We start from the raw sequence: 54,840 nt of genomic DNA, 5'->3' as shown, positions 1-54,840 counted from the left end.
TGTGCGGGTCACGAAGGCCCTGGTCGCCCAGCTGGGAGATGAGCGACGGCCGGCCTCCGGTCAGACCGGTCCAGTCCAGAGCGGTGTTTCCGTTGGACGTCGCGAACATGATCTGCTCGCCGTCGGCGATCCCTTCGCCCTTGAAGTACCCCAGGAAGTACCGCTCGTACTCCTCGGAACGGGGCAGGGCGGTGATGGTCACCGGGAACGACTTCGTCTTCGAGGCCGAACCCTTGGTGATGGTCGCCGTCAGGACGGCGTCGACATCCGCGCGGCCGAAGGCCGGGCGGGTCACCTCACCCTTCGGGGTGACGAGGTCGGTGCTCGACTTCCAGGTGATCGTGGATCCGAACTCGCCGGCGGCAGGGAGGTCGATGTTTCCGCGTACGTGGTCGGTGGCGTGCAGGGTCAGGTCGAACGTGTCACGGTCGACCGCCTGCGCGTCGTCGAACTCGGCCTTCACCACAACGGGGATCTCCCGTGTGGTGACCTCTTGGGCGCCCTTGCGGACGGTCGCCGTGAGCGTGGCCTTCGCGTCGGGCTGCCCCTGCGCGGGTCGGGTGATCTTGCCGGTCACCGCGACCTTGCGTGCGCTGGGGAGGGCCGGCGGGGTGTAGACCGCGACGACCGACGGGTCCGAACTCGTCCACGTGATGGTCGAGCCTGCAACGGAGCCCACCTTGGGCAGAACGATGTCGCGTACGATCGCACTGGTCAGGCCGAGGTCGATGGCGTCGGCGTCGGCGCGAACGCCGTCGGAGACGGTCCTTTTCGCCAGGGCGAGTGTCTCGTCGAGGGTCACTGCCCGGTCGTAGACCCGGAAGTCCCGGAGCGTTCCGCGGAATGAGTAGTGGCTCGACGTCTGCGAGCGGGCGAGGAAGTTGCAGTTGGTCCCCGCGGCGTTCACCGACGGCGGCGTGGTCAGGTTCGTTGACGTCGCGTGCAGCACGCCGTCGAGGTAAAGCCTGCCGGTCCAGCTCGTACCGTTCGCGTTCAGCGACTGGGTGTAGGTGACGTGCGTCCACGCTCCCTCGGGCATGCGGACCCGGGTCTGCTGGAGGTTCGCCGAACCCACCGCGACGCGGAATCGCTGGGTGTTCGACGCGAAGATGGAGCCCTGGGCGCCGGTGTCGGCGTCGCACGAGCCGGACTTCGCGCCGAAGCTCCACATCTGGTGCTCGCCGACGTTCGCCGGGTCGATCCGCACGTCATAGTCGACGGTGAGGTTCGACATGCCGGCGGTGATGTTGTTCGGCAGTGCCACGTACGCACCGTCGAGGGCGCTCTCGTAGGAGTCGGGGTTGAACCTGACTCCATCGCCGGTCAAGGTCGCCTTCTCCGGATGCACGAGCGTGGCGTTCGCCGCCGAGCCCGCGCTACCCGAGTTGACCAGCGTCGTCCCGCTGGTCTCGTCGAGGGCGAAGTGGTGCACCAGACCCTCGTTGAGCTTCTCCTCGGCCGCGTGCGAGGGCGTCGCTGCGAGCGAGACCGAGACAAGCGCACCCATTACCAGGCCCGCGACGCCTCTACCCGTGCGACTCAGCCTGTGACGTGGCCTTGGGTGTCGCACTCTCAATTGATCCTCCTTGATCCGGTCGCTGTGGACACGTGGGGCACGGCCCCGTTCCGGGTGGGGCCGAACGCACGCGGGGGAGAGACGAAGCCCGAAAGGGTGGCCAGCGTGCCGGCGAGGCCCGGCGTGATCAGGCCTCGTTGCGCGCTCCGACGAGACGAGGGCAGCACAGACAAAGGTTCACCTCGCTGTGAGATGTGGGGGACGGCGTGAACTGGGGGAGTAGGGCTATATGTCACAGGTGTCCGGGTCTTGAATGCAGACACTAACCTCCCGCCCCAGCGAAAGGTAGCTTCAATAGAAGCAAACTTTGTGCGTGAACACATGAAAGCCACGCGAGACCTGGATAAAGATCTCGGCCTTGTCAGCACTCAGCAAGCACCTCGCGTCCGGACCGCGGAGTACGCCTGGCCCGGGGAACCTGGGGATGGGATCGCCGACAACGAGCTGGGCGCTTACCTGCTCGTACGCTAGTCACCTTGGCCTGGCCGCCACTGGGCACGTTTTGTCAACGACGCTCGAAAACGGGCTCTGGCGCAGATTCCGTTCGATGAGCCGCCTCAGCCGGCGAGGAGGACGCGTTTGCGCAGGAGGTCAGGGTTGGCCCGGCCGTACATCTGCCGCTTGAGCATCTTGACGCGGTCGACGTGCCCTTCGACCTTTTCCGGAGCCGTGGAGCGAGGTCCGGCACCCGCTCGGCGAAAGTCTCCGCGGCGCAGCCTTCGAAGTGCACATGCACGCCTTCAGAGTGCGAACTCGATGAGCAGATCTCGGCCGGTCTCCGAATTGGTCCTGAATTGGCCTACGGAATCGGACCTTATCGAGTGTACCGATTCCTGTCAGGCTGAGTGGCATGACAACGACAGCGGCCCGCTTCGACGGCCGGCTCCTCACGCCTGGCGACGCCGGCTACGACACCGCCCGTACCGTTTGGAATGCCATGGTCGACCGGCATCCACGCATGATCGTCCGCGCGGCGGGCGTCCCCGACGTGGTCGCCGCCGTGCGGATGGCCCAGGAACTGGACCTGGAAATCGGCGTGCGCTGCGGCGGCCACAACGTCGCCGGCTTCGCCGTGCCTGACGGTGGTCTCATGATCGACCTGACGCTCATGGGGGGCGTGCGGATCGACCCGGCCCGTCGCCGGGCTCGGGTGCAGGGAGGAGCGCTGCTCGGCGCGCTAGACCGGGCGTCCCAGGCGTACGGCCTGGCGACCACTGCGGGCAACGTCTCGCACACCGGCGTCGGCGGGCTCACGCTCGGCGGCGGCATGGGCTGGCTGGCCCGCCAGCACGGCCTGGCCTGCGACAACGTCGTCTCCTACACGATGGTCACCGCCCAGGGGGACGTGGTGACCGCGAGCCGCAACGAGAACCCCGACCTGTTCTGGGGCCTGCGCGGCGGTGGTGGCAACTTCGGCATCGTCACCGAGTTCGAGTTCCAGTTGCATCGCATCGGCACGCGGACGCTGGTCGCCGAGTTCGACTTCCGCGCCGAGGACGCCGTCCCGGTCATCGAGGGCTGGCGCGACTTGAACGCCGTCGCGCCCCGGCAGGCGACGTTCACCGCCAGTGTCGCCGGCAGTCCCGACGGCCCGATCGCCACGCTGGGGTTCGTGTGGGTCGGCGACCCGGCCGAGGGCCGCCGGCTGCTCCCCGCGATGCGGGCGCTCGGGCGCCCCCTCGCCTCCCGCGTCACCACTCCGTCGTACCTCGAACTTCAGCAACGTGACGACTCCACCGGCGGTCACGCCTCCCGCCGCTATTCCAAGGGGCACTACCTGCGGAGCTTTCCCACCGCGGCGATCGAGGCGTTCCTGCTGCGCGGCGGCGCTGACCTGAGCGCGAGCCTGGACCTGCCGAGCGTCGGCCTGCAGGCGCACGGCGGCGCGATCGCCGATGTTCCGGAAGCAGACGCGGCGTTCAGTCACCGCGGCACGATGTTCGAGTTCGGTGCCGGCTCTCGCTGGAGCGACCCGGCCGAGGACGACGCCAGGATGAATGCCACCCGCGCCGCCGGTGCGTCGCTCGAACCGTACGCCAGCGGGGTGTACGTCAACTCGTTGACGGCCGACGAGCTGGCCGATGGGCAGCGCGGCGTACGGCGGGCGTATTCGGCCGCGAAGCTGGCCCGGCTGACCGCGGTGAAGACCGCGTACGACCCGGCCAACGTGTTCCATCTGAACCAGAACATCCGCCCGGCATGCTGATGCTCATGTCCTGGATGTGCCGCCGGCGGAGAGCCTGCGCGGGATCAGGGTCCCCGTACGTCCCGGATGGCCGTCGCCAGCAGCGCGACCCCCTCGGTGATGGCGGCCTCTCCGAGAGTGGCGTAGCCAAAGATGAGGCCACCCGGTCCGGTGTCGGCGATCCGGTATGGGCCGACGCCGTGGATGGCGAGCCCGTGCCGGGCGGCGGCCGTCACCACCGCCGCCTCGTCGAGGTCGGGTGGGAGCCAGGCGACCACATGCTGCCCGGCGGCGATTCCGGCCGGTTCCAGATCGGGCAGGTGGGTGCGCAGGGCGCCCAGCAGCGCGTCGCGGCGGCGGCGGTACAGCGGACGCATCCGGCGCAGGTGGCGGTCGAACTCGCCGCGTGCGAGGAAGTCGGCGAACGTCAACTGGTCAATGACCGGCGAACCGCGGTCGGCGAGAACCTTTGCCGCGGCGACGTCAGCGACCAGCTGGGGAGGCACTACCAGCCAGCCGAGCCGCAACCCCGGCGCGAGCGTCTTGCTGGCCGTACCGCAGTAGACGACACGATCGGGCGCCAGGCCCTGCATGGCTCCCACCGGCGACCGGTCGTAGCGGTACTCCGCGTCGTAATCGTCCTCGACCACGATCGCGCCGCGGCGTCTCGCCCAGCGGATCACCTCGGCCCGCGCCGCGGCCGACAGCACTCCGCCGGTGGGCCACTGGTGCGACGGCGTGAGCACGACCGCATCGGCGTCGGCCCGATGGAGCGCATCGACCTGAACGCCGTCCGGCCCCACCGGGATGCCGACCACGTCCAGACCGGCGGCGCCGGCCAGGACTCGGGCATCGTCGTTGGACGACGGGTCTTCCAGGGCGATCCGCCTGGCGCCGTGCTGGACGAGCACCTGGATCAGCAGCGAGATGCCCTGCCCATAGCCGTTGCAGATCACCACGTTGCCGGGGAGGGCCGATGTGCCGCGCACCCGGTTGAGGTAGTCGCACAGGGTCTCGTGCAGTTCCGGCACGCCACGCCCGTCGAGGTAGGCGAACCGGTCGTTGGGCGTGGTGGTGAGCACGGTTCGGACCGAGCGCAGCCATGCGGCCCGCGGGAACTGTGAAACGTCGGTGCGCCCGTACCCGAAGTCGACCCTGAAGCCGACACTGCGCGCGGTCGGCTGCGCCGTCGAAGCCGCAGAGCCCGCAGAGCCCGCGGAGCCCGCGGCGGCTGGCGGCATCGAGGCAGCGACCTGGGTGTAACCGCCCGATCGGCTGACGAGGTAGCCCTCGGCGACGAGCTGCTGATAGGCCTCCACCACGACCCCGCGGGAAACCCCGAGGCCTGTCGCGAGGGTGCGGGTGGGTGGTAGCGACGCGCCCGCTCGCATCAGGCCGGCCCGGATGCCTGCGCGGATGGACGTCTCGATCTGCCGGTGCAGCGGCACCCCGGCGTCGCGGTCCAGCTTGATGAGCAGGTCCTCGGCCGGCCCGGAATTGGTGCTCAATCGCCCCACAGGATCGGACCTTACCTGCGTGTACCAATTCCTGCCAGGCTGAGTGACCTGCCCGGTTCCTCGGTGGAGAACTGTCCAGATGAGCTCTGGCCGGGGGCACGGGCACTGCGGCCATCTCCATCGACGACGCGTTGCGCCGCTATGACGCCGAGCGCGGCCCTCGCACGCAGGACACCGCCATGGGCGCACGGAAGGACGGCGCCCGCAGCACCTCAAAGGGTGCCTACCGGCTGATGACGCCGATGCTGCGTCTGGTGCCCGCACCGCTCTGGCGTAAGGGCATCTCGCCTGATGGAAACTCCACCTGGCGATGGCGGCCTCCGCGATTGACCTGACTCCCGTTACGGGGGACCAGGCATCACGCGGCGGGGCGCCGAAGGCACGGGCAGGTGGTCAGGACCCGGTGACGGCGCGGCCGTGGTCGGCCGCGTACGCGGCGAGCCCGAGGGTGGCGACCATGACAAGCGACAGGTAGATGGAATCGAGTAGCTCCGGCTCCTACGACAGTCCGGAACCAGGTGCGAAAGCGAACGCCTCTGGCTGTGGGGCCAGTAGACGATGGCCCGCCCGGCTGATGATGAAGGCCCACATGCCGACCACCGTCACCATGGCGAGCGGTCGACGGTGGGCGGGGTGATCAGGTCGCCTACCTCAGCCATCTACGGCCTGCCACGATGGACAAGACCTTGGTGATCATCACGGAGCCGGAGTGCCCCCGCCGGAGGCATTCTTGTCGTGTCATTGCTGGGTCATCCAGGGCGGCGTGTGCTTCGGGTGGCGTGGGAACATGGTGAGCTCCTCCATGCAGGCCCAGGGGGGTATCTGGAGGTCATCCCCGAACGGGAACTCCCTGTCGAAGGTCTGCATCGATGCCGTGTACGTCTTCCTGCGATGGCTGTATTCAAGGTGGCATCTGAACCAGGTCCCCTCTTCGGGCTTGTATTCAGCTCGCTTTAGCTGATGAAACAGCTCATCCAGGCCGTCCACGTCCTGTGTCTGCTCGGAGCTGCACGCTGACGTGTAGGTAATCAGGGTGGTGCTGAAGGTGCCAAGCTGGCGTCGAAGTACTTGTGCGTTTCGCCAGCGCTTTGGGGCCTGGGCGGCCACAAGTTCCCCGATCTCGACGCAGAGCTGGTGCGTTCGATCATGCGACATGAGTGCCCCAGCTGCTCCTTGGTCGGCGGTCTGTGGAGGTACATTCTGCAGCTACCTACTAGGGTGAGGCTCTGGAGCCCCTGGGGGTGTGATCCGTGAAGGCGCGCCGTGGCCCGAGCGCGGGCGCGCGAGAAACGGCCCCAGGCCGCACGCGCAGTGCGCGGCCCGCATGCTCGGGCCGGCAGGCGGCGCGGAGCGCCGCCCTTGATCTCCTAGGAGCGTAATTCGGCAGGAGAGGACGCTCAGAAATCTAACCAGGCATAAACCTCATTCTGTCTGCTTGCAAAGCTAACCACTTGCCCTTGCCGGAATGTGCCTGTAGCGGGTTAACAGTGACTGCCTCGGCATGCGACCTGAGGTTGGTCCTGAACGTCGGCGGCTCGAGCCGCCGTTCAGGTCTCCTCCATCCAGCGATCATCATGAGGCCCACCACGGCTAAGAGCTGCTAATGCAATGAGCTGAGGCGGCGCCAGCAGATCAGGGCGCAGCCGAGGCTGAGGAAGGCGCGGTGGATGTCCTCGCGTACTTCCCAGCGGATGCGCAGTCTGCGGAAGCTGTGTAGCAGTGCGATGGCCTGCTCGGCGACCCGGCGCTGTTTGCCCGGGCCGGAGCCGTGCTCGGTGCCGCGTCGGGCGATCCGCACGCACGCCTAGTGCCCGGACGAGCCTGCGGTACTTGTCGTGGTCGTAGCCGTGGTCACCGAGGACGACGTCAGGGCTGGGACGACGACACTCTGCGGTTCCTGCAGCGGTCGAGGCCCCTGTCGCGCAGGACGGCGGGTGCGGGGTTGCGGCTGATTCCCTCCGCCTTCATCGGGCCGGGCCTGCTCACCTTGGTGAGGCCGCCGGACCCGCCGCAGCTCGCCTACCCGGGCGCGCGACGTCGGCGTACTGTGGGAGCCCCGTCCCGCCGACGACTCGGGCGCTCTCGCCGCCGTGCTCGGCCGCTCGCGGGCCCTTCTGCTGACCGAACTGGACGCCCCGGCTTCGACCACCGAGCTGGCCCGCCGTACCGGCCTCCAACTCGTCCATCTCGGCCCGGGCCTGGGGGACGAGAGTCAAGGTGGCCGTGATGTCGGCCTGGTCCACCTCCGGCTCGCCGTCATCGAGCTGCGCGGCCCCGCTCAGCAGGAACGACACGAGCCTGACAGCTTCGTGGGGTCCCATCACGAAGGGGCGTCCAAAATCTGCGGACGTGGGCTCTTTGCGCAGACGGATGGCCGACATGACCTGTGGTGAGCACCGACCGAGCCTGGCCCAGCCAGCAACCAGACCGCGGCAACCGAGCGGTGACCGAGTCCAGGTGACACCCCGACGCTGCCCGGCAGAATCGACCGGAAAATTATCGACCGGAGTTGTCGTATCTGAGCCGCGTCGTTCGTAGCCAGGGTGAACGGTCGCCCACGAGGGCGCTGTCACGACCAGCTGTCACGACCAAGGGAGATGCCGACCGATGCAGCAGCACTCACAAGCCAAGATCCACCGCATGTTCGAGCTCGTCGAGCCGATCGCCACCGTCACCTTCTCCGAGGTGGTGAACGAGGCGTTCCTGGCCCTGGGCATGCGCAACTACTGGGACGGATACTTCGCGGGCCGGGCCGCACCGCTGGGGCCGGCACCGGCCGAGGTGGTACACGCCGTCTTCTACAACTTCGCCGACGGCGAGGTGGCACGCCACATCCCCTGGGTGTGGGGAAAGATCACCCCGCAGGAGGCAATCACCGTGCGCGAACAGGGCAGCACCGCCGCCCTGCGGCAAATGATTGGAGAGCTCGCCGACTCGCCCGGTCTGGTGCGGGCCGCCGACCTCGCCACCCGAGCAGCGGTCAGCGCGCCGACCGAGGGCCGACCACTGTACGCCGGGTTGCGGGCGCTCGACGTGCCCGAGGAGCCGGTGGCCAGGCTCTGGCACGCGGCGACGCTGCTGCGAGAGCACCGCGGGGACGGCCACAACGCCGCCCTTCTCGCCCACGGCATCGGCGGCACCGAGGCCCACGTCCTCATAGCTGTTTCTCTCGGAATGAGGGCGGAGGAGTTCGGCCGGATCCACCACCTGCCCAAGGCGCGGCTGACCGCCGTGGTCGACGGGCTGCGCGGTCGCGGCCTCGTGGACGCCGCCGGCGGGTTCACCGACGCCGGCCGGGAGACCAGGCAGCGGATCGAGGCCCTCACCGACGAGCTGGCAGCCCCGGCGTACGACGTGCTCAGTGCGGACGAGCTCGACGAACTGGCCGCGGGGCTCGAGCCGATCGCCGCCGCGGTATGGGCCTTCGACAACTGAGCGGGCGCATCAAGCTGCTGGGGACTGCCACGACCCCAGCCCGGCCACCGAGGTGAGCAGGTCGTTGCGCGGGATCACCCGCCTGGCGTAACCGAAGGCATCGCCGCCAGGCGGCTCGCGAGGCCGCCGACGCGGCTGCCCGGCAAGAAGAAGACCGGCCTGGCGGGTCACCTACGGGGGTCCCGGTAGCAATCGCGGAAATTCCAACGAACCCATCTCTGACCTGTGCTGATGATGCAAGAGGGTGCGATGGCCCTGAGCGGTTTGTCGTCACCGGATCGCTTGGTCGCGGCGTCGGCGGGCGGCGCTGATCTCGGCGTCGGCGGGCGGCGCTGATCTCGGCGTCGGCGACCTTGTCGTCCAGCAGCGCGTACAGCTGGGTGATCTCGGTGGAGGCGTGGCCGAGGCGGCGGCGCACGGCCTCGATGGACACACCGGCGTTGATGAGCTCGGTCGGCGTGGGCGTGACGCAGCTGGTGGATGTCGATCTCGACAGCTGCCTGAGCGCAGTAGGTCTGCCAGCGGTGGTTGGGCGGCGTCGTACGAGAGCGGCCCACCGGCCCCGTTGAGGGACGCGCGGAACAGCGGCCCGGCGGTGTAGCCGGAGCGGGCCAGGTAGAGCTTGAGCAGGGTGACGTAGCCGCGATCGTCCAACAGGACGGTCCGCACGCTGCCGCCCTTGCCGCAGATGCGGACGTGTGCGTCGTCCAGGCGAAGGTCCAGGTCCTCCACGTACAGGCCGCACACCTCGGAGGCGCGGGCGCCGCATACGTAGGCGGTCTCGAACAGCACCCGGTCGCGCAGCCGGTCCAGCGGCAGGTCCTTACACGGCCGCCGGGTGCAGATCGCGGCCAGGACCTTGGCGACGTCGGCCGCCGCGGCGGGGCGGGGCAGGCCCGTGGCCTGGATGACCAGGTCGCGGGCGGTGTCGAGGGCGATGGTGAAGCCGGCCCGGTCGGGGTCGATCTCGGGCCGGGTGCCGGTGGCGTCGGCCAGATCAGGATTCTTGGCCGCTACCACCTGCGCTGTCCCCGTGTTCCTCGACCCGGACTCGGCACCGGGGGAGGATGCCCGGTTTGCCCAGGCAGTTGATAACTCCCGGGAATCTGATACGACGGTGTCTGAGCGGTCGTTCAGCCGAGTTGCCGGGTGATCGTCGGGTCGGTGATCGCCGTGTCGTCGGCCAGGAGGTACGCCTTCGAAAGGATCACCGACAGCGTCCCCCCGTCGTCCTCGAACGGCAGGAACACCGATCCGGCCGCGTGCCCGCTCGCCGGGACGATGCACAGGTACGCGTCGTTGGGCTCCATCAGGATGTTCGTCGACCCCAGATGGATCTTGTACGTCTTCAGGTCGCCCCGTACGAGAAGGAATCTGTCGGTCAGCTCCACCCGGGAGGCGATCTTCAGTTTCGGCAGCAGCCGCGCCAGCACCTCGCGCCGGGTCTTGGCCGTCTCCGTCAGCTCGCCGAAGCCGTGGGAGCGCCAATAGCGTTCGTGGCCGATCAGCGCCTGGTCGTCGCGGGCGACCGAGGCCACGCCTACGGCGAGGTCGGCCTCGCGGAGGATCTCCGACAGCACCAGCGGCGGCAGATCGGCCATCGACGCCGGTTGCCCGTCGCGGTGGAAGGTGATGCCCTCGGTGGCGCACAGCATGGTGGTTTCAGCCCCGGGGGCGGAGACGATGTGCATGGCCCAGCGGGCCTGCCAGCCCGCCAGCTCGCGCGTCACCTCGCCCTGGTCGCCGCCGTTCTCGTAGTCCCAGTTGCCGATTGACCGGCCGGTCCAGCCGCGCTGGCCCAGCAGGGTCCGGGCCTGGCCATAGCGCAGAATGTGACCGGCGAAACGGTTGGAGAAGGTGCCGGTCCGCTCCTCGGCGGGGGTCAGCAGGTAGAGCTCGCGGAAGACCTGCTTGAACGGCTGGCGTACACCACTCTCGAGAAGATGGTCGCGCCACGCCGCCACCTCGTCGGCGGTCGCGTGGATCGGGTGCCACAGGCCTGCCACGGCGTCGGGGGCGGGGCGGTGGCCGGCCAGTTCCCAGCCGTCGGCGGTCTTGACCGGCAGGGCCGCCGGGCCGCCGGCGATCTGCCAGACCAGGGTGCGGGCGTAGGGGCCGGTGACGGAATGGTCGAGGAAGTACTCGGTCACCTCGTGCCAGTGCCACGTCCGTTCATGGACAATCGTGTTCCAAGCGGGACCGCTCGGCCGCCTGCGCCAGCTTGAGCTCCTTCAGGATGGCCCGCAGATCGGACAGCTCCGCGCGCAGATCCTTCGGCAGCGACTTGACGGTCTTGCCGGCGGCGTTCACGTAGCGCAGGGCGGGCACGTCGGCGCACAACCTGACCCGGTAGTCGCCGATCTTCTCCTCGCGGACGCCGTCGGCGTCCAGGCCGAAGGTGGGGACCGTCCGGTCGAGCAGTTGCTCGCGGGTCAGCCCGTTCTCGACGGCCACCGCGTCGAGGGCAAGGCTCAGATTCCTCTGCACGGACCTCGCGCGCACCTTCGCCTGAATCCTGGACAGCGGGACGATCACGTCGAGGCCACCCCTGCGGGCCAGGACGCCGACGGCGGCGTTGGTGACGGGCTCGCAGCGGCACGTGGAGCCCATCCCGTTGCTGCCGGTGCCGCAGGTCATCGCGACGTCGGTGACGAGCGAGGTCACCCAGCGCTCGTCGATGACCTGGCAGGTCCATAGGATGCCACGCACCACGACGATGGTTTCCTCCTTGAGGAAGACCTTGTCCCGCCACTCCTCGCCGTCGTAGCGGACGACCCAGTCTCCGCCCCGGTAGGCCACCAGCCGCGTGAGCAGCTCACGGACCAGGGCGACCGCGCCGGGGGTGAGCATCCGCGCGGCGTTCCTCAGCCACCGGGCGCTGGGTTTGGTCGAGCGGGCGGTGTTCCAGTGGCGGAACAGCGGCAGCACCTCGACCAGGCGCGGGCCATACTCCTCGGCCAGCATGCGGGCGAAGTGGTCGGTGTCCCCCATCTCGGTCCGGACCACCCCGGCCGGGCCGTGCTCGGCGGGTTCGGTGAGCAGCTCGGTCACCTGCTCGGCCAGGAGCGCCCGCGCGTCCTTCAGCCACTGTCCCGACGTCAGCCAGCGCAGCAGGTCCCGGCGCACCTGGTAGTCGAACCGGCGGGCCGCCGCGAGCGGGATCCGGAACAGCTCCTCATAGCGGGTGTGCCCCTGCCGCACCCAATACCCCGCCCGCTCCATGAGGTGGTGCGCTTCCCGGTAGGTGAAGTCGATGTCGCGCTCGGCCACCGACCGGACCACGCGCAGCACCCGCTCGTCGTAGTCGTGGCCGCCTTCCGGCCCCAGCCAGAGCTTCATCTGCGCGTAGGTGCCGTAAACCCGCCAGTCGACGTCGGGGCCAGGGTCGAGTCCCTGCTCGGTGAGCTCGTCGAACCGTTGGTAGGCAGCCCTCGTGGCCGGGTCCGTGTGGTCCCATCTGCCCGCTGACGTCATGACAGGGCTCCAGTGGTGATCGGAAATTTTCGTTGATCATGAATATCAGCCGGAACCGACAGATCCCCTGCCCTGATTCGGACATGTCTCCACGAAAACCGCTTCTGCCTCCTCGTCCGATTCAGACCGGGCAAGCCGAGCCGGTGCGGATGCGCACCACCGGCGACTACACCATCGCCGATCTCATGGAGGTCTTCTCCACCGGTCGCGCCACCGTCTACCGCGTCCTCGACCGCACCAAGACGACGGGGACGACGGATGCTGCGATTCCGCGTTAGCGCAGGTCAGCGATATCCGTTGGTTTTTCGGCCAGGACTACCGGGACCCCTGACAGATTGTCACGGCTGGTGCCTGGCCACCACCGACCCCGGCGACATCTGCCCTGAGACCGGCGGGTCCGGCTGGGCTACGACCGCGCCCGCATCCTGCTCGCCCACTACGCCGACGGGCTCCGGCTGCACCAACTCCGACACGGCTCAGGCACGCACCTCGGCGAGGCCAACACCTCCGCCAACATCATCATGGCCAAGACCGGGCACAAGTCACTGCGCAGCGTGCAGCGCTACGTCAAACCCGGCCTGGCCGCTGTACTCGGTGGCCTGGTGTCCAGCCCACGCCGACGCGGCTGACCAGCAGCTACCCGGGGTCGTCACGGCAGGTTTCTGGCGCATTCCGGTCCCACCCCATGTTGGTCAGTGGCTCTGGCGCGGGCTGAGCCGATCCGGCGGTGTTGGTGAGTTTGGGAGCCGCGCCCGCTCGGCCATCGCTCGCGCGCCCTCGGTGGCGCCGCTCGGTCAGGAACGTCACCGTCGCGCTGCCGGCGCCCTCACTGAGGCCCTCTGGAGAGATCGGGACGCACGCCCGTCTGGTAGCCGTACACCATCATCACCAGTTGGAGCGCGAAGCGTCCAGGACACGGCACGGTCTACCCGGGGGTGCCCTGGAACCGAGGGGGCATTCCACGTTGTCGCCGCCTTCTGCGCCAATCGTCCGTCGCCCGCTTGAACCATGTCCGAGCTGCATATGTAGACAGCCTACATATAAGCAGTCTACGGTGATCAAGGAGAAGCGTATTGACCCCTCCTTGACCGGAAGCCGGTATGACCTGGAACATGACGCGCAGGAACCTGCTCGGCCTTGCCGGCGGCATGGCCGCGATCCCCCTTGTGGCCGCCTGCCAGCCACGCACAGACGACACCTCGAGCGATCAGCGAGACCACGGCAGCCACAGCGACAGGCACGGCGACGACAGGCACGGCGACGACAAGAACAGCACGGGCAGATTGCTGCGCAGCGATGCGCGGCTGCCGGAGCCGTTCACCAGTCCGCTACCGGTGCCGCCGGTGCTGAGGCCGGTCCGCACCGATGCCACCACTGACTACTACGAGATCACCCAGCGGCCCGGCCGGGCCGGGATCCTGCCCGGATACAGCACCGAGGTCTGGGGCTACGACGGTCGATTCCCGGGGCCGACGATCGAGTCGCGCAGCGGCCGGCAGGTCGTCGTCAGGCACCGCAACGAGTTGCCGGTGCCGACCGTGACCCATCTGCATGGCGGGGTGACTCCCTCACGCTACGACGGATACCCGACCGACGTGGTCCTTCCGGTCGGCGGGAGGTCGGCCGGGTCGGCCGGCGCGATCGCCCACGGGAGCTTCGACTACGCCTACCCGCTCGGCCAGCCGGCCGCGACCCTGTGGTACCACGATCATCGGATGGACTTCACCGGCCCGCAGGTGTACCGGGGCCTCGCCGGATTTCATCTGGTGCACGACGCCGTGGAGGAAGCGCTACCGCTGCCCCGCCGGGAACGCGACGTGCCGTTGATGATCTGCGACCGGGCGTTCGCCGCCGACGGCTCGTTCCACTACCCGTCGATCGACTCATCCCTGACCGGTGAACCGGGTGTGACGTCCGACTTCATGAAGGGCGTGCTGGGCGACGTCATCCTGGTCAACGGCGCACCGTGGCCGGTGCTTGAGGTGGCCGCGGTCCGGTACCGGTTCCGGCTGCTCAACGCCTCGAACGCGCGGCGCTACCAGCTCGCCTTGGACCCGCCCCCGCCGTCGGGCACCGCGTTCGTCCAGGTCGGCAGCGATGTAGGCCTGCTCGGCCGGCCGATCGACCATGAAGCGATCGACATCGCCCCCGCCGAACGCTTCGACGTCGTGGTTGACTTCGGCTCCTATCCCGTCGGCACCCAGGTCACCCTGGTCAACAGGTACGGGACGGGCTCGACCGGCCACGTGATGCGGTTCCATGTGGTCCGGAAGGCCAGGGACGACAGCACGGTGCCGCCGCGGCTGGCCGACCTCGAACAGCCGTCGCCGCCGTCCACCATCACCCGCAGGATGAAGTTCTCCCGGAGCGGCTCCCATTACGAGACCTGGACGATCAACGGCCAGGCGTTCGATCCGAACCGGATCGACGCCCAGGTCAGCCTCGGCGCCACGGAACGATGGCTGATCACCACCAACGCGGATCATCCAGTGCACATCCATCTCGGTCACTTCCAGGTGCTCAGCCGTAATGGGGGCAAGCCGGGACCCTATGACGCCGGCTGGAAGGACACGGTGGACATGCGACCCGAGGACGAGGTGGAGATCGTCGTTCGCTTCAACGGGTACCGCGGCCGATACGTGTTCCACTGCCACAACCTGGAACACGAGGACATGGCCATGATGGCCAACATCGAAGTGACCTGAGTCGGTCCGCCGCGGGGGCCCGCGGACGGGGACCAGGGCGAACGAGCCGAATCTGGCCGCGGGCGGCTGGCCGAACTGACCTCGATGAGCATGTTGGTCAGGACCTTCGTCGCCCCAGCACCGGCCGAGACCGGTGTCGAGGAGGGTCCGCGCAGGATTGAACGGTAAGGATTCTCAATCCTGCGTGTTCGAGCTGCAGCTGGGGTCTGGTCGCGGGTTGACCCGCGCGTTCGCGATGGGGTGGCCGCTTACCGGCCGCCCCGCAGCACGCCGTCCTCATCGGTTCCCAAGTGGCGGGCCAGCACGCGGGCAATCCGGTCGAGCTCGTGGTTGCCCACCGCGGCGAACTCCACGCCGATGGAGTTGAGGAACTCGACGGTGGGCTCGTCCTGGTGGCAGGCCACCTCGACCGGCCAGCCGCTGAAGTCGTCGCCCGTGGTGAAGGTGATGGAGTTGTCGTGGCCCTGCCGCAGGTTCTTCAGGTGGGCGGCGATGTACGCGGCGCCGCCCACCACGATCGTCCTTCCCTGGGCGTCCTTCACCGTGCCGTTCCGCTTTTTTAGTCCTCACCTGACGCCCCGGGCGATCGCCCGGGGCACCTTCCGCCCGAGAGTGATGCGCTCACGGGCGGGCGCGCATCTCACCGATTCCGGCCCGGCGCCGCCCTCGCGACCCGGGCTGCCGGCCCTCCTTTACGCCCCGTCGCAGACTTCGCGGGTGCGAGCTCGTCGTCGAGGAGATCGGGCGTTCGGTGCGCGGGACCGCGCGCCGGCTCCCAAGCGAGCCGTCGGCGCGACGGCCGTGGAACTCCTGCTGCGCCGCCTTCGCAGCGGGTCCGCGCTGCCGGTCCACCACGTCGAACTGCTGCCCGAGCTGAAGGTCCGCGCCTCCTGCCGTGCCGCGCCGTCCGGCTGACCGGGCTCAGGCCCGGGCGGCGCGTTCGATCGCCACTCCCACCCCGTCGAGCAGGTGGTCCAGGCCAGCGCGGAAGTCGTCGTCCGGACCGGCCTCCGGGTGGGGGGCGAACACCCCGGCCTCGACGGCGCGGGCCAGCGCCGGGAACCGGCCGGGGTCGGCGAGCTCGGTGAGCAGGGCGGTGTACGCCCCGTCGGCCATTTCCTCTGGTGCGGCGGTCGCGGACGTCCGGAGCTGGGCCGCGCCGCGCACGTAGTGCAGCACCAGCATGACCACCGAGAACCGGGCCCGCCAGTCCAGCGGGGTGCCGCCGAGGGAGCGCAGCGCGGCGTCCAGCCAGGCGAGCTGGCCGGGATCCATCGGCGGGGCGCTCACCAGCTGGACGATCCACGGATGCCGCAGGTAGACGCCGAGCAGCTCGACGGCCCAGCGGGTGAGTGAGCCGCGCCAGTCGGCCGGCGCCGTGCCGAACTCCGGCGGCGGGCCGGGCGCGGCGTCCAGCATGAACAGCTGCAGGTCGTCCTTGCCTGCCACGTGCCGGTACAGCGACATGGGCGCACAGCCGAGCCGTTCGGCGAGCCGGGCCATGGACAGCGCGGCCAGGCCCTCCTCGTCGGCGAGGGCGATGGCCGCCGCCACGATCCGCTCCAGGCTGAGCGCGGGCGTGCGTCCCCGCCCCTTCGGCTTGGCCCGCCCCCACAGCACGTTCAGCGCGTGCGGCAGCTCGTCTCCGATGTCGTCCGGCATTCCAGGGAGCTTACCAGTTTGCGTATGGCCTACGCTTTGCGTATATGGTACGCATTAAGCGTATGGCATACGCATCTACTCCGCCGACCCCCTTGGAGCCGTCATGCACACGACGATCGACAGTCCTCCGCCGCTATCGGCCCGCCGGCGTCCGTGGTGGCGGCGCCGCTGGACGGTGCCGCTCGGCCTGGTCACGGCCGGGTTCCTCGCGTTCTCGCTGCCGCCGTACCTGACCGGGGACCCGTCGCTGTCCCGGGTGCCGCAGCCAGAGGGGTTCGGCCTGCACTACCCGCTGCTCGTGGCGCACGTGCTGTTCGCCTCGGTCGCCATGGTCACCGGGTTCTTCCAGGTGTGGCCGTGGTTCCGCCGAAGGCACCCGGTGGGGCACCGGCGCGCCGGGCGGGTCTACGTGTTCGCCGGGGTGCTGCCGGCCGGGCTGACCGGCGTGGTCATCGGGGCGCGCAGCCCGTTCGGGCTGTTCCTCGCGGTCAGCGACGTGCTCCTCGCCTTGCTGTGGCTCGCCTTCACCGTGGCGGGCTGGCGCGCCGCCCGCGCCCGCCGGTACGCAGACCACCGGCGCTGGATGCTGCGCAGCGCCGTGCTGACCTACTCCATCATCACCAACCGGGTGTGGACCGGGATCCTGATCACCGCCCTGCCCCCGCTGCAGGACACCGTCTTCCACGGCGACCCCGACCTGATGGCGTGGACGATCTCCGGGCTGTCCGGCTGGCTCGGCTGGACCATCCCACTGCTGACCGTGGAGTGGTATCTGGAGCGCGAGGTGGCCCGCCGCGGCCGCCGCACCGCGCTCGCGACCTGATCCCGGAGGTCGATCCCGGAACTACCGCCCGCCCCGAAACCGCCGCCGCCGGTTCCGGGGCGTTCGCGTTCGCGGAGGGCCCGAACTGCGCACAGATTGGCCGACCAGTACGCCGGACGGCAGCTACTCGACCCTGCAGTTCTCGCTGCCGGCGGTGCTGTGTGTCGACAGCACCGCCGGCCCTCGGTCGGGCAGGCCGTGGAGCCGGCCCGGCGGCTGGAGAAACACCCCGATCTCCACACCGACGGCGATCAGCGCGGGCGCGTGGACGAGGTCAACGCGTACCTGCTCGGCGGGACGGTCCCCGCCAAGGGCACACGCTGCGGCTGATCAGGCGAGGGTCACAGGCCGTAGGAGGGGAAGAGGTCCGTGGTCGGCCAATCGGTGATCTTGTCGGCCACCACGTGCAACGGGTAGTCGATGTCATCGGTGAAGCTCCGCTCCGTGGCGTCGTTCCACCGATTGAAGAGCACGACCCAGCTCAGCCCGTCATACCGCCGGACCATGAGGGTGGAGGTGCCGGGATACGTCCCGTCGTGCCAGGTGTTCAGGGCGCCGTTTGTGGGACGGACCGACCAGCCCTTGCCGTAGTACCACTCGCTCCAGGGGACATTGGCGGGGGGCGGGGCGAACATCTGCCCGATCGTCGACGAGGTGAGCAGGCCGGGAGCATCGAAGATCGTGGTGAACTTCGCCATGTCGACGGCCGAGGAGAGCCAGGCGCCGTGCGCGGCCATGTTCTCGAGGTTGAACGTCCCATACGGCATCGGCACCTGGGCCCCGGAGTTGTCCAGCACGGTCGTGTCGCTGTAGTCCGAGTAGTAGGTGATCTCCGTGGACCGCCGCAGGTTCTGCGCCGTGCGGCCCTGCACCATACGGGTGATCTTCGCCGGGGCGAGCACGTTCTGCTGGACGTAGGTCGCGTACGGCAGGCCGGTGACCTTCTCGATGACCTTGCCGAGCAGCATGTAACCGTAGTTCGAGTAGACGTACTTCGAGCCGGGGTCGAAGTCCAGCACGCGCGCCGACATGAAGTCCATGATGTTCGCCTGCGTCACCGGCAGCGGCACGTGGAGTGCGCCGCTGACGGTGAAATCCGCCCGGTACATCGGATCGATCCCGGATGCGCCGCGATCCCAGCCGCCGAGATGGTGCAGCAGGTGGAGCACGGTGACGTTACCGAGGCGGGAGTCGGCGGCCGTGCTGAGCCCCAGCATCGGCGCCACCGTGGCCGACAGGCTGAGCCTGCCGTCCTGGACCAGCTTCATGATCGCGGTGGCCGTGACCGGCTTGCTCACGCTGGCCAGGCGGAACAACGTCGTCGGCTGGGCCAGGGCGGGGCCCGACGTGGAGTTGTATCCCCGCGCGAGCATCAGCTTGCCCTGCCGCACCACGGCGAGCGAGGCGTACGAGATCTTCTGCGCCTCCATGACACTTCTCATCAGGTCGTCGAAGCCCTGTAGCGACGACGAACTCGAGCCGGTGACGGTCCAGGGAGGAGGAGTGTCGGTCGCGATCGCCGAGCGGGCGGGCAGTACGGCGGCCGCCGCCTGCCGGGCGGGTAGTGCGGCGGCTCCCACGACGGCGCCCGCGAGCAGGCGCAGCGAATCCCTGCGAGTCAGCATGAGTCGATCCCCGTTCTCCGGTCGGATGACACTGTGGACGACACTAAAGACCGAAGATCGGGCTTTAGTGTGACATCCACATGCCTTGAAGGTGTTCCGCTGCTGGGTGGCGGCTATGAGCGGACCAGTGGTGTCGAGACGCGCGTCAGCCCGCCGTCCAGCGACGGAGTTTCTCGGGGTTGCGTACGGCCCAGATGCGCTTGATCCGATCGCCCGCGACGTCGAACGCGTACACCGTCACGGTGACGCCGTCCTGCTGGGCCACCAGGCCGGGCTGACCGTTGACCGTACGCTCCAGGAACGTCATGTTGCCGGGCCTCCGGCGGGCGATTTCGACCCAGGCGTGCGCGATCCGCTCGCCGCCTTCGATGGGGTGCAGGAAGGTGGTGGCGAGGCCTCCGCCGTCGGCGACCGCCGTGGCGTCGGGGTCGAGCAGGCCGATGAGGGCGTCGATGTCCTTGGCTTCCCATGCCTGCTTGAAGTCCCTGACGATGCCGGCGCGCTGGACTGCCGGAGTCGCGGATGGCTGCGAGGCCCGGATGCGGCGGCGGGCCGAGGAGGCCAGCTGACGGCATGCGGCCGGGGTGCGGCCGACGATCTCGGCCACTTCGGCGAAGGAGTGGCAGAAGACGTCGTGCAGGATGAACGCGACGCGCTCGGCCGGGGTCATCGATTCGAGCACGACGAGGAAGGCCAGGTTGACCGACTCGTCCAGGGTGACCCGGTCGGCCGGGTCGAGGGTGGTGCCGCCCGGCCGCCCGGTGCTCCGCTCCGTATGTTCGGGTAGCGGCTCGGGGATCCATTCGCCGACGTAGGTCTCTCGCCGGGCCCGGGCGGAGCCGAGCAGGTTGAGGCAGATGCGGCTGGCGACCGTCGTCAGCCAGGCGCCGGGGGATTCGATGGCGTCCTGCTGCTGCGCGGACATGGCATACCAGCGGGCGTAGGTCTCTTGGACGGCGTCCTCGGCCTCGGCCAGGGAGCCCAGGAGCCGGTAGGCGACATTGATCAGCTGGTGCCGCTCGCTCGTGATCGCGTCCAGGCCGGGATCGGGCCGGCCGTGTCCTGGCCGGAATCGGGTGGTCATGGTGCCGACGGCTCCCTTGGTCGCTTCTGCCCTCACCAGCTCGACAAGACAGCGCACCGGAATGTGAGGCCGGTGCGTCGCCTCACATTCAGGGGGGCTGTGTTGTCGAACCGCTGAGACGAACACGAGATCCAGCGAACAGGAAGCGCACAGACATCATGACTACCTCAATGCCGGCGACGCCGTTCGCCGACCCGGCGCCCGCGCAGCGCCTGGAGCGGGCGGCCGCTGCGCTGACCGCACACGGTTTCACCGTCGAGATCCTGGACGACGCCGCCGCCGCGCGTACCCGCGTCAAAGAGCTGATACCGGAGGGTGCCACCGTGTTCACCGGGGCCAGCGAGACCCTCCGCCTGTCCGGCATCGATGAGGACATCAACAGCAGCGGGCGATACGAGTCCGTCAAGGCACGCAGCAGGACCATGGACCGCGCCACCCAATCGGCCGAGATCTGGCGGATGATCGCCTGCCCCGACGTCATTGTGGGCAGCGTCGCCGCGGTCACCGAGACCGGAGCCCTTGTGGCCGCCTCGGCGATCGGAAGCCAGCTGGCCGGCTACTCGGGCGCCGCGGCCCGCGCGATCTGGATCGTCGGGGCGCAGAAGGTGGTACCCGACCTGGGCACCGCGCTGCGGCGCGTCGAAGACCACTGTCTTCCGCTGGAGAACGAGCGCGCCATGAAGGTCTACGGGCAGCCCAGTGCCCTCAACCGCCTTCTCATCCTCAACGCAGAACCCCACCCCGGGCGCGGCACCGTCCTGCTGCTCCGCGAAGCCGTCGGATACTGAACCACCAGCGTTCCTCGCCGCTTCCGACACCGTCGAAGCCCAGTGGGTCGCCGAGCGGCGCGGCCTGGAACGGTTCCGCACCAAGCAGCCGCCCTACTCGGTCCTCACCGCGACATCGAACGCGAGGTCCTGCCACTCGCGCGACACCACGGGATGGGCACAGGTCTGAGGGCGCGGTGTCGCGGTGATCCGGCCGCGCCGCAGGTCAGGCGGCAGGTGTGGGTTGCCCGGCACGCCGAATTGTCGGTGGCGCGACGTACGATTTCTGGCGTGAGCAGCAAACCCGCCTCGGAACAGCATCTGCGCGATCTCGCGCTGCTGCGCCGAGTCCGTGACCGGATCGACCGTGAGTACGCCCAGCCGCTGGACGTCGAGGCGCTCGCCCGCGGCGTGCACATGTCCGCCGGGCACCTCAGCCGCCAGTTCCGGCTCGCCTACGGGGAGTCGCCCTACAGCTATCTGATGACGCGGCGGATCGAGCGCGCGATGGCGCTGCTCCGTCGTGGCGACATGAGCGTCACCGAGGTCTGTTTCGCGGTCGGCTGCTCGTCGCTCGGCACCTTCAGCACCCGCTTCACCGAGCTGGTCGGTGTGCCGCCCAGCACCTACCGGCGCCAGGCGGCGAGTGCGACGGCCGGAATGCCACCGTGCGTCGCGAAACAGGTGACCCGGCCTGTCAGGAATCGAGAAGCACGAGTCACCGAGCCGCAGCTAGCGTGACTGCCATGGACGTCACCATTCACTCGACCTTCCTCCCGCACGACGACCCCGACACGGCCCTGGCCTTCTACCGCGACGTCCTCGGGTTCGAGGTCCGTAACGACGTCGGTTACGGCGGGATGCGCTGGATCACGGTCGGCCCCGTCAACCAGCCCGGCACGTCCATCGTCCTGTACCCGCCCGGTGGCAACCCCGGCGTCACCGACGACGAGCGCCGCACCATCGCCGAGATGATGGCCAAGGGCACCTACGCCATGATCACCCTGGCCGTCGACGACCTCGACGGCCTCTTCGAGCGGCTGCAGGCCGGCGGCGCAGAGGTCGTGCAGGAGCCGATCGAGCAGCCATACGGGGTTCGCGACTGCGCCTTCCGCGATCCCGCCGGCAACATGATCCGTATCAACGAACTGCGCTGAACCGGCCACGCCGCACGGCTGGTTCCTCGTCCCCCCGCGCCGGGTGAAGAGAGCCAGACATACCGCTCGATGCTGGTTAGATCGAGCCTGGCGACGCCGACGGAGACCGCTGAGGCGGCCCCGCCCGAACACATGGAGAACACGATAAGCATGGCCACGAGGACGGACGCGCAGTCCCCTGCGCTGCACGTTGCCGACACCCACGACCTGATCCGCGTCTACGGCGCTCGCGAGAACAACCTCAAGGACGTCAGCATCGAGATCCCGAAGCGCCGGCTCACGGTGTTCACCGGTGTCTCCGGCTCGGGCAAGAGCTCGCTGGTGTTCAGCACGATCGCCGCCGAATCCCAGCGGCTGATCAACGAGACCTACTCCGCGTTCGTGCAGGGTTTCATGCCGACGCTGTCTCGTCCCGAGGTCGACGTGCTCGACGGGCTGACGACCGCGATCGTCGTCGATCAGGAGCGGATGGGCCCCAACCCCCGCTCCACGGTCGGCACCGTCACCGACGCCAACGCGATGCTGCGCATCCTGTTCAGCCGGCTCGGCAAGCCGCACATCGGCTCGCCCCAGGCGTTCTCCTTCAACGTCGCCTCGATCAGCGGGGCGGGCGCGGTCAAGTTCGAGCGCGACGGCAAGACCGTGAAGGAGCGGCGCGAGTTCAGCATCACCGGCGGCATGTGCCCGCGCTGCGAAGGCCTGGGCCGGACCTCCGACATCGACCTGTCCCAGCTGTACGACGACTCCAAGTCCCTGAACGAGGGCGCGCTCACGATCCCCGGCTACAGCGTCGACGGCTGGTACGGCCGCATCTTCAGCGGCTGCGGTTTCTTCGACCCGGACAAGCCGATCCGCAAGTTCACCAAGGCCGAGCTCCACGACCTGCTCTACAAGGAGCCGACCAAGATCAAGGTCGACAACATCAACCTCACCTACGAGGGTCTGATTCCGCGCATCCAGAAGTCGATGCTGTCCAAGGACAAGGAGGCGTTGCAGCCGCACGTCCGGGCGTTCGTGGAGCGGGCGGTGAAGTTCACCACCTGCCCCGAGTGCGGCGGCACCCGGCTCAGCGAGGCCGCCCGGTCATCCAGGATCAAGGAGATCAGCATCGCCGACGCCTGCGCGATGCAGATCAGCGACCTGGCCGACTGGGTCCGCGGCCTCGACGAGCCGTCGGTCGCGCCGCTGCTCACCGCGTTGCAGCAGCTCCTCGACTCGTTCGTGGAGATCGGGCTGGGCTACCTGTCGCTCGACCGCGCGTCGGGCACGCTGTCGGGCGGTGAGGCGCAGCGCGTCAAGATGATCCGCCACCTCGGCTCCTCGCTGACCGACGTCACCTACGTCTTCGACGAGCCCACGACGGGCCTGCACCCTCACGACATCCAGCGGATGAACGATCTGCTGCTGCGGCTGCGGGACAAGGGCAACACGGTGCTGGTCGTGGAGCACAAGCCGGAGATGATCGCGATCGCCGACCACGTCGTCGACCTCGGTCCCGGCGCCGGCACGGCGGGCGGCATGGTCTGCTTCGAGGGCACCGTCGAGGGGCTGCGGACCAGCGGCACCATCACCGGCCGCCATTTCGACGACCGGGCCTCTCTCAAGGAGACGGTGCGCAAGCCCACCGGCACGCTGGAGATCCGCGGCGCGACGGCGAACAACCTGCGCGACGTCGACGTCGACATCCCGCTCGGGGTGCTCGTCGTCGTCACCGGAGTCGCCGGGTCGGGCAAGAGCTCGCTCATCCACGGGTCGGTCCCCGCCGGCGCGGATGTGGTGTCGGTCGACCAGGGCGGGATCCGCGGCTCGCGGCGGAGCAACCCGGCGACGTACACCGGACTGCTCGACCCGATCCGTAAGGCGTTCGCCAAGGCCAACGGCGTGAAGCCGGCACTGTTCAGCGCGAACTCCGAGGGCGCCTGCCCCACCTGCAACGGCGCCGGCGTCATCTACACTGACCTGGCGATGATGGCGGGGGTCTCCACCACCTGCGAGGAGTGCGAGGGGAAGCGGTTCCAGGCGGCGGTGCTGGAGCACAAGCTCGGCGGGCGGGACATCAGCGAGGTGCTCGCGATGCCGGTGGCCGAGGCCCAGGAGTTCTTCGGCTCCGGTGATGCGCGCACGCCCGCCGCGCGCGCCATCCTCGACCGCCTCGCCGACGTCGGGCTCGGCTACCTCACCCTCGGCCAGCCGCTCACCACGCTGTCCGGCGGCGAGCGGCAGCGGCTCAAGCTGGCCACCCACATGGCCGACAAGGGCGGCGTCTACGTCCTCGACGAGCCGACCGCCGGCCTCCACCTCGCCGACGTCGAGCAACTGCTCGGGCTGCTCGACCGGCTGGTCGACTCCGGCAAGTCGGTCATCGTGATCGAGCACCACCAGGCGGTCATGGCGCACGCCGACTGGATCATCGACCTCGGTCCCGGCGCCGGTCACGACGGCGGCCGGATCGTCTTCGAGGGCACGCCGGCCGACCTCGTCGCCGCCCGCTCCACCCTCACCGGCCAGCACCTCGCGGCCTACGTCGGCGCCTGACCTCGCGCCGCCGATCCGGGTGATCGCGGGGGAGGAGCGGCACGACCTGGCGGGGACGACGGCTGATGCGGATCTCGGTGTCGAACGCCACCACGACCGAGGCGGACGTGGACCGGTCGGTCGCCGCGATCACCCGCCTCGCCACCTGACAGAAGCCGAGTATTCTCGGCGCGGCTGACCGTCGGCCGATTCCGATTCACGGACTGGCGTCGTCCCGCGGGCGGCGCTCCCGCCTGCCGCGGGCGAGTTCGGTGCCCAGGGCGTCCAGGCGCTGATTCCAGAAGCGGCGGAAGTGGTCGAGCCAGGTGTCGACCTCGCGCAGCGGCGTGGGGTCGACGGCGTACAGGCGCCGGGTGCCCTCGGCCCGGACCGTCGCGAATCCGCTTTCCCGCAGCACGCGCAGGTGCTGGGACACCCCGGGCTGGGAGATCCCGAACTCCTCCTGCACGATCGCGCCGATCTCCCCGGCGGGGCGCTCTCCCTCGGCGAGCAGTTCCAGGATCCGGCGGCGCACCGGATCGCCGAGGACGTCGAACGCGTGCATGCCGCCAGGCTCGCAGCTCACGCTTATATAGGTCAATTTGGAGGGAGCCGGACGCTCTCGGCGGGGACGGCGAAGCGCGCCGGGATCACCGGCGCGCTTCGGGGCCGTCGTCCGTCAGGAGGAGGCAGAGGCGGAGGCGTCGCCGGGATACATCGGGTAGCCATATCCGGCCACCTGCCAGGTGGGACGGGTGCGGGCCTCGACGGCACCTCCGTCGCCGGTGTTGCCCTCGATTGTCCGGATCGTGCCGTCGCCGTTGTCCTTGACGACGAACCCGACGTGCTCGACGTCGTCGATGTCCTTGCTGCCGTTCCAGTTGAAGAACACCACCGCGCCCGGCTTGGGCGTGCGGCCCCAGCGGCCGTGGTCGGCGAACCAGCGGGCGTGCTCCACGGTGTAGGCGTCGGAGCCCATGACCGGACCGATGCCGAGCTGCTGTCCCACCCACGAGACGAACATGTCGCACCAGGCCGCGTTGAGGTAGCCCTTGAGCGTGCCGCCGTCGCGGGCGAGGGTCTCACGGGCGCGGGGAGTGGACATGTACCACTGCTGGAACTTGGTCCCGCCGCCGTTGGCGTTCTCGCTGATCCCGACCTGGCTCCTGGCCAGGGTCAGCACGTCGGTCGCGCTGACCTTGGGCAGCGTGGAGGCGATCTCGGACATGGACTTCGCGGCCGCCGGGCCCTTGCCGGTGGTCGGGTTGTCCGCGTGCGCGGCCGGCGACGCGATCAGCACCGCCGAGGCGAGTGCCCCGCCCGCGAGGGCAGCGCGAAGACAGGTGTTGAGGACGTGCATGGTGGGGCGTACTCCCTTACTTCCATGCCGCCTACCGGGTTAGCTGACGGGTTCGGGCTGGAAGTCGCCCTACGGCACGCATGCCGATTCACCCCAGGAGAGGTGGGTCCCCGGCTCCGCGCGGACGCGGACTCGGCGGCCGGGCGGCAGGCCGGGATCGGCCGGCCGCGTCGGTCTGAGGAGGGCTTCTTGACCATTGAGATGAGCAAGTGCGCCCTGAGATGCCTAAAACGTAATAGACCAGGTCAAACCGGTCAAGTTAGAACAACTCAGATTTTACTGGGCAGTAGGCAGCAAACCTGGCGCGGACGGGTAGCGGGCGCACCGCGATCACCGGCGGCAGGAGAATCCGGGCTCACCCGGGCAGACGTACGGTCACCGTCAGGCCGCCCTCCGGCCGGGCGAGCGCCTCCACCTCGCCGCCGTGCGCCACGGCGATGGCCCGGACGATGGACAGGCCCAGCCCCGCCCCCCGGGCCGAGCGGACGCGGTCGCCGCCGAGCCGGCGGAACGGCTCGAACAGGTCGTCCACCTCGTACGGCGGGACCAGGGGCCCGGTGTTCTCCACCGTCACGCTCACCCCGGCCTCCTCCTCCCGCAACCGGACCCAGACCTCCCCGTCCCGCACGTTGTACTTGATCGCGTTCTCCAGCAGGTTGACCAGGCAGCGTTCGAGGAACAGCGGGTCGCCGTGCGCGACCGCCGGGCACAGGTCCTCGTGGACGACCACCTTCCTGCGGCGCGGCTGCAGGTCGATCTGCTCCATCGCCGTACGGACGACCTGCCGCAGATCGACCGGCTTGCGGGCCGCCAGCTCCTGCTCCGACTGCGCCAGCATGAGCAGGCCCTCGATCAGCCGCTCGTACCTCGCGTTGGTGCCGAGCAGCGTGCGGGCCAGCGCCTTGAGGTCCTCCGACGCAGCCGGCTCCTCCAGCGACACCTCCAGGACCGTACGGTTGACCGCCAGCGGGGTGCGCAGCTCGTGGGAGGCGTTGGCGATGAACCTGCGCTGGGCGTCGAACACCCCGTGCAGCCGGTCGAGCATCGCGTCGAAGGTGTCGGCGAGCCGCTTGACCTCGTCCTGCGGCCCGCGCAGCCCGATCCGCTCGTGCAGCGTGCTCTCCGACAGCCGCTGCGCGGTCTCGGTCACCCGGTCCAGCGGGCGCAGCGCGCGGTCGGCCACCAGGTAGCCCAGCACCACCGCGACGGCCCCCACCAGGACCATGACGATCACCGACGACCTGAGCACGTCGGTCAGCACGTCGGCCGCCCCCTGCTCGACGTTGGTGCGCACCCGCTGCGCGAGCATGTCGCTGTCGGGCAACCTGCCCCCGAACACGGTATCGGGGACACCGGTCACCTTCGACGCCACCGCCACCACGAACCGCTGGTTGAGCGCCCGCGCGGTCAGCAGGTGGGTGAACCACAGCAGCACCGACCCCGCCAGGAAGAACAGCCCGCCGTACAGCAGGGTGAGCCGCATGCGCAGGCCGAGCCTGCTCCACGAGGACAGGACGCGGGTCACAGCCGGTACCCCCGGCCCGGCACGTTCTCGATCACCGCGGGCTCGCCCAGCTTGCGGCGCAGCGAGGTGATCGTGACGCGCAGCACGCCCGTGCCGGCGTCGGCGTGCTCGTCCCACACGCTCGCGCGCAGCCGGGCCGAGGTCACCAGCCCTCCGCCGGCGCACATGAGCTCGCGCAGCACGTCGAACTCCTTGCGGCCCAGCGCCACCTCCCGCCCGTCGCGCACCACCGTACGGCGGGCGGGGTCGAGCCGGATCCCGGCCCGTTCCAGCACGGGCGGCACCACCCGGGGCGAGCGCCGGGCCAGCGCCCGGATCCGGGCCACCAGCTCGGCGAACGCGAAGGGCTTGACCAGGTAGTCGTCGGCGCCCAGGGACAGACCCCCGACCCGGTCCCGCACCCGCCCGGCCGCCGTCAGCATGAGGATGCGGCCGGTCCCGCTGGCCGTGACCAGTTCCCGGCACACCTCGTCGCCGTGCACCTCGGGCAGGTCGCGGTCGAGCACGACCACGTCGTAGTCGACGTAGGCGGCCAGCTCAAGCGCCTCCTGACCGTCGTAGGCCACGTCCACCGCGATCGCGTGCAGCCGCAGCCCCCGTGCGACGGCCTCGGCCAGCTGTTCCTCGTCCTCGACCACGAGCACCCGCATCCCAACCTCCCACTCGGCTCCGAGAGTGGCGCAGGCGGTGTTAGCCGCGGATAAGCGGATCTCGCTTATCCGCGTTTAGCACCGCCTCCGCTGGAGTTGGGCCCCGTCCCGGGTGAACGCCCTGGATGAGAAGGAGCGACAGAGGAGGAACGACCCATGCGCATACGACAACTGCGCGCGCTGGGCCCGGCGCTGGGGCTCGCACTGGCACTGGCCGGCTGCGGCGCGGCCCCCGCGGACGACGGGATCGCCAGCGCGGGCGGCGCCAGGCCGGGCACGGCGGGCGGCGCGACGGCCAAGCCGTCGGCGTCGGCCACGGTGGACCGCCAGGAGGCCCAGCTCAAGTTCGCCCAGTGCATGCGCGAGCACGGAGTGGACGTGCCCGACCCCGGTCCCGACGGCCGCGTCCGAATCATGGGCAAGAAGGGCGACGAGGCCTCGATGCAGAAGGCCATGCAGGCCTGCCAGCACTTCATGAAGGACGCGGTCGGCGACAAGCTCGGCGGCGACGACCCCGAGGCGCGCGACCGGATGGTCAAGTTCGCCCAGTGCATGCGCGAGCACGGCATCGACATCGCCGACCCGGCCCCCGGGCAGGGGATCCAGATCAAGCTCAAGCCGGGCCAGGAGAAGGCGATGGAAGAGGCGCAGAAGGCCTGCGAGGAGTTCGCGCCGGGGAGGAAGCCGTGAGGAAGGGCCTGGTGATCGCGGGCGCCGGCGTCCTCGCCCTGGCCGCCGCGGGAACGGCCGTCGCCGTGGCGGGCGGCGACGGCGCAGGCGCGGCCGAGCCCTCCCCGCCCCCGGTCCCCGCCACCGCGTCGATCACCCGTCAGGACCTCGTCGACACCAAGACCGTGGAGGGGTCGCTGACCTACTCCGGCGAGCGGCAGGTGAGCACCGACGCCTCCGGCACCGTGACCTGGGCGCCCGCCGAGGGCGCGGTCGTCCGGCGCGGCCGTCCGCTGCTCAGGGTCGACCGCAGGCCGGTGGTCCTCATGTACGGATCACTGCCGATGTACCGCCCGCTGCGACAGGGCGTCGACGACGGCCCGGACGTCGAGCAGCTCGAACGCAACCTCAAGGTCCTCGGCTACGGCGACGACCTGACCGTGGACGACCACTTCAGCTACGCCACCTACGTGGCCGTCAAGGAGTGGCAGGACGACGCCGGGCTGCCCGAGACCGGGCAGGTGGACGCCTCCCAGGTGGTCTTCCTGCCCGCCGCCGCCCGGGTGACCGACGCCAAGGTCGAGGTCGGCGACAGGACCACGCCCGGACGTCCGGCCCTCACCGTGTCGGGCGTACGGCGGCTGGTGCACGTCGACCTGTCCACCGACGACCAGTCGCTGGCCAGGAAGGGCGCCAAGGTCACCGTGGAACTGCCCGGCGGCGAGCGGGTGACCGGGAAGATCACATCGGTCGGCACGGTCGCCGAGGCCGTCCCGTCCGGGCAGGGCCAGGACGAGGGCAGCACCATCGACGTCGACATCACCTTGAGCAAGACCCCGAAGACCCGCCTCGACAAGGCCCCGGTCGAGGTGGAGCTGGTCAGCGAGCGGCGCGAGAACGTGCTGGCCGTGCCCGTGGAGGCGCTGCTGGCCCTGCGCGAGGGCGGCTTCGGCGTCGAGGTGGTCGAGGGCGCGTCCACCCGCGTGGTCCCGGTCGAGCTCGGCGCCTTCGGCAGCGGCATGGTCGAGATCACCGGCGCCGGGCTCGCCGAGGGCACGAAGATCGGGGTGCCCGCCACATGAGCATCCAGCAGCCCGAGCAGCCCTACGTGGTGGAGCTACGCGAGGTGACCAAGGTGTACGGCGGCGTGCGGGCCCTGCGCGGCGTGGACCTGCTGGTCGGACGCGGCGAACTGGTCGCCATTGCCGGGCCGTCCGGCTCCGGCAAGTCCACCCTGCTGCACCTGATCGGGACCCTGGACCGGCCCACCACGGGCACCGTGCGGATCGCGGGGCACGACGTGGCCGGGCTTTCCGACCGCGAGTTGTCCGCGCTGCGCGCCCGCCACCTGGGCTTCGTCTTCCAGCAGTTCCACCTCGCGCCCGGAGTGAGCGCGCTGGACAACGTCGCCGACGGTCTGCTCTACACCGGCACGCCGCTGCGGGCGCGGCGGGAACGCGCCGCCGCCGCGCTGGAGCGGGTGGGCCTCGGCCACCGGCTGGGCCACCGCCCCAACCAGCTGTCCGGCGGCGAGCAGCAGCGGGTGGCGGTGGCCCGCGCCGTGGCGGGCGACCCGCCGCTGCTGCTGGCCGACGAGCCGACCGGCAACCTGGACTCCGCGGCGGGCGCCGAGGTGCTGGGGGTCCTGCGCGACCTGCACGCCGCCGGCACCACGATCGCGGTCATCACCCACGACCCCGAGATCGCCGAATGGTGCCCCCGGCAGGTGCGCGTACGCGACGGCAACGTCGTCGCCGACGCCGGGGCGGGCACCGGACGCCGCCCACCCGGGCCCAACCCCAAGCGCACCCCTGAAACGGCGCCGAATGCCGAAACCGCGGGGGCGGCGAAGGGAGCACCACGATGACCCGTCAGCGGCTGACCCCCGCCAGGCTCGGGCCGTCCGACGTCCTGCGGACCGGCGCGGCCGGGCTGCGCACCCGCCCCGCGCGGGTGGTCCTGTCCGCGCTCGGCATCGCCATCGGCATCGCCACCATGATCGCGGTGCTGGGCATCTCGTCCTCCTCCCGCGAGCAGTTGCTGCGCCAGCTCGACCGGCTCGGCACCAACCTGCTCACCGTCGCGCCGGGGCAGACGGTGTTCGGCGAGGAGGCCAAGCTGCCGGTTGAGGCGCTCGGCATGGTCCGGCGCATCGGGCCGGTCCGCACGGCCTCGGCCACCGGCACGGTCGACACCACGATCCGCCGCACCGACCGCATCCCCAAGGCCGTGACCGGCGGCATCGCCGTCCAGGCCGCGACCGCCGACCTGCTCACCACCCTGGAGGGCCGGGTGGTCAAGGGCGCCTGGCTGAACGCCGCCACCGAGGCGCGGCCCGCCGTCGTGCTGGGCGCCAAGGCCGCCGAACGGCTCGGCATCTCCAGAACCGGCGTACAGGTCTGGATGGGCGAACGGTGGTTCACCGTCGTCGGGGTCCTCGGCCCGATGCCGCTCGCCCCGGAGATCGAGCGCTCGGCGCTCGTCGGGTTCCCGGCCGCCGAGAAGTACCTGGGCTTCGACGGCCACCCGACGACCGTCTACGAGCGGTCCGCGGAGGAGTCGGTGGAGGCCGTGCGGGCCGTGCTGCCGCGCACGGTCAACCCGGAGAACCCGGAGGAGGTCACGGTCAGCAGGCCCTCCGACGCGCTGGCGGCCCGGGCGGCGGCCGCGAGCGCGTTCACCAACCTGCTGCTCGGCCTCGGCGCGGTCGCGCTGCTGGTCGGCGGGGTCGGCGTGGCCAACACGATGGTGATCTCGGTGCTGGAGCGGCGCAAGGAGATCGGCCTGCGCCGCTCGCTGGGCGCCACCCGCGGGCAGGTGCGCCTGCAGTTCCTCGCCGAGTCGCTGCTGCTGTCGGCTCTCGGCGGGATCGTGGGCGCGGCGTTGGGCGGCCTGGCCACCGCCGGCTACGCGCTGTCGCGTGACTGGCCGCCGGTGGTCCCGGCCTGGGCGTTCGCGGGCGCCGTCGGCGCCACGCTCGTCATCGGCACCCTCGCCGGCCTCTATCCGGCGATGCGCGCGGCCCGCCTGTCGCCGACGGTCGCGCTGGCCACCACCTGACGGGTCATCTCCAGCCGGCCGGATCGACGCCGCCCGGCACCGGGGCCGCCGGGTCGTACGGCTCGCGCGTGAAGATGAACGTGTTGAGGTCGAGGTGGGTCACCCCGCCGGGGGAGCGGACCACCCGCAGGGTCTCCCCGGCGTAGTAGCCGTCGAGCCCCACCCAGGTGCCGTCGGTCCGGGCGGCGAACCGGGAGGCGCGGCCCTGCCCGTTCACCGGGGTCAGCGAAAGGCCCCGCTGCGGCAGGACCCGGAGCACGTACGCCGTCGGCCCCCAGTACCACGGCCCGGTCAGCGCCAGCAGGTCCTCGTCCACCGGGGAGGGCGACCACTCGGCCGGCAGCGGCGGCTCGTGCTCGGCCAGGATGTCCAGCAGGGCGGTGTCGAGGTTACGCACGCCCGAGGTGGTATTGGCCATCCACAGCACGGCCACGCCGTCGGCGGGGTCGGCCCACACGGTGGCGAGGAAGCCGGGCATCGACCCGGTGTGGCCGGCCAGCCGCCGCGGGCCGCCGGGCCCGGTGTGCCGGGTGAGCTGGAGGCCGAGCCCGTAGCCGCGGGTCCAGGTGTCGCCGTCCTCGACGACGGCCGGCTCGCGCATCTCGGCGACCGTGGCCGGGCGCAGCACCTCGCCGGTGTCGCCGCCGATGAAGGCCGCCCACCGGGCCAGGTCGGCGGCCGTGGACCACATCTGCCCGGCGGGGGCCATGGCGGCGTGGTCGTTTTCCGGCTCAGGCAGCAGCGCGTCGGCCCACGGGTGCACGGCGTATCCGGTGGCGTGCGGCGCACGGGGGCGCGGGGTGGTGTCGCGCATGCCGAGCGGCTCCAGGACCTCCTCGCGTACGACCTCGTCCCACGGCGCCGACCGCTTGCGCGCGACCAGCTCGCCGAGCAGGGCGAACCCGAGGTTGGAGTAGTGGTAGCGGCGGCCGGGCCGGTGCCGGGCGGACTCGGGACCGAGCGCGGCGATCAGGTCGCCCACCGGCACACCCGGCGTGCGCTCCCACCACTGGCCGGGCGACTCGGCGGTCAGCCCGCCGCTGTGGGACAGCAGCTGGGCGACCGTGACGTCGCCCAGCGGTGTGCCGGGCACGTGCTTGTCCAGGGGGTCGAGCAGGTCGAGCCGGCCCTCGTCGCGCAGCCGCATGACGACGGTCGCCACGAGGGTCTTGGTGATGGACCCGATGCGGTACTGGGTGTCCCGGGTGGGCGGCTCCCCGCCGACCCTGCCGCGTGCCCCGAACCAGGCGATCTCGCCACCCCGCACGATCGCCGCCACCAGCGACGGCACCCGTGCCTCCGCCTGCTCGGCCGCCAGCCTGCGCAGCAGTGCGCGGGCCGTCCCCTCCAGCACCATTCGGCGTCCCCTTTCCGTGATCCGCACCAGGCTAGCGTCCCGCCGCCCACGCGGCCCGGGAGTCGGCCCAGGCAGCGCTTCGTCCCGGGGACGGCGGTGCCGGGAAGCCGGCTCTCATCCGCTCAGCCATCGGTCGATCTCGGCGCCGATCCGCGCTTTCGACTCGGCAGGTGCGAAGCTGCCCTCGACCGAGGCACGGGCCAGGTTCGCCAGTTCCGCATCGCTGCATCCGAAGACCTCTCTGGCGCGCTGATACTCCGCCGCCAGCGACGTCTCCCCGTCAGTGTTCACGGTGACCGTCAGACCGGCCTCGATCAGGCGCGGCAGCGGGTGCTCCGCCAGTGACGGGACCAGCCCGAGCAGGACGTTCGAGGAGGGGCAGACCTCCAGCGGCACTCGGCGTCTCCGCAGTTCGGTGACCAGGTCCGGATCCTCCAGCACGCGGATGCCATGGCCGATCCGCTCCGCCTGCCCCACCGTCAAGGCCTCCCAGACGCTGGCCGGGCCCGCCGTCTCCCCGGCGTGGTGCACCAGGTGCAGCCCCGCCTCGCGGGCGGGCCGGAACACCTCGGCGAACGGCGCCGCCGGGTAGGCCTCGTCTCCCGCGAGGCCGATGGCGATCACCTGGGGGTGCCGGGTGGCCAGCTTGAGGCTGTGCCACAGCCGCTCGACGGGACGGCGGCGGGAGTGGTCGAGGATCACCCGAGTCTGGATGCCGTACCGCTCCGCGCCGGCGGCGAGTCCCTCCAGCACCGCCTCCAGCGGCATGTCAGGATCGCCGAGACGCTCGCCGTGAGCCGCCGCGGTGAAGGTGACCTCCGCGTAGCGAACCCCCTGGGCGGCCTCGTCCTGGCAGAACTCCTCGGCGATGCGACGGAAGTGCTCGTAGTCGCGCAGCAGCGCCCTCACTTCGGCCCGTTGGTCGGCGAACTCCCTGAAATCGGTGAACGGCCGGTCCTGGACCGGCGGCTCGCCTCCCAGCTCGCGGATCGTAGCGGGACGGACGGTGCTTTCCAGGTGAGTGTGCAGGTGAGCCTTGGGCAACAGGCGGAGATCTCTCACGGCAGAACCCTAGGCAATCGGCGTCCGCAGCACGGACATGATTTTGACCTGCGGCAACGGCGACCACGCACGGCTGCACTCGTTGCCGGCCCACATGGCCGAGGACGGCGCGTCCGGGCGGGAGCACCCGGTCAGCGGGGACGGAGACCGTCGAGCGCGACCTCGATGTACCGCCGCCAATCGCCCGCGGCGTTGCGGATGACCGCCGCCAGGCCGCAGATGATCATGTTGACGTCGGCGGTCGTCACCCCATGCCCGACCGTGCCGCGCGCCTGCGCCCGTTCGATCAGCTCCGCGGCGATGGCGAGCAGCGCCTCGCGGGTCTCTTCCCGCGGTTCGCTCGAGCCCATGGCCTTCTCGACGACCTCCGACATGCCGCGATCGTCCGACAGCACCTCGCCCACGTGGTGCAGGAAACGGGCCAGGCCTTGAGCCGGATCGTCGGCCTCGGTGAGCCGGCGTGCGGCGGCGATGATGTCGGCGGCCCGGTGCTCGGCGATGGCCTCGATCAGGGCCTCCCTGGTCGGGAACTTGCGGTAGAGGGTCCCGATGCCGACGCCCGCCACCCGTGCGACCTCCGACATCTGCACGTCGTAGCCGGACTCGGCGAACAACGCGCGAGCCGCCTCCAGGACGCGATCTCGATTGCGTTCGGCGTCGGTACGCGTCTTGCGGCGGGCCTGCGGAGTTGACATACCAAACGATCCTCTGCCTAGACTTCGGTTCGGAATCCGGATTCCGCATTCCATATTATGCCTGAGGGGTCGACACATGTCGAAGGAGCGTTTCATCCTGCTCTCGCCGCTCCCGAAGCGGTCGACAGGGCGTTCCGGTCGAGCGCTGCTGGTGTGGGGATTGCTGGTGGTGGCGGCGAACCTACGGCCGAGCCTGACCGGTGTCGGGCCGTTGCTGGATCGCGTGCAGGCCGATCTGGAACTGGATTCGGCCGTGGCCGGGCTGCTGAGCACGCTGCCCTTGCTGGCGTTCGCGGTGATATCGCCGATGGTTCCGCGACTGGCGGCGCGGTGGGGACCCGAGCGGCTCCTCTGGGGTGCGCTCGTTGTGCTGACCCTCGGGATCGCCATGCGGTGGGCGCCGACGGTGATCGGGTTGTTGGCGGGAACCCTGCTGATCGGGGCGGCGGTCGCTGTGGGCAATGTGCTGCTGCCGAGCCTGATCAAGCGCGATTTCCCTACCAGAGTGGGCCTGCTGACCAGTGCGTACGCCACGGTGATGGGGGCTGTCGCCGCGGTGGCTTCCGGAGTGGCGGTGCCGATGAGCCAGGTCGCCCCTGGTGGTTGGCACACCGCGTTGGGTTGCTGGATCGTGCTCGCGCTGGCGGCTGTCGTGCTGTGGCTGCCGCAGTTGCGCACTTCGCGGCCGACGCGGCCGGCCTCGGAGGCGATTCGCAGACACCGGTTGCCGTGGGGATCGGCGCTGGCGTGGGCGGTCACGGCGTTCATGGGATTGCAGTCGCTGGGCTTCTATGTCGTCATCACGTGGTTGCCTCAGGTGTTCCAGGACAGCGGGGTAAGCGCGGCGGCGGCGGGATGGCTGCTGTTCGTGTTCCAGGCGGTCGCGGTGTCGACCAGCCTGGCGGTGCCCGCCGCGCTGCGGTGGGCGGGCGACCAGCGTGCGGTGGCGACGGCGAGCTCGGTGGTCCTGCTCGCCGGCTACCTCGGACTTCTGGTGGTGCCGGGCTGGGCGTTGCTGTGGAGTGTCGTACTCGGGCTGGGCGGCGGAGCCTGCCTGGTGCTCGCATTGGCCTTCCTCGGCCTGCGCGCCAAGGACGCGACCGTGGCGGGCGCATTGTCAGCGATGGCGCAGTCGATCGGTTACCTGCTGGCGGCCGCGGGACCGGTGATCTTCGGGCTGCTGCACACCATCGGTTCCGGCTGGCAGGCGCCGATCATTCTGCTGTGTGTCGCTGCGGTCGGTCAGACGATCGTCGCGATGGTGGCCGGCCGGGGCACGGTGCCGCCGGCCGACGGCCGGGCACCCGACCGCGACGTGGACGCGCACCGAATGGCTCGTTGATTCCGAGCGTGATCCGGCGACCGAGCGTCCACCTCGTCGTCACAGGAGGAACGGCAGGGCCCGCTCGGCCACGACCGGGCCCGCTTTGGGTTCCGTCGGGGACAGATGGCCGAGGCCGTCGATGGTTTCGAGAGTGGCGTCGGGAAGGGTGTCGCGGAGCATGGCGAACTCCGCTCGGTGCTCGGGCTTGGAGCGGCCGCCGACGAGGAGCAGCACGGGGACGGTGACGTCTTTGAACTCGGCGAGGCGGCCGTACTGGGCGGCGAGCTGTTCGTGTTCGGCCAGACAGGCTCCCAGAAGGGGCCGCATCCGCTGCCAGGCCGGTCCGCGGAAGACGATGCGGAAGACCATGCGCAGGTACCAGTGCGGCAGTTTGGTCATGAAGTCCGGTGCGCCGCCGGAGCCTTGGATGAAGTGAATGAAAGCGCCGTAGTGGTCGCCGGCGGCCAGCCGTTCCCGGAAGGGGGCCATCCAGGCGGTGGGGACGGGGGAGCAGGGCACTCCGGGCTCGTAGACCGCGATGCGGTCGAACAGCGGGAAGGAGCGTGCGGTCTCCAGGACGACCAGTCCGCCGTAGCTGTGCCCGAAGGCCAGGCGCGCCCCGGTCGCGGCCTGGACGGCGCGTAGGTCCTCCACTTCCTTGGCCAGGGAATACTCGGGTCCCTGGGGGCCGCTGGCGCCACGTCCGCGCCGATCGACGACGTGCACGGTGAAGGAGCGGGCCAGCGTGGCGGCCGGCGGCAGGTAGTCGTCCGAGGTGCGAAGGTTGCCGCCGACCACGATGAGATCGGGGCCAGTGCCCAGCGTCTGGTAGCCGATCACGGTGCCGTCGGCCGAGACGGCCGCGCCCTGGCGTAAGGGCAGGGTGTCGATGTTCCGGTTCACTTGCCCGCCTCCCGCTCCAGCCGGTCGAACGTCGCCAGCAGCCGCGCGGTGTGCTCGGCGTACTCGGCGTACGGCACGCCGCTCTCGGCGACGACCGCGGCCAGCCGGTCTTCGAACTCCTGCCGGATCGAGGTCACCCGCCGCTTTCCCGCGTCGGTGAGGCTCAGCCGCCGGCGGTTGCCCCCGGCGGGGTCGGGCTGGACGTCGAGAAGGCCGTCGGCGGCCAGGACGCCGGTCATGCGGCTCACCGACGGCTCGGTCACGCCGAGGTATTCGGCGAGGGTCCGCTGCGTCGAGGCTCCCAGTTCTCCCACCAGGGTCAGCGCCAGGAACCGGCTGTAGGAGATGCCGTGCTCGGCCCGGAGGATCCGGTCGGCGGCCCGGTCCAGCCGGGCGGTGAGCACGTGCAGGTTGAGGCTGAGGTTCCGTTCCATGGGGATAACTTAGCATGCTAACTTAGCCAACGCAACATGCAGGTGTTCATGCGCGACGGGCGGCTGTCGGTGCGGCGCGGCCGCGCCGAGGCCGCGCCGAGGAAGCAGGCCGGCGGCGGGCATGGCACGCTGGTGCGGCTTTTCGCGCGAGATCGAATCCTCGTGGGCCACACTGAGTCCATGGAATACGTCGGCCGGGTGCCCGCGCCGCCGCTCGACCAGTTCATCGACGACGTCTACTGCCTGACCGGGGTGCCGCGACACCGCCGGATGAACGTGCCCCCGATGCCGTCGGCACACCTGTTCATCAACCTGGGCGGACCCGCCCGCCTGTGGGATTCCGACCCTTCGGTGCCGCCGGAAGTATTCACCGATGGCTGGTTCATGGGTGTATGGACCAGGCGTTTCCTCTTCGAGTACCCCGCACGGGTGCGGCTCGTCGGGGTGCACTTCAAGCCTTGGGGGATGTCACCGTTCGTCGACATGCCGGCGATCGAGCTGCGGGATCGATGGGTGCCGGTCGACGCCGTCTGGCGACGATCGGTGGACCGGATTCGCAACCAGCTCGGCGACATCGCCTCGGCCGGCGAGACGCTGCGGGCAGTGGAGGCGGAGCTGCGATCGCGATTGGCCGAGGCACCGTTGCACGGTCTCGACCTGGTCCGGCACACGAGCGGGCGTCTGGAGACCTCTCACGGCGCGGTCCCGGTCGGTGCGCTGGCCGATGCGGCCGGGGTGAGTGGCAATCACCTGGCCACGCAGTTCAAGTCTCATGTCGGGGTCACCCCGAAGCGGGTGGCGCGGATCTACCGCTTCGCGCGGCTGATCCTTTCCGTGGACGCCCTGCGTCCGGTCGACTGGTCGGAGCTCGCCCAAACGGCGGGCTACTTCGACCAGGCCCACTTCAGCAGGGAGTTCAAGGACTTCACCGGCCACACCCCGATGGAATACCTGGCCCTGCGGCGCCGATTCCCCGCCGAGCGGGGGTTCCCGCCGGACAGCGGTCCGATGCCCGCCGATTGATTTTTTACAAGCCTGGTCGCCCCCAGGGCCGCCAAGATCGGAGTGAATGCGCAAGGCGACCCGAGGAGAACCAGTGGGCACAGTGATCATGCACAACGCGGTGTCGGTGGACGGGTTCATCGCCGACGAGAACGACGACGTCGGGCCACTCCACGATTGGTACTTCAACGGGGACACCCCGATCGCCGAAGGCGGCGACCAGCAGTACGACCATTCCGGCGTCGGAAGCGGCTTCAAGCTCTCCCGCGCATCGGCGGAGTACGTCCGGCCGATATGGGAGGCGATCGGCGCGATCGTGATGGGCCGCACCCTGTTCGACCTGGTGAACGGCTGGGAGGGCCGGCCGCCCGCGGGTGACCACGTGATCGTGGTGTCCCACCGGCCCAAGCCCGAGGGTTGGCACCCCGAGGCGTCGTACCACTTCGTCGACGACGTGACGGCTGCGATCGACAAGGCCCAGGAGCTCGCCGGGGAGCGAATCGTCAGCGTGAACGCCGGCGACGTGGGCAGCCAGATCCTCGCGGCCGGCCTCGTGGACGAGGTGGCGATGGACGTGGTGCCGGTGGTGTTCGGGTCGGGCAAACGCTACTTCGGCGGCATCGACGGGCAACATCTGCTGGAGGACCCCCACGTGGTCATCCAGGGCGACGGAGTGCTGCACCTGCGGTTCAGGGTGCGCCGCTAGTCGCGCTGCCAGGCGGGGTTCAGCCGGATCTCGATGTCGTCGCACGCCGTCTCCGGCGCCGGCTCGGCGATGACGCGGACCTGTATCGGACGGCCGGTGCCGGCCTCGACGAAGGACAGGGGCGGGCGGCCGTCCTGCAGGTGCTTGTCGCCCCACTGCATCAGCGACAGGAACACCGGCAGCAGGTCCTCGCCGGCCTGGGTCAGCCGGTATTCGTCGCGGGCCCGGCTCCCCGGCTCCCGATAGACGACGGGCGCGACGATACCCGCGGCCTTCAGCTGTTTGAGTGCCCGCGACACCGCGGGCGCCGAGGCCCCGATCCGCGTCACGAAGTCGTCGAACCTTGTTGTGCCATAGAAGCATTCGCGGACCACCAGGAACACCGTCTTGGTGCTGAGCAGGTCCAGCACCCGCGCCGCCGAGCATCCGTCGCCGATCGACCACGTATCCCGGTCGCACAGCCGTTCCTCGAACTTCATCGCCACCCCGCCATTGTAGCTAACGCTTGCGTTAGCCAGCATGGTGTGATGCAATCTCGCTAACGAGGTCGTTACTCAGGGGGAGATGTCATGGTCGCGGTGGCGGGCAGGGTGGTTGTGGTGACCGGGGGCCGGCGTGGGCTCGGCGCGGCGCTGGTCGACGAGGTGCTGGCGCGCGGGGCGCGAAAGGTGTACTCGACCGCGCGCTCGGCGTACACCGACGACCGTCCGGGGGTGGTCGCCGCCGAGCTGGAGGTCCGCTCGGCGGCGTCGGTCGCCGCCCTCGCGGAGGTCGCCGCCGACGCCGAGATCGTGTTCAACAACGCCGGGATCCTGCTGCCGGCCCCGCTGCTGACGGGTGACTTCGAGCGCGCCACCGTGACGTTCGACGTCAACGTCTTCGGGCCGCTGCGGATGGCGCGGGCGTTCGCACCGATCCTGGCCGCGAACGGCGGGGGCGCATTGGTCAACATGCACTCCGTGCTGTCCTGGCTGGCCGGCAGCGGCGCCTACGGGGCGTCCAAGGCGGCGGCGTGGTCCCTCACGAACTCGCTCCGGCTCGAACTGGCGCGCCAGAACACCCAGGTCGTCGGTGTGCACGCAGGGTTCATCGACACCGAGATGGTCTCCGCCGTCGAGCTGCCGAAGGCGACGCCGGCCGACGTGGCCGCGCGGATCGTCGACGGCCTGGAGTCCGGGGCCACGGAGGTGCTCGCCGACGACGTCACAGTCGCCGCCAAGGCGGCGCTGTCCGGCCCCGTGGAGAGCCTGACCTTCTCGGCCGCCCGTTGAGATCGCATCTCAGCACTCAAGGAGTACCGAACCGCCATGCCACTGTGGACCATTCATCACACGCCCGGAATCTTCACCGATGAGGAGAAGCACCAGCTCGCCTCCCGTATCGCCGACCACTACGAACAGATCGGGCTGCCGCGGTTCTACGTGGTCACGCTGTTCCACGAGACCCGGCCCGAGGATTTCTACGTCGGTGGGGAGCCCACCCCGGCCGGGGTCCGCATCGCCGTCGACCACATCGCCCGCAGCAACCCCGATCGGGAGAGCCGGCGCCGCACCGCCCGGTGGATCAGGGGCATGCTGCAGCCCCACCTCGAAGGGCACGCAGCACTGCACTGGGAGTTCCACATCGACGAGACCAGCGACGACCTTTGGATGATCAACGGGATCGCGCCGCCCCCGGCGGGCTCCGACGCCGAGAAGCGCTGGGCTGCGAGCAATTCGGCGTCTCCCTACTGACCGCGCCGCCGGTACGTCACCTCTGCCGGTGAGCGGCCGCGCGCCCCCACGCCGGTGACGAGGCGGTGAAGGGGCGCGCAGTGCGCTCGTCAGGGATTCATCTGGATTCGATCCGGCCCAGTGGATCGCCGGCCTGCGCCAGAGCGGCACGCGCCGCCGGCCAGGTGGAATCCCCGAGGCCGAGCGCGGTGCGAAGGTAGGCCCACGTGAGCCGCCGGACGAGGGCGACCCGCTCGGGGTTCTCGTCCGTCGTCTCCGTGACGTTGTATCCGGAGATCCCGCCGAGCGAGTGTTCCGCCCCGAAAAGCGTGAGCAGGCTCTTGCCGCCGGGGCTCAAGAAGTACGCGTCGGTGAACCAGTCAGGCCCCCGGACCGACAGCAGGGACTGATCGCGATCTCCCGCGACCACGAGAGCCGGTGTGGTCATCTCCGCGAAGCCCGGGTTCATGAACGGGAAGTGCTCGGCGGCGAACGAAGTCAGGTCCGCTCCGCCCGTGCCGGGGAGCGCGAGCAGCACACCCGCCTTGATCCGCGGGTCGGACATGTCCTCTCCCGGCTCGCCCGCGGAATCGAGGACCCGCGCGCCCAGGAGCATGCTCGCCGTCTGGGCGCCCCAGGAGTGTCCGGCCACGGCGACGCGGCTTCGGTCGAGACGCCCGCCGAGGCCGGGAACGGCGGCTTCGACGAACTCCAGCCCGTCGAGGACGCGCTTCAGGTCCTCGACGCGGAAACGCCAGATCAGCGGCGTACGGGGGTCGTCGGGAGGAAGGTTCAGCGTCCTCGAGTCGAGATGGGTGGGCTGGATCACCGCGAAGCCGTGGGCGGTCCAGAAGTCGACCAGCGGGCCGTAGCCGTCCATCGACTCCCCGAAGCCGTGCGAGAAGACGATGACCGGCAGTTCGTTTCCGGTCGCCGGCGCGGACACGCGTACGAGTAGATCCTCGCCACGGCCGGGGGCCGGCAGCACCACCGGCTTCACCGAGATGACCGGAATGGGCGCGCCGATGGTCACGTCCGTGGTCGCCACGCCTGCGTGGTTCATGGGTTGGTCTTCCTCTCAGTTGTTTCGTGAGGTGATGAGTTCGTCGGTGACCCACCGGGCGACGCCGGCGGGGTAGGGCGACGGCAGTCCGAGGACGATGTGCCGGAAGCCGGCGTCGATCGCCTCGCCGATCGCGTCCCGGGTGGGGCCGGGCCGGTCGTAGGAGACGGGCAGGTGGATGGAGCGGGTGATGGAGGCGGGGTCGCGGCCGATCTCGGCGCAGTAGCGGTCCAGCAACGCGCTGCGGCGGACGACGTCGTCGATGTCGCCGCCGGGGATGTTCCACAGGTCGGCATGCTCGGCGACCACGCGCAGCGTCGGGGACGAGCGTCCGCCGATGAGGATCGGCGGATGGGGGCGCTGGACGGGTTTGGGGTTGCAGAACGCTCCGGTGAGCCGGACGTGGGTGCCGTGGAAGTCGAACGGTTCGGTTTCGGTCCACAACCGCCGGATCACCGTGCAGGATTCGGCGAGGCTTCCCACGGCGTGCGCGGCGTCGTGGAAGGGCAGGCCGTGTGCTTCGTACTCACGCCGGGCCAGAGGGTGGCCGGGCCGCGAGCCGACGCCGATGCCGAAGACGAGGCGTCCGCCGCAGATGTCGTCGACGGTCGCGGCGATCTTGGCGAGCATCGCGGGCGGCCGGAACCGGTTGCTGGTCACCAGCACGCCGAGCCGCAGTCGCCGGGTCTGCGCGGCGAGGGCCGCGAGCAGCGTCCAGCCTTCGTAGGCCGGCCCGTCCGGGTCTCCGCCGATCGGCATGAGGTGGTCGAACAGCCACGCGTGCTCGATCTCCGGGATCGAGTCCGCCTCGCGCCAGACCCGCAGGACGTCGTGGTAGGCGACCTGTTGCGGGGCGGTCATGATCCCGAAACTGGGGCGGAGGGAGTGCGGCATTGGGGTCGTCGGTCCTTTCGACACCGGCAGCGCCGGAGTGGGGTGCGCCACCGGCGTTCGACCGGGAGGGGAACGGGGATGCGTGGTGGCGTCGCATGGCTTGGTCGCCGGCCCGCTGATCTGGCATGATGAGCAACCGGGACCATGTTCCGTTTTGACGATACGGAACCATGTCCCGTTTAGCAAGTCCGGTGACGGAGGGAGCCGCGCGATGAACGACAGCGACCGGGGTGCGGGGCGGGCGGCCCGGCCCAAACGGGCGGACGCACGGCGCAACGAGAAGACCCTGCTCGACGCGGCCGCCGCGGTCTTCGTCGCCTCAGGCGTGGACGCGCCCGTACGCGACATCGCGGCCAAGGCCGGCGTCGGGACGGCGACGATCTACCGCCACTTCCCGACGCGAGCGGATCTCATCATCGCCGTCTACCGGCACCAGGTCGAGGCCTGCGCCGAGGCCGGACCGGCCCTGCTGGAGACCAGCGCGACCCCCTACGCCGCACTGGAGCGATGGATCGGCCTCTTCGTCGACTTCCTGGTCACCAAGCACGGACTCGCCGCCGTGCTGCGGTCGGACGACGCCGGCTTCGACGCCCTGCACGCCTACTTCCTCGACCGCCTCGTGCCCGTGTGCACCCGGCTGCTCGACGCCGCGGCCGCCGCCGGCGAGATCCGCTCCGACATCCCGGCCATCGAACTCATGCGCGGCGTGGGAAACCTCTGCATCGGCGCCGAGGACGATCCCCACTACGACGCACGCCGGCTGGCCGGACTGCTCATCGCAGGACTGCGCCTGCCGCGCTAGGGAGTGCCCGAACGCCGGGTGCGGTGTCCGTCCCCGGCGGCGCCGGTTCCGGTCAGGCGGGACCCGCCATGTGGGAGACAATGCGACCCATGACGAATCCTCCCGGAGGCGCCGCGGGCAGGCCGCCCGGCGTGCAGCTCGACGCCGTGCTGGAGCGGATCACCTACGCCAACGAGGAGACCGGCTACACGATCGCCAGGGTCGCCACCGAACGGTCCGGCACCGAGCTGCTGACCGTCGTCGGTCCGCTGCTCGGGGCGCAGGTGGGCGAGTCGCTGCGGCTCACCGGCCGCTGGGGCTCCCACCCCAAGTACGGCAGGCAGTTCGAGGTCTGGTCGTACTCCACCGTCCTGCCGGCGACGATCCAGGGCATCCAGCGCTACCTGGGCTCCGGGCTGATCAAGGGCATCGGCCCGAAGATGGCCGAGCGGATCGTGGACCACTTCGGCACCGACACGCTGCGGGTCATCGAGGAGGAGCCCAAGCGCCTGGTCGAGGTCCCCGGCCTCGGGCCCAAGCGGACCAAGTTGATCGCCGCCGCCTGGGAGGAACAGAAGATCATCAAGGAGGTGATGATCTTCCTGCAGGGCGTCGGGGTGTCCACCTCCATCGCCGTGCGCATCTTCAAGCAGTACGGCGAGGACTCCATCGACGTGGTCCGCAAGGAGCCCTACCGGCTCGCCGACGACGTGTGGGGCATCGGGTTCAAGACCGCAGACACCATCGCGCAGGCCGTGGGCATCCCGCACGACAGCCCCGAGCGGGTCAAGGCCGGCCTGCGCTACACGCTCTCGCAGGCCGCCGACGACGGCCACTGCTTCCTGCCCGCCCCCAACCTGGTCGCCGACGCCGTCAAGATCCTTGAGGTGCCGCCCGACCTGACCACCACCTGCCTCGAAGAGCTCGTCGCCGAGGAGGGCGTGGTCCGCGAGAAGGTCCCGGCCAGGCTGAACGGCGAGAACGGCCAAGGCGAGGAGAACGGCGACAGCACCGTCCCCGCGATCTACCTCGTCCCGTTCCACCGCGCCGAGCTGTCGCTGGCCGGCACGCTGCGCACCCTGCTGACCGCCGGCCATGACCGGCTCGGGGCGTTCACGGACGTGGACTGGCCCGCCGCCTTCGACTGGCTGCGCGGCCGGACCGGCGCCGATCTCGCGCCCGAGCAGGCCCAGGCCGTACGGCTCGCGCTGACGGAGAAGGTCGCCGTCCTGACCGGCGGCCCCGGCTGTGGCAAGAGCTTCACCGTACGCTCGGTGGTGACCCTCGCCCGCGCGAAGCGGGCCAAGGTCATCCTCGCCGCCCCGACCGGCCGGGCGGCCAAGCGGCTGGCGGAGCTGACCGGCCACGAGGCCACCACCGTACACCGGCTGCTCCAGCTGCGCCCCGGCGGGGACGCCACCTTCGACCGCGACAACCCCCTCGACGCCGACCTGGTCGTGGTGGACGAGGCGTCCATGCTCGACCTGCTGCTGGCCAACAAACTCGCCAAGGCGGTCGCCCCGGGCGCGCACCTGCTGTTCGTCGGCGACGTCGACCAGCTTCCCTCGGTCGGCGCCGGAGAGGTGCTGCGCGACCTGCTGGCCGCCCCCGGCATCCCCCGGGTGCGCCTGACGCAGATCTTCCGCCAGGCGCAGGAGTCCGGCGTGGTCGTCAACGCCCACCGCGTCAACACCGGGCAGCATCCCCTCGTGCGGGAGTTCCCCGACTTCTTCCTCTTCCCCTGCGAGGAGCCCGAGGAGATCGCCGCGCTGACCGTGGACGTGGTCGCCCGCCGCATCCCGAAGAAGTTCGGGCTCAACCCGCGCAGGGACGTACAGGTGCTGGCGCCCATGCACCGCGGCCCGGCCGGCGCGGGGGCGCTCAACATCGCCCTGCAGGAGGCGCTGACCCCCGCCCGCGAGGGCATGCCGGAACGCCGCTATGGCGGGCGGGTCTTCCGCGTCGGCGACAAGGTGACCCAGCTGCGCAACAACTACGACAAGGGCGCGGCCGGGGTGTTCAACGGCACGGTCGGCGTCGTCACCGCCATCACCCCCGAGGAGAGCAAGCTGACCGTGCTGACCGACGAGGACGAGAACGTCGACTACTCCTTCGACGAGCTCGACGAACTCGCCCACGCCTACGCGGTCAGCATCCACCGCTCCCAGGGCAGCGAGTATCCGGCCGTGGTCATCCCGCTGGCCACCAGCGCCTGGATGATGCTGCAGCGCAACCTGCTCTACACCGCCATCACCCGGGCCAAGAAGCTCGTGGTCATCGTCGGGTCGCGGCGGGCGCTCGGCCAGGCCGTGCGCACGCGGGGGGCGGGCCGCCGCCACACGGGCCTGACCCACCGCCTCCGCGTGCCCTGATCTTTCGTGTCCTGGCCGGCGCGCCCGCCCCGGTCCGCGTCAGTACTTGGAGACGTAGGTCACGAACGACGGCTGGTCGACCTGGGTGGTGCCCTTGTAGCAGACCACGTCACGCACGTAGACATCCGAACCCGAGGTCGTCCACAACGTGAGCAGGTTGCAGTACTCCGGCCCTGGGCCGAACGCCGTCACCTGCACGTTGTTGGGCGTCGCCCCGACCCTGGGGAAGTACACCAGGCGCATGCCGGTCCCGGCCGTCCGCACAGTGTTGACCCCGCTCTGGGAGTTGTAGTTGATCCCGGTGGGGGCCGGCGCGTACGGCCCGGGGTTGGCCGGGGTGTTGTCGAAGGTGTAGGCGAACAGCTTCGGCGGCGCGAAGGCCCCGGTGATCGCCCGCTCACGCTGGTAGGTGAGGGTCCAGCCGGTGTCGTACGGCTTGTCGGCCACATCGTGGCACAGCACCTGGATCTTCTGCCCCGACGCCGCCCAGCTCCAGGCGCCCACCTTGCACCGCGCCGGCTTGCTCGAGTCGACCGCGGTGACCTGGATGTTCCCGGCCTGCACGGCGGAGCCGAGCCCGGGCAGCCAGACGGTCCAGTCGCCGGTCGCGTTGGGGAAGACGGCGTTCACGCCGAGCGAGGAGTTGTAGTCGGAGGCGATGGACGTGCCGTCCCAGTAGACGTAGCCGTACGCCTGCGTCGCCGAGGCCAGCGCCCCGCTGCTGCTGGCGAAGACGATCGAGAAGCGCGCGTTGACGGGGGTTCCGCCGAACCGGTAGCACCGCACCGCCACGATCTCGTCGGAGCCGGCCGGCCCCCACTTCTCGATCTGGCACCACTCGGCCGACTGCGAGATCGCGGTCACGTGCGCGATCCCGCCCTTGGCGATGCCGATCTTCGGGAACCGCACGAAGTACTCGCCGGAGCCGCCGGGCGTGACGCTGACCGTCGGCCCGGGCGCCCAGCTGCCCGCCTGGTAGGCCAGGTTCGGCACCCCGGAGGTGACGTCGACGTAGGCGAACCCCCATACGTCGGGAACCGCCGCGTTCGCGGCCCCTGCGCCGGCGGCGGCGCCTGCGGTGACCAACGCACACAACAACAGTAATCGAGTGACCACGGTTCGTAACAGGCGCATGCCGTCCTCCATCGCGGTGGTGCCCAGCGGGCGTACGAGATGTCGACGCCGGGGTGGGCCCGGCGCGTGGTGCCCGATCGTGGAGCCGTGGAACGTTCTCGGGAGGCGGCGGATCACAATCGCCCTCCCGCCCTGTGATAACCCGCGCGCCGATCGTTGAGAAGGCCCAAATGCCCTCGGGCCGCCGGGCGCCAGCCCGGCCGTGAAACGTTCATCGTTCGACCGGTGCCGAAGGATCGCGGCCCTAGCCTGCCGGGGAGGCGACGACCACCCAGGGAAGGGGGGAAGGGGGCCGCCTCCGCGCGCCCCCGCCCACCGATGACAGCAGATCCGCCCGCCGGAGAAGACCGGCGGCTCACCCGGCACGCGGACGTGCGCGCCGTGCTCACCGATCCCCGCTTTCTCGTCCCCGCCGCCCCCGCCGCGCAACCGGGAACGGGAATGGCGTGGCTGCGGGGAGCGGTCAGCAGGTTCAGCAACGGAGCCGAGCACACCCGCCGTCGCGCGCGCGTGATGGGGTTGCTCGACGCCCTCGACCCCGTACGGCTGCGCCGCGAGGCCCGCGAGCGGACCGGCGCCGAACTGGCGGGCGGTGCCCGTGTCGACGTGATGGCCAGGATCGCCCGCCGCGTCCCGGTCGGTGTCCTCGCCACGCGGCTCGGCGTCCCGGAGGACCGGCGGGAGGAGGTGGTCGCCGCGGTGACGGCCATGGCCGCCGCGTATCACGCTCCCGGTGCGGCGCCCGCGGGGGACGCGGCGGTGGGCGTGCTGGCGGCGGCGCTGGGACAAGGGGAGGAGCCCGAACCCGGCCTGCTCGCCGCGGTTGCGGGGGCGCTGATCCAGGCGTGCGACGCCACCGCCGGCCTGGTGGGCAACACCCTCGCCGTCGTGGCCCGCCTGCCCGCGGACCTGTCCGCGCAGTGGCCGGTCGAGGCGCTGCTCGCCGAGACCCTGCGGTGGGATCCGCCCGTACGGCTCACGCGCCGGGTGGCGGCCGAGGATGCCACGGCCGGGGGAGTCCCCGTGCCCGCGGGGGCCGTCCTCGTGCTGGACCTGGCGGCGGCCAACAGGGACCCCGAGGTCTTCCCTGATCCGCACCGTTTCGACCCTGCCCGTTTCCGGCAGGGCCACGGCGGGGGCGGCGGGCATCTGGGTTTCGGCAGCGGGATCAGGCCCTGCCCGGGGGAGCGGACCGCGCTCGCCTTGACGGCGGGCGTCGTGGAGGCCGCTCTCGGGCACCGCCTCGCCGACCCCGAGATCCCGTACGAGCCGTCGCCGAACCTGCGCGTGCCCGCCCGCCTCCACCTCGAGTGCGCCGAGACAACGGGACAGATCCCCGCGGGCCTTCCGTCGTACACGGACGTGCAGGCCCTCGTCACAGCGGGTGCTGACTCGCCACTTGATCAGCCTTGACGCGCACCTTACCGTCTACAGAGACGAGTCCACCGAATAAGCGACCGAAATGTGACCTGAGCGCAGGAGAAAATGCCAACATAAGAGGCAACCCCGAATAAGGTCTTATGGTGCCCTTCGCGCTCATGGGGGAGTAGTTGTGCTGAGCACTGGAAGTCGTTCGAGGTGGCCGATCGCCGGAGTCGCCGTGGCGCTGGCCGCGGCTCTGTCGGCATGTTCCGGCGGATCGGGCACGCCAGGATCGGCGGGCGGAGACTCCGGCGACACCGCGCCCGCCGTCCCGGCCCCCAAGATCACGATCAGCCCGGCGACGGGCAGCGCGAAGGTGCGTCCCGACAAGACCGTGGTCGTCACGGCCGCCGACGGCGAGCTGGAGGAGGTCACCGTCCAGGCGGGCGACGAGACGGTCGAGGGCGAGTTCGACTCCACTCACACCAAGTGGACCTCCAAGGAACCGCTCAAGCCCTCCGCCAAGTACACGGTGTCGGCCAAGGCCACCGGCAAGGGCGGCCCGGCGACCGCGACCAGCCGCTTCACCACGCTCAAGCCCAAGGTCGGGCTGGAGGTCGTGGACGTCACCCCTGGCATCAAGGGGGAGACCGTCGGCATCGGCATGCCGATCATGGTGAGGTTCAACGCTCCGGTGCAGGACAAGGCCGCCGTGGAGCAGGCCCTCGAGGTGGACGCGGAGAAGCCGGTCAAGGGCGCCTGGCGATGGATCGACGACCAGTACGTCATCTACCGGACCGCCAAGTACTGGCCCGCGCACCAGAAGGTGAAGTTCACCGCGCACCTTACGGGCGTGAAGGCCGGGCCGAACACCTACGGCATCGAGGACCACAGCACGACCATCAAGATCGGCGCGGCCTGGATCAGCTCGGTCAGCACCAGGACCCACATGATGGTGGTCCGGCGCGACGGCAAGGTCGTGCAGACCATGAAGATCAGCGCCGGCAAGGCGACCACCCGCGAGTACACCACCACCAGCGGCGTCCACCTGACCATGGAACGCGGCAACCCGGTAACGATGATCTCCCCGGGCAAGAAGGAGGGCGACCCCGGCTACTACAAGGAGGTCGTCAACCACGCCGTGCGCATCTCCAACAGCGGCGAGTACGTCCACGGCGCGCCCTGGTCGGTCGGCTCGCAGGGCCGGGCCAACGTGAGCCACGGGTGCGTCAACGCCAGCCCCTCCCAGGCCAAGTGGTTCTACGACAACTTCCACCGGGGCGACGTCGTCAAGATCGTCGGCACCAACCGGATCCTGGAGTGGAACAACGGCTGGGGCTTCTGGCAGATGCCGTTCAGCAAGTGGAGGCAGGGCAGCGCCCTGGAATCGTGATTCCTCGATCACATCGAAGAATTCCGAAACATCGGCGGGGGAGCTGTAGCCTGGGCTCATGGCGGAGACTGCGACCTCACCGGATCCCGGGCTGGTCGACGCGTTGCGTGCGCTGTCGAACCCGGTGCGGTTGCAGCTGCTGATGTGGCTGCGTGAGCCCGAGCGTCACTTCCCGCTGGAGGAGGCGATCGCCGATCCGGCCGAGGTCGGCGTGTGTGTGAGCCACATCCAGGCCAGGGCGGGGCTCGCCCAGTCGACGGTGTCGGCGTACATGGCCGAGCTGCAACGGGCGGGCCTGGTGAAGGCCACACGGGTGGGCAAGTGGACCCACTACAAGCGCGACGAGCAGCGCATCGCCCGGCTCGTCGCCACCCTGGGGGAGACGCTCTAGAACCACGACGTCGCACGACGGACGAGTCCGTTGGCGCTCATATAGATAATCTGCGATACTTCGATATGTACTGAGCGGAGACGAGCGCGAGGAGATCATTGATGGGCGACCTCGACGGCCTGGATCTGGGCAGGTTCGGGATCTACACCTTCGACTTCGAGCACCAGCCGGCCGCGCGGATGCGCGAGTCGATACAGGAGCTGGAGGATCGGGGATGGCCGGCGTTCTGGATCCCCGAGCTGGCGGGGCGTGAGGCGTTCACGCACGCCGGCTACCTGCTTTCCTGCACGCGGCGCATCACCGTCGTCAACGGCATCGCACAGATCTGGTCGCGCGAAGCCCCCTGGGCGTACGGCGCCGCGCTGCTCCTGGCCGACGCCTACCCCGGGCGGCACGTGTTCGGCCTGGGATTCGGCGGCGTGCCGCGGCCGGGGATCACGCCGCTGGCGGCGATGGCCGGATACCTCGACGAGATGGACGGGCTGAAGACGTCCAACCCGCTGCCGCGGACGTCGATGCGCCGCATCCTCGCCGCGTACGGGCCCAAGATGCTCGAGTTGGCCCGTGACCGCTCCTCCGGCGCCCTCACCTATCACGTCACCGTGGCGCACACCGCACGAGCGCGGGAGATCCTCGGGCCGGACGCGTTCCTGGGCGTCGAGCACGCGGTGCTGTTCGAGTCCGACCCCGCCAGGGCCCGTGCGGTCGCGCGCGAGCACCTCCACCCCTACCTGAACACGCCGTACAACATCGCGAAGTTCCGGCGGCTGGGCTACACGGACGAGGAGATCACGGGCGGCGGCAGCGACCGCCTCGTCGACGACCTGGTGTTCTGGGGCGACCTCGACACCATCGTGGCCAAGCTCCGCGCCCACCTCGACGCCGGCGCCGACCACGTCGCGATCCAGGTCATCGGGATCGAGCCGGGGCGGTCCGCGATGCCGTACTGGCGGATGCTCGGCGACGCGCTGCTGCCCTGTGACGCGTACCAGGGCGCGAGCGTCCGGCCCACGACATGAGGGGAGGCCGCGGTCCTACTGGACGCCCCACTTCATGAGGGCGAAGGCGCCCAGGATCTTCAGCGCGACGAGCGCGATGATCACGCAGAACACGATCAGCGCGGGGCGGTGCTCGAAGTGCTTGCCCTCCTTCAGCGGAGGCCGCTTGGCGACGCGCTCGGCGATGCGCTCTTCGATGGGTTTGCGATGGAACATGCACGCAGACTACTGCCCGCGCCGCTCGGTCCTCTGACGACCGTGGCCGCCACAATCCCTCACGCCTCCCCAACATTCCCTTCGAGACGGATATATAGGGTGTGTTGGAGAGCTGATCGGAGGGGAGCGGGATGCCGCAGCAGCCGTACTCGGTGGAGCAGGTGGCGAACCTGCTGGGCCTGCACGTGAAGACCGTGCGCAACTACGTGCGCGACGGGCGGCTCAAGGCGGTGCGCATCGGCAAGCAGTACCGGATCGCCCGTGAGGACCTGGAGGCGTTCATGGGCGGTGCCGCCGAGCCGGCCGCCGAGACCGCCGGGCGGCGTCATATGGAGGCGTCGAGCATCGTGCAGATCGACGCCATCTCCCCCGAGGAGATGATGAGCCTGGGCAACACGCTGGTGGCCGCCGCCGTGAGCCGCCGCCCCGCCGAGAGGCCCCTGCGCGTCGAGACGATCTACGACGAGGAGAGGGCCAGCATGAAAATCATCATCGTGGGCGGCGTGGCCGACACCGCCGAGGTGTTCCGGCTGGTCTCCACCCTGGTTAAGGAGCCGGCCTGACCGCCGCCCGGCCGGAGGGGATGGTCGCCGCGCGGTCGTGCCGGTGAGTCCGGGGCGCGGGCCGCGTCCGGATGCGGCGGCGCCGGGCGGGGTCTGCTTCGGCGGTGATGCGGGCGGTGGGGGTGGCTCAGTGAACGTACTCGACGGCGCCGCCCTTGGAGACGACGCGGGCGCGGCGGAACTCCAGATCGAGGTCCTCGACGTTGAGGGTGAGGATTTCCTCCAGGTGCCGGTTCCAGGTCGCGGCGTTGAATGCCGAGCTGGACTGACACGACCCGCAGACTGTCGGTGTGACAAGTAATTGAAGTTCTGTGTCACACATCGCGAATGCCTTGTGGCGCCCCGCGGACGAGTCCGCCAACGGCTCCGAAGCCGAGTGCGCGGGCCGTTGCAGGGGCCGGACCGCCACCGTCTCCTCCATCGCCCGGCTCCTGGGCGTCAGCCGCTCCACCATCTACAAGTACGTCCCCGAAGTGAAGCCCGGCGGCGACCGCCAGCTCCAGACCGACGTACCCGAACCACGCGCCGAGCTCAGCCCACCCACTGATCCTCAACCCGTTGACCTGCGCTGACCTGTCTACGCAGCGTGCCGTCCAGACGATCACAGACCGTAGCTGATCGTTACCGGAGAAGGCTCCTTGTCAGGTTGCCGGCGCGTCCTCGGTGATCCACTGGATCCCATGTGGGATGAGGAAGTCGAGGAAGGCGGTCGGGTGATAGGCCTGGGCGGGTGCGAGTACTCCCGGTTTGGCGGGGTCAGCGATGAGACGGCGGGCGCTTTCGACAGCGATCACTGCGGTCGTGCCGTAAGTGTCGGGGCCCTGGACGATGCCGCGGGCGCGGCGGCCGTCGATACTGGTGGCGTCGAGCACGTAGGTGAAGTGCTGGGTGCGGCGGCTGGCCTCATCGGGTCCTTCCGGCAGGCTTTCGATGATCTCCGGTGTGAGCGGGGTGTTCAGCCGGTCGCCCAACGCGGCCTCGGTCAGGCCCTGGACATGCCGGACGTGGATGTGACGGGGAATGGTCACCACCTCCGGCGCAGGGAAGGCCATCACCGGGGTTGCCTCCGACTGTCCCGGCAGCCTGATCGCAGTGTGGCGGGCGGGCATGCCGGGGCGCCAGTCGCCGTTGTCGTAGGTCATGCCTCCCGCCTTGATGGCGTCGATCGTTTCGACCAGCGAGCGCAGCGAGCCGCGCGACATGCCGCCGCCCCCGACGATCACGTGGGTGACTATGAGCTCTTCGACCGATTCAAGGTGGTCGGCCAGGATGTGGGCCATGAGGTCTACCGGGACGCAGCCGTCGTTGGCGGCGGGTACTACGGTGACCCCGGCGTTCTCCGCCTCCGTGGTGAAGGTGTCGAAGATTTTCTTGATGTAGAGCTGCTCGCCTGAGGTGTCGACGTAGTGACAGCCGGCGGCGATCGCGGCGCGGACCACGGCTTCACCTGAGGAGGTGAAGGGCCCGGCGCAGTTGATGACGCCGTCGCAGCCGCGGAACGCGCGCACCAGCGCCTCATGGTCGCTCGTGTCGGCCACGCGTCGTTCCGCGTCGGGGAGACCGGCCGCCAAGGCGGCCTCCTCCAGGCGCGCGAGATCACGTCCGGCCAGGACCGTCTCGATGTCGCGTCGTGCCAGTTCGGTGAGCACGAGCTTTCCCTGGTATCCACTCGCGCCATAAACGGCGATCTTCATGTCGTCTCCTCACGATGGGAGCTGCGCGGTTGCTCAGCACGCAGCACAGTAAGGAGCCGACACAAGACGATTGAATGCGTGATGCGCTTTAGAGTTTGCGTCATCGTCTTCGCCGAGGTCATCGCTAGTTACACTGGCTGCGTGGATGTTCTGTCTGATGTGGTGAGTGCGGCGCGGACCGGTCGACCCCACTCGGGCCGGGTGACCAAGTCCGCTCCCTTCGCCGAGCGGTTTCCGCCGGTGCCGGCCGCCGGGTTCCACATCGTTCTCCAGGGAACGTGCTGGCTTCTCCCGTCGCAGGGTGAGCCGATCGTGCTCGGGCCGGGCGACGTGGCGTTCCTGCCGCGCGGATCCGCACACGGTCTGGCCGACGACCCGTCCACCCCGGCAAGCGAGCCGCCCACAACGCTCACCGGAGTCCATGGTGACCGCAACGACGAAACGTCAGCCGAGCGGCCGCCGACGGTGGTCATGCTCTGCGGCGCCTACCTCCTGGACGGCTCCGGGCCGCATCCGCTCCTGAACGACCTGCCCGATGTCATCCACCTGCCGACGCGGGTAGGGCGCCACAGGGAACTCCGCGCCGCGATCGAACTCCTCGGCGTGGAACTGGACAACGACGCCCGCCCAGGCTCCGACACGATCCTGCTCACCCTGCTGGATCTTCTCCTGCTCTACATCCTGCGCGCGTGGTTCGAACAACAGCGCGTCTCCGGCCACTCCGCCACCGGCTGGGCCGCGGCCCTGCACGACCCCGCCGTCGCCACCGCCCTCCGCGCCATCCATGAGGACCCCAGCCGGCAATGGACCGTCGAGGAGTTGGGCGCGCAGGCACGCCTGTCCCGCGCCGCCTTCGCCCGGCGATTCACCCATCTGGTCGGCCAGCCACCGCTCACCTACCTGACATGGTGGCGGATGACCACCGCCGCCCGGCTCCTGCGCACCTCCGACGCCCCCGTCAACACGATCGCCCAACAGGTCGGCTACAGCTCGCAG

Annotated in this window: 57 protein-coding genes, 1 pseudogene and 1 riboswitch (2 of these 59 cut by a window edge); of the genes and pseudogenes, 30 read left to right on the top strand and 28 right to left on the bottom strand. The window is 70.1% G+C overall.

The window, feature by feature from the left end; genetic code table 11:
- Positions 1-1,507 carry the 5' portion of an immunoglobulin-like domain-containing protein gene (locus tag FH610_RS02645; RefSeq protein WP_139572559.1) on the bottom strand. Its footprint begins 1,385 nt before the window's first position, so 1,507 of the gene's 2,892 nt are visible here — the first part of the coding sequence; it begins with the start codon at positions 1,505-1,507; its stop codon lies beyond the left edge, outside the window.
- Between the two features lie 919 nt (positions 1,508-2,426).
- Here FH610_RS02645 and FH610_RS02640 point away from each other — a divergent pair.
- Positions 2,427-3,782 (top strand): FAD-binding oxidoreductase, encoded by a 1,356-nt coding sequence (locus FH610_RS02640; RefSeq protein WP_139572558.1) that lies wholly within the window; start codon positions 2,427-2,429, stop codon positions 3,780-3,782.
- A 44-nt stretch (positions 3,783-3,826) separates the two neighbouring features.
- On the opposite strand, the gene pdxR is transcribed toward FH610_RS02640, so the two are convergent.
- From pdxR to FH610_RS43505, 4 genes and pseudogenes are all read right to left on the bottom strand, one after another.
- On the bottom strand, positions 3,827-5,269 hold the full coding sequence (gene pdxR, locus FH610_RS02635) for a MocR-like pyridoxine biosynthesis transcription factor PdxR (protein WP_205825483.1): 1,443 nt from the start codon (positions 5,267-5,269) through the stop codon (positions 3,827-3,829).
- A 747-nt stretch (positions 5,270-6,016) separates the two neighbouring features.
- Positions 6,017-6,433 carry a hypothetical protein gene (locus FH610_RS02625; RefSeq protein ID WP_139572556.1) on the bottom strand — a complete coding sequence of 139 codons (417 nt, stop codon included), beginning with the start codon at positions 6,431-6,433 and terminating at the stop codon, positions 6,017-6,019.
- A gap of 445 nt (positions 6,434-6,878) precedes the next feature.
- Positions 6,879-7,131, bottom strand: a pseudogene (locus tag FH610_RS02620) (IS5/IS1182 family transposase); the annotation flags it as partial.
- A 129-nt stretch (positions 7,132-7,260) separates the two neighbouring features.
- Positions 7,261-7,599, bottom strand: a complete 339-nt coding sequence (locus FH610_RS43505; RefSeq protein ID WP_205825481.1) for a hypothetical protein — start codon at positions 7,597-7,599, stop codon at positions 7,261-7,263.
- A 286-nt stretch (positions 7,600-7,885) separates the two neighbouring features.
- Here FH610_RS43505 and FH610_RS02605 point away from each other — a divergent pair, with 286 nt between their 5' ends.
- On the top strand, positions 7,886-8,713 hold the full coding sequence (locus tag FH610_RS02605) for a MarR family winged helix-turn-helix transcriptional regulator (protein WP_205825480.1): 828 nt from the start codon (positions 7,886-7,888) through the stop codon (positions 8,711-8,713).
- Positions 8,714-8,983: 270 nt separating this feature from the next.
- Here the strand turns inward: FH610_RS02605 and FH610_RS02600 are convergent, their stop codons facing one another.
- The 3 genes from FH610_RS02600 to FH610_RS02590 form a co-directional block, all read right to left on the bottom strand.
- On the bottom strand, positions 8,984-9,733 hold the full coding sequence (locus FH610_RS02600) for a tyrosine-type recombinase/integrase (RefSeq protein ID WP_205825479.1): 750 nt from the start codon (positions 9,731-9,733) through the stop codon (positions 8,984-8,986).
- A 113-nt stretch (positions 9,734-9,846) separates the two neighbouring features.
- Positions 9,847-10,863, bottom strand: a complete 1,017-nt coding sequence (locus FH610_RS02595; RefSeq protein WP_161627893.1) for a DUF4132 domain-containing protein — start codon at positions 10,861-10,863, stop codon at positions 9,847-9,849.
- Between the two features lie 22 nt (positions 10,864-10,885).
- Entirely contained in the window at positions 10,886-12,187 is a 1,302-nt protein-coding gene (locus FH610_RS02590; protein WP_139572554.1) for a hypothetical protein, read from the bottom strand.
- A gap of 143 nt (positions 12,188-12,330) precedes the next feature.
- Between FH610_RS02590 and FH610_RS45060 the strand changes: the two genes are divergently transcribed.
- From FH610_RS45060 to FH610_RS02580, 3 genes are all read left to right on the top strand, one after another.
- Complete coding sequence (locus tag FH610_RS45060) at positions 12,331-12,465, top strand: hypothetical protein (protein WP_276607617.1); 135 nt, start codon at positions 12,331-12,333, stop codon at positions 12,463-12,465.
- Positions 12,466-12,588: 123 nt separating this feature from the next.
- Entirely contained in the window at positions 12,589-12,816 is a 228-nt protein-coding gene (locus FH610_RS45565; protein ID WP_139572778.1) for a tyrosine-type recombinase/integrase, read from the top strand.
- Between the two features lie 483 nt (positions 12,817-13,299).
- Positions 13,300-14,892, top strand: coding sequence for a multicopper oxidase family protein (locus FH610_RS02580; RefSeq protein ID WP_240808708.1), 1,593 nt, complete (start codon positions 13,300-13,302; stop codon positions 14,890-14,892).
- 248 nt (positions 14,893-15,140) lie between these two features.
- Here FH610_RS02580 and FH610_RS02575 read toward each other — a convergent pair whose 3' ends face one another.
- Complete coding sequence (locus tag FH610_RS02575) at positions 15,141-15,434, bottom strand: metallophosphoesterase family protein (protein WP_205825478.1); 294 nt, start codon at positions 15,432-15,434, stop codon at positions 15,141-15,143.
- A 175-nt stretch (positions 15,435-15,609) separates the two neighbouring features.
- Here FH610_RS02575 and FH610_RS02570 point away from each other — a divergent pair, with 175 nt between their 5' ends.
- The gene (locus FH610_RS02570) at positions 15,610-15,807 is read left to right on the top strand and encodes a hypothetical protein (RefSeq protein WP_139572552.1); all 198 of its coding nucleotides are present in this window, start codon (positions 15,610-15,612) and stop codon (positions 15,805-15,807) included.
- Positions 15,808-15,813: 6 nt separating this feature from the next.
- Here the strand turns inward: FH610_RS02570 and FH610_RS02565 are convergent, their stop codons facing one another.
- Positions 15,814-16,554 (bottom strand): TetR/AcrR family transcriptional regulator, encoded by a 741-nt coding sequence (locus tag FH610_RS02565; RefSeq protein ID WP_139572551.1) that lies wholly within the window; start codon positions 16,552-16,554, stop codon positions 15,814-15,816.
- 103 nt (positions 16,555-16,657) lie between these two features.
- Between FH610_RS02565 and FH610_RS02560 the strand changes: the two genes are divergently transcribed.
- Both FH610_RS02560 and FH610_RS42670 read left to right on the top strand, forming a co-directional pair.
- Positions 16,658-17,377 carry a DUF2306 domain-containing protein gene (locus tag FH610_RS02560; RefSeq protein ID WP_139572550.1) on the top strand — a complete coding sequence of 240 codons (720 nt, stop codon included), beginning with the start codon at positions 16,658-16,660 and terminating at the stop codon, positions 17,375-17,377.
- Positions 17,378-17,536: 159 nt separating this feature from the next.
- On the top strand, positions 17,537-17,707 hold the full coding sequence (locus FH610_RS42670; protein WP_161627892.1) for a hypothetical protein: 171 nt from the start codon (positions 17,537-17,539) through the stop codon (positions 17,705-17,707).
- A gap of 11 nt (positions 17,708-17,718) precedes the next feature.
- Here the strand turns inward: FH610_RS42670 and FH610_RS02555 are convergent, their stop codons facing one another.
- On the bottom strand, positions 17,719-19,002 hold the full coding sequence (locus FH610_RS02555) for a serine hydrolase domain-containing protein (RefSeq protein WP_139572549.1): 1,284 nt from the start codon (positions 19,000-19,002) through the stop codon (positions 17,719-17,721).
- Between the two features lie 145 nt (positions 19,003-19,147).
- Positions 19,148-20,086, bottom strand: a complete 939-nt coding sequence (gene sigJ / locus FH610_RS02550) for an RNA polymerase sigma factor SigJ (RefSeq protein WP_139572548.1) — start codon at positions 20,084-20,086, stop codon at positions 19,148-19,150.
- A gap of 158 nt (positions 20,087-20,244) precedes the next feature.
- Here sigJ and FH610_RS02545 point away from each other — a divergent pair, with 158 nt between their 5' ends.
- The 4 genes from FH610_RS02545 to FH610_RS02525 all read left to right on the top strand — a co-directional run bounded on the left by FH610_RS02545 (position 20,245) and on the right by FH610_RS02525 (position 24,545).
- On the top strand, positions 20,245-20,874 hold the full coding sequence (locus FH610_RS02545; RefSeq protein WP_139572547.1) for an LUD domain-containing protein: 630 nt from the start codon (positions 20,245-20,247) through the stop codon (positions 20,872-20,874).
- A 261-nt stretch (positions 20,875-21,135) separates the two neighbouring features.
- A complete protein-coding gene (locus FH610_RS02535) occupies positions 21,136-21,594 on the top strand; it encodes a helix-turn-helix transcriptional regulator (RefSeq protein WP_420813646.1) in 459 nt (152 codons plus the stop codon).
- 5 nt (positions 21,595-21,599) lie between these two features.
- Positions 21,600-22,010 carry a VOC family protein gene (locus FH610_RS02530; RefSeq protein ID WP_139572546.1) on the top strand — a complete coding sequence of 137 codons (411 nt, stop codon included), beginning with the start codon at positions 21,600-21,602 and terminating at the stop codon, positions 22,008-22,010.
- Between the two features lie 150 nt (positions 22,011-22,160).
- Entirely contained in the window at positions 22,161-24,545 is a 2,385-nt protein-coding gene (locus tag FH610_RS02525; RefSeq protein WP_205825477.1) for an ATP-binding cassette domain-containing protein, read from the top strand.
- A gap of 196 nt (positions 24,546-24,741) precedes the next feature.
- Here FH610_RS02525 and FH610_RS02520 read toward each other — a convergent pair whose 3' ends face one another.
- The 4 genes from FH610_RS02520 to FH610_RS02505 all read right to left on the bottom strand — a co-directional run bounded on the left by FH610_RS02520 (position 24,742) and on the right by FH610_RS02505 (position 28,059).
- Complete coding sequence (locus tag FH610_RS02520; protein WP_139572545.1) at positions 24,742-25,089, bottom strand: ArsR/SmtB family transcription factor; 348 nt, start codon at positions 25,087-25,089, stop codon at positions 24,742-24,744.
- A gap of 114 nt (positions 25,090-25,203) precedes the next feature.
- Positions 25,204-25,884 (bottom strand): CHAP domain-containing protein, encoded by a 681-nt coding sequence (locus FH610_RS02515; protein WP_139572544.1) that lies wholly within the window; start codon positions 25,882-25,884, stop codon positions 25,204-25,206.
- Positions 25,885-25,898: 14 nt separating this feature from the next.
- Positions 25,899-26,032: riboswitch (cyclic di-AMP (ydaO/yuaA leader) on the bottom strand.
- A gap of 207 nt (positions 26,033-26,239) precedes the next feature.
- Positions 26,240-27,409, bottom strand: coding sequence for a sensor histidine kinase (locus FH610_RS02510; protein ID WP_240808707.1), 1,170 nt, complete (start codon positions 27,407-27,409; stop codon positions 26,240-26,242).
- Complete coding sequence (locus FH610_RS02505) at positions 27,406-28,059, bottom strand: response regulator transcription factor (RefSeq protein WP_139572543.1); 654 nt, start codon at positions 28,057-28,059, stop codon at positions 27,406-27,408. The genes FH610_RS02510 and FH610_RS02505 overlap by 4 nt, the downstream gene beginning before the upstream one ends.
- 156 nt (positions 28,060-28,215) lie before the next feature.
- Here FH610_RS02505 and FH610_RS44180 point away from each other — a divergent pair, with 156 nt between their 5' ends.
- The 4 genes from FH610_RS44180 to FH610_RS02490 are packed head-to-tail and all read left to right on the top strand — an operon-like array spanning position 28,216 to position 31,788.
- Complete coding sequence (locus FH610_RS44180; protein WP_240808706.1) at positions 28,216-28,749, top strand: hypothetical protein; 534 nt, start codon at positions 28,216-28,218, stop codon at positions 28,747-28,749.
- The gene (locus FH610_RS02500) at positions 28,746-29,810 is read left to right on the top strand and encodes an efflux RND transporter periplasmic adaptor subunit (protein ID WP_240808705.1); all 1,065 of its coding nucleotides are present in this window, start codon (positions 28,746-28,748) and stop codon (positions 29,808-29,810) included. Before FH610_RS44180 ends, FH610_RS02500 begins: the two co-directional genes overlap by 4 nt.
- Positions 29,807-30,595, top strand: a complete 789-nt coding sequence (locus FH610_RS02495; protein ID WP_139572541.1) for an ABC transporter ATP-binding protein — start codon at positions 29,807-29,809, stop codon at positions 30,593-30,595. The genes FH610_RS02500 and FH610_RS02495 overlap by 4 nt, the downstream gene beginning before the upstream one ends.
- The gene (locus tag FH610_RS02490; RefSeq protein WP_139572540.1) at positions 30,592-31,788 is read left to right on the top strand and encodes an ABC transporter permease; all 1,197 of its coding nucleotides are present in this window, start codon (positions 30,592-30,594) and stop codon (positions 31,786-31,788) included. Before FH610_RS02495 ends, FH610_RS02490 begins: the two co-directional genes overlap by 4 nt.
- Positions 31,789-31,792: 4 nt before the next feature.
- On the opposite strand, the gene FH610_RS02485 is transcribed toward FH610_RS02490, so the two are convergent.
- The 3 genes from FH610_RS02485 to FH610_RS02475 all read right to left on the bottom strand — a co-directional run bounded on the left by FH610_RS02485 (position 31,793) and on the right by FH610_RS02475 (position 34,902).
- Entirely contained in the window at positions 31,793-33,145 is a 1,353-nt protein-coding gene (locus FH610_RS02485) for a serine hydrolase domain-containing protein (RefSeq protein WP_139572539.1), read from the bottom strand.
- Positions 33,146-33,259: 114 nt separating this feature from the next.
- On the bottom strand, positions 33,260-34,207 hold the full coding sequence (gene add / locus FH610_RS02480) for an adenosine deaminase (protein ID WP_167538662.1): 948 nt from the start codon (positions 34,205-34,207) through the stop codon (positions 33,260-33,262).
- Between the two features lie 131 nt (positions 34,208-34,338).
- Entirely contained in the window at positions 34,339-34,902 is a 564-nt protein-coding gene (locus tag FH610_RS02475; protein WP_139572538.1) for a TetR/AcrR family transcriptional regulator, read from the bottom strand.
- Between the two features lie 76 nt (positions 34,903-34,978).
- Between FH610_RS02475 and FH610_RS02470 the strand changes: the two genes are divergently transcribed.
- Positions 34,979-36,244 carry a CynX/NimT family MFS transporter gene (locus tag FH610_RS02470; RefSeq protein ID WP_139572537.1) on the top strand — a complete coding sequence of 422 codons (1,266 nt, stop codon included), beginning with the start codon at positions 34,979-34,981 and terminating at the stop codon, positions 36,242-36,244.
- A 39-nt stretch (positions 36,245-36,283) separates the two neighbouring features.
- Here the strand turns inward: FH610_RS02470 and FH610_RS02465 are convergent, their stop codons facing one another.
- On the bottom strand, positions 36,284-37,129 hold the full coding sequence (locus FH610_RS02465; protein WP_139572536.1) for an alpha/beta fold hydrolase: 846 nt from the start codon (positions 37,127-37,129) through the stop codon (positions 36,284-36,286).
- Positions 37,126-37,563: a MarR family winged helix-turn-helix transcriptional regulator gene (locus tag FH610_RS02460; protein ID WP_139572535.1), complete on the bottom strand. Its 438-nt coding sequence runs from the start codon at positions 37,561-37,563 to the stop codon at positions 37,126-37,128. Before FH610_RS02460 ends, FH610_RS02465 begins: the two co-directional genes overlap by 4 nt.
- A gap of 36 nt (positions 37,564-37,599) precedes the next feature.
- Between FH610_RS02460 and FH610_RS02455 the strand changes: the two genes are divergently transcribed.
- Both FH610_RS02455 and FH610_RS02450 read left to right on the top strand, forming a co-directional pair.
- Positions 37,600-38,586 carry a helix-turn-helix domain-containing protein gene (locus tag FH610_RS02455; protein ID WP_205825476.1) on the top strand — a complete coding sequence of 329 codons (987 nt, stop codon included), beginning with the start codon at positions 37,600-37,602 and terminating at the stop codon, positions 38,584-38,586.
- A 73-nt stretch (positions 38,587-38,659) separates the two neighbouring features.
- Complete coding sequence (locus FH610_RS02450; protein WP_139572534.1) at positions 38,660-39,271, top strand: dihydrofolate reductase family protein; 612 nt, start codon at positions 38,660-38,662, stop codon at positions 39,269-39,271.
- On the opposite strand, the gene FH610_RS02445 is transcribed toward FH610_RS02450, so the two are convergent.
- Positions 39,268-39,750 carry a winged helix-turn-helix transcriptional regulator gene (locus FH610_RS02445; protein ID WP_139572772.1) on the bottom strand — a complete coding sequence of 161 codons (483 nt, stop codon included), beginning with the start codon at positions 39,748-39,750 and terminating at the stop codon, positions 39,268-39,270. The two genes, FH610_RS02450 and FH610_RS02445, sit on opposite strands and share 4 nt — an antisense overlap.
- Before the next feature lie 90 nt (positions 39,751-39,840).
- Here FH610_RS02445 and FH610_RS02440 point away from each other — a divergent pair, with 90 nt between their 5' ends.
- Positions 39,841-40,542, top strand: coding sequence for an SDR family oxidoreductase (locus FH610_RS02440; RefSeq protein WP_139572533.1), 702 nt, complete (start codon positions 39,841-39,843; stop codon positions 40,540-40,542).
- Positions 40,543-40,578: 36 nt separating this feature from the next.
- A complete protein-coding gene (locus FH610_RS02435; RefSeq protein WP_139572532.1) occupies positions 40,579-41,004 on the top strand; it encodes a tautomerase family protein in 426 nt (141 codons plus the stop codon).
- A gap of 97 nt (positions 41,005-41,101) precedes the next feature.
- Here FH610_RS02435 and FH610_RS02430 read toward each other — a convergent pair whose 3' ends face one another.
- Together FH610_RS02430 and FH610_RS02425 are read right to left on the bottom strand one after the other, a co-directional pair.
- A complete protein-coding gene (locus tag FH610_RS02430) occupies positions 41,102-42,046 on the bottom strand; it encodes an alpha/beta hydrolase family protein (protein WP_205825475.1) in 945 nt (314 codons plus the stop codon).
- A 15-nt stretch (positions 42,047-42,061) separates the two neighbouring features.
- Positions 42,062-42,907, bottom strand: coding sequence for an LLM class flavin-dependent oxidoreductase (locus FH610_RS02425; protein WP_240808704.1), 846 nt, complete (start codon positions 42,905-42,907; stop codon positions 42,062-42,064).
- Between the two features lie 244 nt (positions 42,908-43,151).
- On the opposite strand from FH610_RS02425, the gene FH610_RS02420 reads away from it, so the two are divergent.
- Positions 43,152-43,742, top strand: coding sequence for a TetR/AcrR family transcriptional regulator (locus tag FH610_RS02420; RefSeq protein ID WP_139572530.1), 591 nt, complete (start codon positions 43,152-43,154; stop codon positions 43,740-43,742).
- Between the two features lie 89 nt (positions 43,743-43,831).
- The gene (gene recD2, locus FH610_RS02415) at positions 43,832-46,093 is read left to right on the top strand and encodes an SF1B family DNA helicase RecD2 (protein WP_139572529.1); all 2,262 of its coding nucleotides are present in this window, start codon (positions 43,832-43,834) and stop codon (positions 46,091-46,093) included.
- A 39-nt stretch (positions 46,094-46,132) separates the two neighbouring features.
- Here recD2 and FH610_RS02410 read toward each other — a convergent pair whose 3' ends face one another.
- Positions 46,133-47,227: a hypothetical protein gene (locus tag FH610_RS02410; protein ID WP_139572528.1), complete on the bottom strand. Its 1,095-nt coding sequence runs from the start codon at positions 47,225-47,227 to the stop codon at positions 46,133-46,135.
- 318 nt (positions 47,228-47,545) lie between these two features.
- On the opposite strand from FH610_RS02410, the gene FH610_RS02405 reads away from it, so the two are divergent.
- From FH610_RS02405 to FH610_RS02390, 4 genes are all read left to right on the top strand, one after another.
- Entirely contained in the window at positions 47,546-48,640 is a 1,095-nt protein-coding gene (locus tag FH610_RS02405) for a cytochrome P450 (protein ID WP_139572527.1), read from the top strand.
- A gap of 139 nt (positions 48,641-48,779) precedes the next feature.
- On the top strand, positions 48,780-49,982 hold the full coding sequence (locus FH610_RS02400) for a L,D-transpeptidase (RefSeq protein ID WP_240808703.1): 1,203 nt from the start codon (positions 48,780-48,782) through the stop codon (positions 49,980-49,982).
- Between the two features lie 58 nt (positions 49,983-50,040).
- Positions 50,041-50,373 (top strand): ArsR/SmtB family transcription factor, encoded by a 333-nt coding sequence (locus tag FH610_RS02395; RefSeq protein WP_139572526.1) that lies wholly within the window; start codon positions 50,041-50,043, stop codon positions 50,371-50,373.
- Between the two features lie 101 nt (positions 50,374-50,474).
- Positions 50,475-51,392, top strand: coding sequence for a TIGR03620 family F420-dependent LLM class oxidoreductase (locus FH610_RS02390; RefSeq protein WP_139572525.1), 918 nt, complete (start codon positions 50,475-50,477; stop codon positions 51,390-51,392).
- A 15-nt stretch (positions 51,393-51,407) separates the two neighbouring features.
- Here the strand turns inward: FH610_RS02390 and FH610_RS02385 are convergent, their stop codons facing one another.
- Positions 51,408-51,587, bottom strand: coding sequence for a hypothetical protein (locus FH610_RS02385; RefSeq protein WP_139572524.1), 180 nt, complete (start codon positions 51,585-51,587; stop codon positions 51,408-51,410).
- Between the two features lie 131 nt (positions 51,588-51,718).
- On the opposite strand from FH610_RS02385, the gene FH610_RS02380 reads away from it, so the two are divergent.
- Positions 51,719-52,150, top strand: a complete 432-nt coding sequence (locus FH610_RS02380; protein WP_139572523.1) for a helix-turn-helix domain-containing protein — start codon at positions 51,719-51,721, stop codon at positions 52,148-52,150.
- Positions 52,151-52,277: 127 nt separating this feature from the next.
- On the opposite strand, the gene FH610_RS44175 is transcribed toward FH610_RS02380, so the two are convergent.
- On the bottom strand, positions 52,278-52,571 hold the full coding sequence (locus FH610_RS44175) for a hypothetical protein (RefSeq protein WP_240808726.1): 294 nt from the start codon (positions 52,569-52,571) through the stop codon (positions 52,278-52,280).
- Here FH610_RS44175 and FH610_RS43500 point away from each other — a divergent pair.
- On the top strand, positions 52,462-52,722 hold the full coding sequence (locus FH610_RS43500; RefSeq protein ID WP_240808702.1) for a helix-turn-helix domain-containing protein: 261 nt from the start codon (positions 52,462-52,464) through the stop codon (positions 52,720-52,722). The two genes, FH610_RS44175 and FH610_RS43500, sit on opposite strands and share 110 nt — an antisense overlap.
- A gap of 69 nt (positions 52,723-52,791) precedes the next feature.
- Here FH610_RS43500 and FH610_RS02365 read toward each other — a convergent pair whose 3' ends face one another.
- Complete coding sequence (locus FH610_RS02365; protein ID WP_139572522.1) at positions 52,792-53,844, bottom strand: saccharopine dehydrogenase family protein; 1,053 nt, start codon at positions 53,842-53,844, stop codon at positions 52,792-52,794.
- Between the two features lie 141 nt (positions 53,845-53,985).
- On the opposite strand from FH610_RS02365, the gene FH610_RS02360 reads away from it, so the two are divergent.
- Positions 53,986-54,840: the 5' portion of an AraC family transcriptional regulator gene (locus tag FH610_RS02360; RefSeq protein WP_139572521.1), read on the top strand. 72 nt of this gene lie beyond the right edge of the window; only the first 855 of its 927 coding nucleotides appear in the window; it begins with the start codon at positions 53,986-53,988; the stop codon falls past the right edge of the window.

It is taken from the genome of Microbispora catharanthi (genome assembly GCF_006334915.2).
GTDB classification, from domain to species: Bacteria; Actinomycetota; Actinomycetes; order Streptosporangiales; family Streptosporangiaceae; genus Microbispora; species Microbispora catharanthi.
This window is presented reverse-complemented; position numbering and strand designations above follow the sequence as displayed.

Bases quoted from the DNA above. Each gene is read 5' to 3' on its own strand.
- FH610_RS02640 (WP_139572558.1), top strand. From the start codon at position 2,427: ATGACAACGACAGCGGCCCGCTTCGACGGCCGGCTCCTCACGCCTGGC.
- FH610_RS02625 (WP_139572556.1), bottom strand. From the start codon at position 6,433: ATGTCGCATGATCGAACGCACCAGCTCTGCGTCGAGATCGGGGAACTT.
- FH610_RS43505 (WP_205825481.1), bottom strand. From the start codon at position 7,599: ATGGGACCCCACGAAGCTGTCAGGCTCGTGTCGTTCCTGCTGAGCGGG.
- FH610_RS02605 (WP_205825480.1), top strand. From the start codon at position 7,886: ATGCAGCAGCACTCACAAGCCAAGATCCACCGCATGTTCGAGCTCGTC.
- FH610_RS02590 (WP_139572554.1), bottom strand. From the start codon at position 12,187: ATGACGTCAGCGGGCAGATGGGACCACACGGACCCGGCCACGAGGGCT.
- FH610_RS02580 (WP_240808708.1), top strand. From the start codon at position 13,300: ATGACGCGCAGGAACCTGCTCGGCCTTGCCGGCGGCATGGCCGCGATC.
- FH610_RS02565 (WP_139572551.1), bottom strand. From the start codon at position 16,554: ATGCCGGACGACATCGGAGACGAGCTGCCGCACGCGCTGAACGTGCTG.
- FH610_RS02560 (WP_139572550.1), top strand. From the start codon at position 16,658: ATGCACACGACGATCGACAGTCCTCCGCCGCTATCGGCCCGCCGGCGT.
- FH610_RS02555 (WP_139572549.1), bottom strand. From the start codon at position 19,002: ATGCTGACTCGCAGGGATTCGCTGCGCCTGCTCGCGGGCGCCGTCGTG.
- sigJ (WP_139572548.1), bottom strand. From the start codon at position 20,086: ATGACCACCCGATTCCGGCCAGGACACGGCCGGCCCGATCCCGGCCTG.
- FH610_RS02545 (WP_139572547.1), top strand. From the start codon at position 20,245: ATGACTACCTCAATGCCGGCGACGCCGTTCGCCGACCCGGCGCCCGCG.
- FH610_RS02530 (WP_139572546.1), top strand. From the start codon at position 21,600: ATGGACGTCACCATTCACTCGACCTTCCTCCCGCACGACGACCCCGAC.
- FH610_RS02525 (WP_205825477.1), top strand. From the start codon at position 22,161: ATGGCCACGAGGACGGACGCGCAGTCCCCTGCGCTGCACGTTGCCGAC.
- FH610_RS02520 (WP_139572545.1), bottom strand. From the start codon at position 25,089: ATGCACGCGTTCGACGTCCTCGGCGATCCGGTGCGCCGCCGGATCCTG.
- FH610_RS02515 (WP_139572544.1), bottom strand. From the start codon at position 25,884: ATGCACGTCCTCAACACCTGTCTTCGCGCTGCCCTCGCGGGCGGGGCA.
- FH610_RS02505 (WP_139572543.1), bottom strand. From the start codon at position 28,059: ATGCGGGTGCTCGTGGTCGAGGACGAGGAACAGCTGGCCGAGGCCGTC.
- FH610_RS44180 (WP_240808706.1), top strand. From the start codon at position 28,216: ATGCGCATACGACAACTGCGCGCGCTGGGCCCGGCGCTGGGGCTCGCA.
- FH610_RS02495 (WP_139572541.1), top strand. From the start codon at position 29,807: ATGAGCATCCAGCAGCCCGAGCAGCCCTACGTGGTGGAGCTACGCGAG.
- FH610_RS02490 (WP_139572540.1), top strand. From the start codon at position 30,592: ATGACCCGTCAGCGGCTGACCCCCGCCAGGCTCGGGCCGTCCGACGTC.
- FH610_RS02485 (WP_139572539.1), bottom strand. From the start codon at position 33,145: ATGGTGCTGGAGGGGACGGCCCGCGCACTGCTGCGCAGGCTGGCGGCC.
- FH610_RS02475 (WP_139572538.1), bottom strand. From the start codon at position 34,902: ATGTCAACTCCGCAGGCCCGCCGCAAGACGCGTACCGACGCCGAACGC.
- FH610_RS02470 (WP_139572537.1), top strand. From the start codon at position 34,979: ATGTCGAAGGAGCGTTTCATCCTGCTCTCGCCGCTCCCGAAGCGGTCG.
- FH610_RS02460 (WP_139572535.1), bottom strand. From the start codon at position 37,563: ATGGAACGGAACCTCAGCCTCAACCTGCACGTGCTCACCGCCCGGCTG.
- FH610_RS02455 (WP_205825476.1), top strand. From the start codon at position 37,600: ATGCAGGTGTTCATGCGCGACGGGCGGCTGTCGGTGCGGCGCGGCCGC.
- FH610_RS02445 (WP_139572772.1), bottom strand. From the start codon at position 39,750: ATGAAGTTCGAGGAACGGCTGTGCGACCGGGATACGTGGTCGATCGGC.
- FH610_RS02440 (WP_139572533.1), top strand. From the start codon at position 39,841: ATGGTCGCGGTGGCGGGCAGGGTGGTTGTGGTGACCGGGGGCCGGCGT.
- FH610_RS02435 (WP_139572532.1), top strand. From the start codon at position 40,579: ATGCCACTGTGGACCATTCATCACACGCCCGGAATCTTCACCGATGAG.
- FH610_RS02430 (WP_205825475.1), bottom strand. From the start codon at position 42,046: ATGAACCACGCAGGCGTGGCGACCACGGACGTGACCATCGGCGCGCCC.
- FH610_RS02425 (WP_240808704.1), bottom strand. From the start codon at position 42,907: ATGACCGCCCCGCAACAGGTCGCCTACCACGACGTCCTGCGGGTCTGG.
- FH610_RS02420 (WP_139572530.1), top strand. From the start codon at position 43,152: ATGAACGACAGCGACCGGGGTGCGGGGCGGGCGGCCCGGCCCAAACGG.
- recD2 (WP_139572529.1), top strand. From the start codon at position 43,832: ATGACGAATCCTCCCGGAGGCGCCGCGGGCAGGCCGCCCGGCGTGCAG.
- FH610_RS02410 (WP_139572528.1), bottom strand. From the start codon at position 47,227: ATGCGCCTGTTACGAACCGTGGTCACTCGATTACTGTTGTTGTGTGCG.
- FH610_RS02405 (WP_139572527.1), top strand. From the start codon at position 47,546: ATGACAGCAGATCCGCCCGCCGGAGAAGACCGGCGGCTCACCCGGCAC.
- FH610_RS02395 (WP_139572526.1), top strand. From the start codon at position 50,041: ATGGCGGAGACTGCGACCTCACCGGATCCCGGGCTGGTCGACGCGTTG.
- FH610_RS02390 (WP_139572525.1), top strand. From the start codon at position 50,475: ATGGGCGACCTCGACGGCCTGGATCTGGGCAGGTTCGGGATCTACACC.
- FH610_RS02385 (WP_139572524.1), bottom strand. From the start codon at position 51,587: ATGTTCCATCGCAAACCCATCGAAGAGCGCATCGCCGAGCGCGTCGCC.
- FH610_RS02380 (WP_139572523.1), top strand. From the start codon at position 51,719: ATGCCGCAGCAGCCGTACTCGGTGGAGCAGGTGGCGAACCTGCTGGGC.
- FH610_RS44175 (WP_240808726.1), bottom strand. From the start codon at position 52,571: ATGGAGGAGACGGTGGCGGTCCGGCCCCTGCAACGGCCCGCGCACTCG.
- FH610_RS02365 (WP_139572522.1), bottom strand. From the start codon at position 53,844: ATGAAGATCGCCGTTTATGGCGCGAGTGGATACCAGGGAAAGCTCGTG.